At 68.2% G+C, this 57,671-nt stretch carries 47 protein-coding genes and 3 tRNA genes (1 of these 50 running past the window's edge); 22 read left to right on the top strand and 28 right to left on the bottom strand.

Annotation, left to right across the window (positions count from 1 at the left end):
* Positions 1–155 carry the 3' portion of an FMN-dependent NADH-azoreductase gene (locus ACWD68_RS20450; RefSeq protein WP_451807827.1) on the top strand. 499 nt of this gene lie to the left of the window's left edge, so only the last 155 of its 654 coding nucleotides appear in the window; its start codon lies off the left edge, out of view; its stop codon occupies positions 153–155.
* Between the two features lie 253 nt (positions 156–408).
* Here ACWD68_RS20450 and ACWD68_RS20445 read toward each other — a convergent pair.
* Positions 409–495: transfer RNA gene (locus ACWD68_RS20445), tRNA-Leu, on the bottom strand.
* Positions 496–1,071: 576 nt separating this feature from the next.
* Here ACWD68_RS20445 and ACWD68_RS20440 point away from each other — a divergent pair.
* From ACWD68_RS20440 to pknB, 6 genes are all read left to right on the top strand, one after another.
* The gene (locus tag ACWD68_RS20440) at positions 1,072–1,914 is read left to right on the top strand and encodes an FhaA domain-containing protein (protein ID WP_451807826.1); all 843 of its coding nucleotides are present in this window, start codon (positions 1,072–1,074) and stop codon (positions 1,912–1,914) included.
* Between the two features lie 10 nt (positions 1,915–1,924).
* Entirely contained in the window at positions 1,925–2,452 is a 528-nt protein-coding gene (locus ACWD68_RS20435; protein ID WP_451807825.1) for an FHA domain-containing protein FhaB/FipA, read from the top strand.
* A 120-nt stretch (positions 2,453–2,572) separates the two neighbouring features.
* Complete coding sequence (locus tag ACWD68_RS20430; RefSeq protein ID WP_451807824.1) at positions 2,573–4,114, top strand: Stp1/IreP family PP2C-type Ser/Thr phosphatase; 1,542 nt, start codon at positions 2,573–2,575, stop codon at positions 4,112–4,114.
* A gap of 26 nt (positions 4,115–4,140) precedes the next feature.
* Complete coding sequence (locus ACWD68_RS20425; protein WP_451807823.1) at positions 4,141–5,580, top strand: FtsW/RodA/SpoVE family cell cycle protein; 1,440 nt, start codon at positions 4,141–4,143, stop codon at positions 5,578–5,580.
* A complete protein-coding gene (locus ACWD68_RS20420; protein ID WP_451807822.1) occupies positions 5,577–7,055 on the top strand; it encodes a peptidoglycan D,D-transpeptidase FtsI family protein in 1,479 nt (492 codons plus the stop codon). The genes ACWD68_RS20425 and ACWD68_RS20420 overlap by 4 nt, the downstream gene beginning before the upstream one ends.
* A 170-nt stretch (positions 7,056–7,225) precedes the next feature.
* Positions 7,226–9,223, top strand: a complete 1,998-nt coding sequence (pknB, locus tag ACWD68_RS20415) for a Stk1 family PASTA domain-containing Ser/Thr kinase (RefSeq protein ID WP_451807821.1) — start codon at positions 7,226–7,228, stop codon at positions 9,221–9,223.
* A gap of 162 nt (positions 9,224–9,385) precedes the next feature.
* Here pknB and ACWD68_RS20410 read toward each other — a convergent pair whose 3' ends face one another.
* The 6 genes from ACWD68_RS20410 to ACWD68_RS20385 form a co-directional block, all read right to left on the bottom strand.
* Positions 9,386–10,147 carry a class E sortase gene (locus ACWD68_RS20410; RefSeq protein ID WP_451807820.1) on the bottom strand — a complete coding sequence of 254 codons (762 nt, stop codon included), beginning with the start codon at positions 10,145–10,147 and terminating at the stop codon, positions 9,386–9,388.
* 88 nt (positions 10,148–10,235) lie between these two features.
* Positions 10,236–11,693, bottom strand: coding sequence for a class E sortase (locus ACWD68_RS20405; protein WP_451807819.1), 1,458 nt, complete (start codon positions 11,691–11,693; stop codon positions 10,236–10,238).
* Entirely contained in the window at positions 11,690–12,328 is a 639-nt protein-coding gene (locus ACWD68_RS20400; RefSeq protein WP_266760638.1) for an aminodeoxychorismate/anthranilate synthase component II, read from the bottom strand. The genes ACWD68_RS20405 and ACWD68_RS20400 overlap by 4 nt, the downstream gene beginning before the upstream one ends.
* Complete coding sequence (locus tag ACWD68_RS20395; protein WP_451807818.1) at positions 12,325–12,486, bottom strand: hypothetical protein; 162 nt, start codon at positions 12,484–12,486, stop codon at positions 12,325–12,327. The genes ACWD68_RS20400 and ACWD68_RS20395 overlap by 4 nt, the downstream gene beginning before the upstream one ends.
* Before the next feature lie 31 nt (positions 12,487–12,517).
* Positions 12,518–13,279 (bottom strand): class E sortase, encoded by a 762-nt coding sequence (locus ACWD68_RS20390; RefSeq protein WP_451807817.1) that lies wholly within the window; start codon positions 13,277–13,279, stop codon positions 12,518–12,520.
* 68 nt (positions 13,280–13,347) lie between these two features.
* Positions 13,348–14,127 carry a DUF881 domain-containing protein gene (locus ACWD68_RS20385; protein ID WP_451807816.1) on the bottom strand — a complete coding sequence of 260 codons (780 nt, stop codon included), beginning with the start codon at positions 14,125–14,127 and terminating at the stop codon, positions 13,348–13,350.
* Positions 14,128–14,269: 142 nt separating this feature from the next.
* Between ACWD68_RS20385 and crgA the strand changes: the two genes are divergently transcribed.
* Positions 14,270–14,524: a cell division protein CrgA gene (gene crgA / locus ACWD68_RS20380; RefSeq protein ID WP_451807815.1), complete on the top strand. Its 255-nt coding sequence runs from the start codon at positions 14,270–14,272 to the stop codon at positions 14,522–14,524.
* A 291-nt stretch (positions 14,525–14,815) separates the two neighbouring features.
* On the opposite strand, the gene ACWD68_RS20375 is transcribed toward crgA, so the two are convergent.
* Both ACWD68_RS20375 and ACWD68_RS20370 read right to left on the bottom strand, forming a co-directional pair.
* Positions 14,816–15,721: a rhomboid family intramembrane serine protease gene (locus tag ACWD68_RS20375; protein ID WP_451807814.1), complete on the bottom strand. Its 906-nt coding sequence runs from the start codon at positions 15,719–15,721 to the stop codon at positions 14,816–14,818.
* A gap of 163 nt (positions 15,722–15,884) precedes the next feature.
* The gene (locus ACWD68_RS20370; RefSeq protein ID WP_451807813.1) at positions 15,885–16,418 is read right to left on the bottom strand and encodes a peptidylprolyl isomerase; all 534 of its coding nucleotides are present in this window, start codon (positions 16,416–16,418) and stop codon (positions 15,885–15,887) included.
* A gap of 393 nt (positions 16,419–16,811) precedes the next feature.
* On the opposite strand from ACWD68_RS20370, the gene ACWD68_RS20365 reads away from it, so the two are divergent.
* Positions 16,812–17,513 (top strand): DUF5324 family protein, encoded by a 702-nt coding sequence (locus ACWD68_RS20365; protein WP_451807812.1) that lies wholly within the window; start codon positions 16,812–16,814, stop codon positions 17,511–17,513.
* A 488-nt stretch (positions 17,514–18,001) separates the two neighbouring features.
* On the opposite strand, the gene ACWD68_RS20360 is transcribed toward ACWD68_RS20365, so the two are convergent.
* Positions 18,002–18,074, bottom strand: a tRNA-Ala gene (locus ACWD68_RS20360).
* A 181-nt stretch (positions 18,075–18,255) separates the two neighbouring features.
* Here ACWD68_RS20360 and ACWD68_RS20355 point away from each other — a divergent pair.
* Positions 18,256–18,804 carry a helix-turn-helix domain-containing protein gene (locus tag ACWD68_RS20355; protein WP_028799374.1) on the top strand — a complete coding sequence of 183 codons (549 nt, stop codon included), beginning with the start codon at positions 18,256–18,258 and terminating at the stop codon, positions 18,802–18,804.
* 129 nt (positions 18,805–18,933) lie between these two features.
* Positions 18,934–21,168, top strand: a complete 2,235-nt coding sequence (locus tag ACWD68_RS20350; protein ID WP_451807811.1) for a protein kinase domain-containing protein — start codon at positions 18,934–18,936, stop codon at positions 21,166–21,168.
* Between the two features lie 128 nt (positions 21,169–21,296).
* Here ACWD68_RS20350 and ACWD68_RS20345 read toward each other — a convergent pair whose 3' ends face one another.
* Both ACWD68_RS20345 and ACWD68_RS20340 read right to left on the bottom strand, forming a co-directional pair.
* Complete coding sequence (locus tag ACWD68_RS20345) at positions 21,297–22,856, bottom strand: hypothetical protein (protein WP_451807810.1); 1,560 nt, start codon at positions 22,854–22,856, stop codon at positions 21,297–21,299.
* Between the two features lie 224 nt (positions 22,857–23,080).
* On the bottom strand, positions 23,081–23,209 hold the full coding sequence (locus tag ACWD68_RS20340; protein WP_003999697.1) for a DLW-39 family protein: 129 nt from the start codon (positions 23,207–23,209) through the stop codon (positions 23,081–23,083).
* A gap of 328 nt (positions 23,210–23,537) precedes the next feature.
* Between ACWD68_RS20340 and ACWD68_RS20335 the strand changes: the two genes are divergently transcribed.
* Complete coding sequence (locus ACWD68_RS20335) at positions 23,538–23,945, top strand: DUF6344 domain-containing protein (RefSeq protein ID WP_451807809.1); 408 nt, start codon at positions 23,538–23,540, stop codon at positions 23,943–23,945.
* An 833-nt stretch (positions 23,946–24,778) separates the two neighbouring features.
* On the opposite strand, the gene ACWD68_RS20330 is transcribed toward ACWD68_RS20335, so the two are convergent.
* From ACWD68_RS20330 to dnaA, 9 genes are all read right to left on the bottom strand, one after another.
* A tRNA-Ile gene (locus tag ACWD68_RS20330) sits at positions 24,779–24,852 on the bottom strand.
* Between the two features lie 101 nt (positions 24,853–24,953).
* Complete coding sequence (locus ACWD68_RS20325; protein ID WP_451807808.1) at positions 24,954–25,673, bottom strand: DUF3566 domain-containing protein; 720 nt, start codon at positions 25,671–25,673, stop codon at positions 24,954–24,956.
* 18 nt (positions 25,674–25,691) lie between these two features.
* Positions 25,692–28,283: a DNA gyrase subunit A gene (gene gyrA, locus ACWD68_RS20320; protein WP_451807807.1), complete on the bottom strand. Its 2,592-nt coding sequence runs from the start codon at positions 28,281–28,283 to the stop codon at positions 25,692–25,694.
* 42 nt (positions 28,284–28,325) lie between these two features.
* A complete protein-coding gene (gene gyrB / locus ACWD68_RS20315; protein WP_451807806.1) occupies positions 28,326–30,389 on the bottom strand; it encodes a DNA topoisomerase (ATP-hydrolyzing) subunit B in 2,064 nt (687 codons plus the stop codon).
* A 716-nt stretch (positions 30,390–31,105) separates the two neighbouring features.
* Positions 31,106–31,681 carry a DUF721 domain-containing protein gene (locus tag ACWD68_RS20310; RefSeq protein ID WP_451807805.1) on the bottom strand — a complete coding sequence of 192 codons (576 nt, stop codon included), beginning with the start codon at positions 31,679–31,681 and terminating at the stop codon, positions 31,106–31,108.
* The gene (gene recF, locus ACWD68_RS20305) at positions 31,678–32,802 is read right to left on the bottom strand and encodes a DNA replication/repair protein RecF (RefSeq protein WP_451807804.1); all 1,125 of its coding nucleotides are present in this window, start codon (positions 32,800–32,802) and stop codon (positions 31,678–31,680) included. The genes ACWD68_RS20310 and recF overlap by 4 nt, the downstream gene beginning before the upstream one ends.
* A gap of 131 nt (positions 32,803–32,933) precedes the next feature.
* A complete protein-coding gene (gnd, locus tag ACWD68_RS20300; RefSeq protein ID WP_451807803.1) occupies positions 32,934–33,809 on the bottom strand; it encodes a phosphogluconate dehydrogenase (NAD(+)-dependent, decarboxylating) in 876 nt (291 codons plus the stop codon).
* 192 nt (positions 33,810–34,001) lie between these two features.
* On the bottom strand, positions 34,002–35,132 hold the full coding sequence (gene dnaN / locus ACWD68_RS20295) for a DNA polymerase III subunit beta (protein WP_451807802.1): 1,131 nt from the start codon (positions 35,130–35,132) through the stop codon (positions 34,002–34,004).
* Between the two features lie 1,126 nt (positions 35,133–36,258).
* A complete protein-coding gene (gene dnaA / locus ACWD68_RS20290; RefSeq protein WP_451807801.1) occupies positions 36,259–38,349 on the bottom strand; it encodes a chromosomal replication initiator protein DnaA in 2,091 nt (696 codons plus the stop codon).
* Between the two features lie 398 nt (positions 38,350–38,747).
* On the opposite strand from dnaA, the gene rpmH reads away from it, so the two are divergent.
* From rpmH to ACWD68_RS20245, 9 genes are all read left to right on the top strand, one after another.
* Entirely contained in the window at positions 38,748–38,885 is a 138-nt protein-coding gene (rpmH, locus tag ACWD68_RS20285; RefSeq protein WP_006381191.1) for a 50S ribosomal protein L34, read from the top strand.
* Positions 38,886–38,906: 21 nt separating this feature from the next.
* Positions 38,907–39,278 (top strand): ribonuclease P protein component, encoded by a 372-nt coding sequence (gene rnpA / locus ACWD68_RS20280; protein ID WP_266760614.1) that lies wholly within the window; start codon positions 38,907–38,909, stop codon positions 39,276–39,278.
* Positions 39,275–39,628, top strand: coding sequence for a membrane protein insertion efficiency factor YidD (gene yidD, locus ACWD68_RS20275; protein ID WP_266760612.1), 354 nt, complete (start codon positions 39,275–39,277; stop codon positions 39,626–39,628). The genes rnpA and yidD overlap by 4 nt, the downstream gene beginning before the upstream one ends.
* A 3-nt stretch (positions 39,629–39,631) precedes the next feature.
* The gene (gene yidC / locus ACWD68_RS20270) at positions 39,632–40,933 is read left to right on the top strand and encodes a membrane protein insertase YidC (protein WP_451807800.1); all 1,302 of its coding nucleotides are present in this window, start codon (positions 39,632–39,634) and stop codon (positions 40,931–40,933) included.
* Between the two features lie 15 nt (positions 40,934–40,948).
* Positions 40,949–41,458 carry a Jag family protein gene (locus ACWD68_RS20265; protein ID WP_355768758.1) on the top strand — a complete coding sequence of 170 codons (510 nt, stop codon included), beginning with the start codon at positions 40,949–40,951 and terminating at the stop codon, positions 41,456–41,458.
* Between the two features lie 201 nt (positions 41,459–41,659).
* Positions 41,660–42,376: a 16S rRNA (guanine(527)-N(7))-methyltransferase RsmG gene (gene rsmG / locus ACWD68_RS20260; RefSeq protein WP_451807799.1), complete on the top strand. Its 717-nt coding sequence runs from the start codon at positions 41,660–41,662 to the stop codon at positions 42,374–42,376.
* 361 nt (positions 42,377–42,737) lie between these two features.
* Positions 42,738–43,811 (top strand): ParA family protein, encoded by a 1,074-nt coding sequence (locus tag ACWD68_RS20255; RefSeq protein ID WP_451807873.1) that lies wholly within the window; start codon positions 42,738–42,740, stop codon positions 43,809–43,811.
* Positions 43,808–44,899, top strand: coding sequence for a ParB/RepB/Spo0J family partition protein (locus tag ACWD68_RS20250; protein ID WP_451807798.1), 1,092 nt, complete (start codon positions 43,808–43,810; stop codon positions 44,897–44,899). The genes ACWD68_RS20255 and ACWD68_RS20250 overlap by 4 nt, the downstream gene beginning before the upstream one ends.
* Positions 44,900–45,252: 353 nt before the next feature.
* Positions 45,253–45,870 (top strand): GNAT family N-acetyltransferase, encoded by a 618-nt coding sequence (locus tag ACWD68_RS20245; RefSeq protein ID WP_451807797.1) that lies wholly within the window; start codon positions 45,253–45,255, stop codon positions 45,868–45,870.
* Positions 45,871–45,997: 127 nt separating this feature from the next.
* Here the strand turns inward: ACWD68_RS20245 and trxA are convergent, their stop codons facing one another.
* The 7 genes from trxA to ACWD68_RS20210 all read right to left on the bottom strand — a co-directional run bounded on the left by trxA (position 45,998) and on the right by ACWD68_RS20210 (position 55,790).
* The gene (gene trxA, locus ACWD68_RS20240; protein ID WP_007383275.1) at positions 45,998–46,330 is read right to left on the bottom strand and encodes a thioredoxin; all 333 of its coding nucleotides are present in this window, start codon (positions 46,328–46,330) and stop codon (positions 45,998–46,000) included.
* Positions 46,331–46,374: 44 nt separating this feature from the next.
* A complete protein-coding gene (gene trxB / locus ACWD68_RS20235; protein ID WP_451807796.1) occupies positions 46,375–47,340 on the bottom strand; it encodes a thioredoxin-disulfide reductase in 966 nt (321 codons plus the stop codon).
* A 249-nt stretch (positions 47,341–47,589) separates the two neighbouring features.
* Entirely contained in the window at positions 47,590–48,498 is a 909-nt protein-coding gene (locus tag ACWD68_RS20230) for an anti-sigma factor family protein (RefSeq protein WP_451807795.1), read from the bottom strand.
* Positions 48,495–49,226, bottom strand: a complete 732-nt coding sequence (gene sigM, locus ACWD68_RS20225) for an RNA polymerase sigma factor SigM (protein ID WP_451807794.1) — start codon at positions 49,224–49,226, stop codon at positions 48,495–48,497. The genes ACWD68_RS20230 and sigM overlap by 4 nt, the downstream gene beginning before the upstream one ends.
* Before the next feature lie 28 nt (positions 49,227–49,254).
* Positions 49,255–50,970 (bottom strand): serine/threonine protein kinase, encoded by a 1,716-nt coding sequence (locus ACWD68_RS20220; protein ID WP_451807793.1) that lies wholly within the window; start codon positions 50,968–50,970, stop codon positions 49,255–49,257.
* Between the two features lie 118 nt (positions 50,971–51,088).
* Positions 51,089–53,335, bottom strand: coding sequence for a murein biosynthesis integral membrane protein MurJ (murJ, locus tag ACWD68_RS20215; RefSeq protein ID WP_451807792.1), 2,247 nt, complete (start codon positions 53,333–53,335; stop codon positions 51,089–51,091).
* A 46-nt stretch (positions 53,336–53,381) separates the two neighbouring features.
* Positions 53,382–55,790, bottom strand: coding sequence for a DUF6049 family protein (locus ACWD68_RS20210; protein WP_451807791.1), 2,409 nt, complete (start codon positions 55,788–55,790; stop codon positions 53,382–53,384).
* Between the two features lie 223 nt (positions 55,791–56,013).
* Between ACWD68_RS20210 and ACWD68_RS20205 the strand changes: the two genes are divergently transcribed.
* Entirely contained in the window at positions 56,014–57,480 is a 1,467-nt protein-coding gene (locus ACWD68_RS20205) for a CCA tRNA nucleotidyltransferase (RefSeq protein ID WP_451807790.1), read from the top strand.
* Positions 57,481–57,671: the final 191 nt, after the last annotated feature.

The raw sequence follows: 57,671 nt of genomic DNA, 5'->3' as shown, positions 1-57,671 counted from the left end.
GCCTCGACGTCGACTTCATCGTCCCGGAGCTCACCATGGCCCCGCACAACCCGGCGATGAGCGAGCTGGTCCCGCTCTTCGAGGCGTCCCGCAGCAAGGCCCTCGACGACGCGGCCACCAAGGCCAAGGAGGTCGCGGAGCGCCTCGCCGCGTAACCACGACACCCGACCGCCGGTCGCTCCGCCCGCCGGAGCCGGCCACAGAGCCCCGCAGGGCCGGTCAACTCGCCCTGCGGGACTCTGCCGCCTGAGAGCATCGTCACACTTCAGCGTGACCGTGGGCCGCCCGTCACGCCCGCACTCCCCGTCGCGCGACAGGGCGCGGGATCGCGCGACCACCCGGGAACGGCCCGGACCCGCCCGGACAACGTGAAAGCCCCTCAGATCGAAGACCTGAGGGGCTTTCAGCTGGTGCGCGAGGGGGGAGTTGAACCCCCACGCCCTTTCGGGCACTGGAACCTGAATCCAGCGCGTCTGCCTATTCCGCCACCCGCGCATTGGGTGTGTCGTCCGTCTCCCACCGAGTGGTGCGAGCGCCTGCCGACATCCAGAAGATTAGCACGCTGTCAGGGGTGGAATCACATCCGTTTCCTCCGCCCCCGGCACCCGGCATTCCCCGTCCCCGCACCCTGCATCCCAGGCCCGCGCCCTTGCCCTGCCCGGCCTCCCGACCCGCTCGGCCCCGGCCTCCGGGCCGGCCCTCTCCCTCACGGCACCCCCGCGCGCATCACACGTCTCAGACAGAACCGGTTCACGTATCAACCTCGTACCGGTCCTGCGCATCTCCCCATGAGCCGGACGGGCCGCACAGTCAGGTGCGGGACACTGGTCGCGGGGCGCCTCTACGATCCTTGGCAGGAGTAGTGCCGGGAAGAGTTCGAAGAGGTACCTCTCAGGGAACGTGCGGAGGGACCTCGGAAGGGCGTCGACAACCCGTCGACCGGGCCGACAGGGGGAACCAGCCGATTTCCCGACGCGTGGATACGATCAGTAAGCAGTACCAGCAAGGCCAGCAGGATCAGGTAGGCGACAGCAAGCTGTACCAGGACGGCTACGCAGGAGGAGGTGCCCCATGGGAGTCCTGAAGAAGTTCGAGCAACGTCTAGAAGGTCTGGTCAACGGCACCTTCGCCAAGGTGTTCAAGTCCGAGGTCCAGCCCGTGGAGATCGCCGGCGCGCTGCAGCGCGAGTGCGACAACAACGCCACGATCTGGAACCGCGACCGGACCGTCGTCCCCAACGACTTCATCGTCGAGCTGAGCACGCCGGACTTCGAGCGCCTCAGCCCCTACTCCGGCCAGCTCGGCGACGAGCTCGCGGGCATGGTCCGCGACTACGCCAAGCAGCAGCGCTACACCTTCATGGGCCCCATCAAGGTCCATCTGGAGAAGGCGGACGACCTCGACACCGGTCTGTACCGGGTGCGCAGCCGTACGCTCGCCTCCTCCAGCAACCAGCAGTCCCCCGAGCGCGCCCCCGCGGGCCCCGCCCCGGCGGCTCCGCGCGGCGCCCAGGGCGGCTACGGCTACCCGCCCTCGGCCGCTCCGCCCATGCCGTCCGCGCCGCCGCCCGGCGGCCGTCCGGGTGCCGCACCCATCGGTGCCCGGCCCCCGGCAGGCCCGGCGGCGGGCGGCCGTATGCGGCACTGGGTCGAGATCAATGGCGCACGCCATCAGATCTCCCGCCCGACGCTGGTGATGGGCCGCAGCACCGAAGCCGACGTGCGGATCGACGACCCCGGCGTATCGCGCCGGCACTGTGAGATTCGGACCGGAACGCCCTCGACGATCCAGGATCTCGGGTCCACCAACGGCATCGTGGTGGACGGGCAGCACACCACCCGCGCTACGCTCCGCGACGGCTCGCGGATCGTCGTGGGCAGCACCACCATCATTTACCGGCAAGCCGAAGGGTGAAGCGGGGGCAATGTCAGAGCTGACCCTCACGGTCATGCGGCTGGGTTTCCTGGCCGTACTGTGGCTGTTCGTGATCGTGGCCGTGCAGGTCATCCGCAGCGACCTGTTCGGAACGCGCGTCACACAGCGCGGCTCCCGCAGGGAGGCCGCGAGGCCTCAGCAGGCCGCGCGGCAGGCCGCCGCGCCTCCGCAGCAGCGCCAGCAGCAGCAACCGCCAAGCGGCGGCGGCCGCCAGCGCCGCGGCGCCCCGTCCAAGCTGGTCGTCTCGGAGGGCACCCTCACGGGGACGACCGTCGCGCTCCAGGGGCAGACCATCACCCTGGGCCGCGCGCACGACAGCACCATCGTGCTGGACGACGACTACGCGTCCAGCAGGCATGCCAGGATCTACCCGGACCGGGACGGCCAGTGGATCGTCGAGGACCTCGGCTCCACCAATGGCACGTATCTCGACCGGAGCCGACTGACGACTCCCACGCCCGTTCCGCTGGGCGCGCCGATCCGCATCGGCAAGACCGTCATCGAGCTGCGGAAGTAGTACGACAATGAGCGAGCGGAGCGAGCACGCAGCGGCGGTCCACACGACGGACCCCGGCGCGCTCCCGACCGGAGGGTGGGCACCGTGCGGATGTACCCGGAGCCGACGGGCGAGGTGCGCATGAGTCTGTCACTGCGCTTCGCCGCCGGATCGCACAAAGGCATGATCCGCGAGGGCAACGAGGACTCGGGCTACGCCGGTCCTCGCCTGCTCGCGATCGCCGACGGGATGGGCGGGCAGGCCGCCGGTGAGGTCGCCAGCTCCGAGGTGATCTCCACCATCGTCGCCCTCGACGACGACGTACCCGGCTCCGACATCCTCACCTCGCTCGGCACCGCCGTGCAGCGTGCCAACGACCAGCTCCGGCTGATGGTCGAGGAGGACCCGCAGCTGGAGGGCATGGGCACCACGCTCACCGCCCTGCTGTGGACCGGCCAGCGCCTCGGCCTCGTCCACGTCGGCGACTCCCGCGCCTATCTGCTGCGGGACGGCGTCCTGACACAGATCACGCAGGACCACACCTGGGTGCAGCGCCTCGTCGACGAGGGGCGCATCACCGAGGAGGAAGCCACCACCCACCCGCAGCGCTCCCTGCTGATGCGCGCGCTGGGCAGCGGCGACCACGTCGAGCCCGACCTCTCGATCCGCGAAGTCCGCGCCGGCGACCGCTACTTGATCTGCTCCGACGGCCTCAGCGGCGTCGTCTCCCATCAGACGATGGAAGACACCCTCGCCAGCTACCAGGGCCCGCAGGAGACCGTGCAGGAGCTCATCCAGCTCGCGCTGCGCGGCGGCGGCCCGGACAACATCACCGTCATCGTGGCCGACGTCCTCGACATCGACTCCGGGGACACCCTCGCCGCACAGCTCTCCGACACGCCTGTCGTGGTCGGCGCGGTCGCCGAGAACCAGCTCCAGCTCCACGACAACGGCGCCATGCAGACCCCTGCCGGCCGCGCCTCCGGTCTCGGCCGGCCCGTGCCCGGACAGGGCGGCGGCGGCGAGTTCGGCCCGCCCGGCAGCGGCGACACCACCGGCTATGTGTCCACGGGCGGCTTCGGCGACTACTCCGACGAGGACTTCGTCAAGCCGCGCACCGGGCGCAAGTGGCTGAAGAGATCCTTCTACATCGTCCTGACGCTCGCCGTCATCGGCGGCGGCCTGTACGGCGGCTACCGCTGGACGCAGACGCAGTACTACGTCGGCACCAAGGGCGAACACGTCGCGCTGTACCGCGGCATCAGCCAGGACCTCGCCTGGGTCTCGCTCTCGAAGGTGGAGAAGGATCACCCCGAGATCGAACTCAAGTACCTGCCGCCGTATCAGCAGAAGCAGGTCAAGGAGACGATCGCCGAAGGCGGCCTCTCCGACGCGAAGTCGAAGATCGACGAGCTCGCCGTGCAGGCCTCCGCGTGCAAGAAGGACGCCCAGCGCCGCGCCGCCGAGAGCGAGAACAACGCGAAGACCGGTGAGGGCGAGGCCGGCGGGACCACGGGAACCACAAAGACCTCCCTGACGTCCAAGGCCACGTCCACCCCGAGCCCGACCCCGTCGAACTCGGCACCTTCGTCCTCCAAGTCCACGACCGCACCTACTCCCACACCAGGCCCCAGCCTCTCCGACGAGGAGCAGAAGCTGGTCTCGCTGTGCGGTAAGCAGTAAGAAGCCGTGAGGGGCCCTGTCACACGATGAGCAGTAGTACGAACACGCCGACGCACCACACGTCCACGATCGGGTCGATCGGCGCACCCAGCCGACGCAATACCGAACTGGCCTTGCTGGTGTTCGCCGTCGTCATCCCGGTCTTCGCCTACGCCAACGTGGGCCTGGCCATCGACGACAAGGTGCCCACCGGCCTGCTGAGCTACGGCCTGGGCCTCGGCCTGCTGGCCGGCGTCGCCCATCTCGTCGTACGCAAGTTCGCACCGTACGCGGACCCGCTGCTGCTGCCACTGGCCACGCTCCTCAACGGGCTCGGCCTGGTGGTCATCTGGCGGCTCGACCAGTCCAAGCTGCTCCAGTCGATCAACCAGGCGGGCAACGCGGCACCGCGCCAGCTGCTGTACACCGCGCTGGCCATCGGCCTGTTCGTCATCGTGCTGATCTTCCTGAAGGACCACCGCGTCCTGCAGCGCTACACCTACATCTCCATGGTCGGCGCCCTGGTCCTGCTGCTACTGCCGCTGGTCCCGGGCCTCGGCGCCAACCTCTACGGCGCCAAGATCTGGATCTCGGTCGCCGGGTTCTCCATCCAGCCCGGTGAGTTCGCGAAGATCGTCCTCGCGATCTTCTTCGCCGGCTACCTGATGGTGAAGCGCGACGCGCTCGCCCTGGCCAGCCGCCGCTTCATGGGCCTGTACCTGCCGCGCGGCCGCGACCTCGGCCCGATCATCGTCGTCTGGGCGATCTCGATCCTCATCCTGGTCTTCGAGACCGACCTCGGTACGTCGCTGCTGTTCTTCGGAATGTTCGTCATCATGCTGTACGTCGCCACCGAGCGGACCAGCTGGATCGTCTTCGGTCTGCTGATGTCCGCGGTCGGCGCCGTCGGTGTCGCGAGCTTCGAACCGCACATCCAGACGCGTGTGCAGGCCTGGCTCGACCCCATGCGCGAGTACAAGCTGAGCCAGTCGGGCGCCCCCGGAGTCCACTCCGAACAGGCCATGCAGGCACTGTGGGCCTTCGGCTCCGGCGGCACCCTCGGCACCGGTCTCGGCCAGGGCCACTCCGAACTCATCCGGTTCGCCGCCAACTCCGACTTCATCCTCGCCACGTTCGGCGAGGAACTGGGCCTGGCGGGCATCATGGCGATCCTGCTGATCTACGGCCTGATCGTCGAGCGCGGCATCCGCACCGCCCTCGCCGCCCGCGACCCGTTCGGCAAGCTCCTCGCCGTCGGCCTGTCCGGCGCCTTCGGACTCCAGGTCTTCGTGGTCGCCGGCGGCGTCATGGGCCTGATCCCGCTGACCGGTATGACCATGCCGTTCCTGGCATCCGGCGGTTCCTCCGTCATCGCCAACTGGGCCCTCATCGGCATCCTGATCCGCATCAGCGACACCGCCCGTCGCCCGGCACCCGCCCCCGCCTCCAGCCCCGACGCCGAGATGACCCAGGTGGTCCGCCCGTGAACAAGCCCCTGCGCCGGATCGCGATCTTCTGCGGGCTGCTCGTCCTCGCCCTGCTCATCCGCGACAACTGGCTCCAGTACGTCCAGGCGGACGAGCTGCGGACCGACACGTCCAACCGCCGCGTGAACATCGAGCGGTACGCCACCCCGCGCGGCGACATCATCGTGGACGGCAACCCGATCACCGGGTACGTGAAGTCCAAGACGGGCGACTACGTCTACAAGCGCACGTACAAGGACGGCGCGATGTGGGCGCCCGTCACCGGTTACGCCTCACAGGCCTTCGGTGCCAACCAGCTCGAGAAGATCGACGACGGCATCCTCACCGGCAACGACGACCGGCTCTTCTTCCGCAACACGCTCGACATGATCACGGGCAAGACGAGGAAGGGCGGCAACGTCGTCACCACCCTCAGCAGCGCCGCGCAGAAGGCGGCCTTCGAGGGCCTCGGCGACAAGAAGGGCGCCGTCGCGGCGATCGACCCCAAGACGGGCGCGATCCTGGCGCTGGCCTCGACGCCGTCGTACGACCCGTCGACGTTCGCGGGCAACTCCACGACCACGGACGCCAAGGCCTGGAACAAGCTCCAGAAGAAGAACGACCCCGACGACCCGATGCTCAACCGGGCGCTGCGCGAGACCTACCCGCCGGGCTCCACCTTCAAGGTCGTCACGGCGGCCGCCGCCCTGGAGAACGGGCTCGTCCCCGACGCGGACTCCAAGACGGACTCTCCGGACCCGTGGATCATGCCCGGCACCACGACCAAGCTGCCCAACGAGGGCGACCTCCCCTGCAAGAACGCCACCCTGCGCGTCGCGCTCAGGGTCTCCTGCAACACGGTCTTCGGCAAGGTCGGCGCCGACCTCGGCAACGACAAGATGCTGGAAGAGGCCGAGAAGTTCGGCTTCGGCTCCGAGCAGTTCACGCCGATCCGCTCCAGCTCGTCCGTCTTCTCCGACGGCATGAACAAGTCGCAGACCGCGCTGTCCTCGATCGGCCAGTACAACACCGCCGCCACCCCGCTCCAGATGGCCATGGTCGCCTCCGCGGTCGCCAACGACGGCACCCTGATGAAGCCGTACATGGTCAGCGAGCTGAGCACGCACAACCTGGACGTCATCGAGCACACCGACCCGGAGAAGCTGAGCCAGCCGCTCTCCAAGGAGAACGCGCAAGTCCTCCAGTCGATGATGGAGACGGTGGTCAAGGACGGCACCGGCAAGCGGGCGCAGATCAACGAGCAGGGCGTCACCGTCGGTGGCAAGACGGGTACCGCCCAGCACGGCGTCGACAACAGCGAGAAGCCGTACGCGTGGTTCATCTCCTACGCGAAGCTCGCGGACGGCAGCTCGCCGGTCGCCATCGCCGTGGTCGTCGAGGACGGCAGCGCCAACCGCGGTGACATCTCCGGTGGCGGTCTCGCCGCCCCCATCGCAAGGGACGTGATGAAGGCAGTCATCGACAGTAAGAAGTGACCCCGCTCACGTCCCCCTCACATCGGTGCACGTTGCGATACCGGTCCTGTCACGGGTGACGGTCTTGGCCAGGTCACAGAAGCTGATCCGGGTACGGTATGCCCGGACGGCACACCGCCGGACCACACAACGGTGCGGTCGGGACCGACGGAGAGGGCTGGTAGGTAGCTATGGAAGAGCCGCGTCGCCTCGGCGGCCGGTACGAGCTGAGCCACGTGCTCGGCCGTGGTGGCATGGCAGAGGTCTACCTCGCGCATGACATCCGGCTCGGCCGTACTGTGGCGGTGAAGACGCTGCGAGCAGACCTCGCACGCGACCCGTCGTTCCAGGCCCGGTTCCGCCGGGAGGCCCAGTCCGCCGCCTCGCTCAACCATCCCGCGATCGTCGCCGTCTACGACACGGGTGAGGACTACATCGACAACACCTCCATCCCGTACATCGTGATGGAGTACGTCGACGGATCCACACTGCGCGAGTTGCTGCACTCGGGCCGCAGGCTGCTGCCCGAGCGGTCCATGGAGATGACCATCGGCATCCTCCAGGCCCTCGAGTACTCCCACCGAGCCGGCATCGTCCACCGCGACATCAAGCCCGCCAACGTCATGCTGACGCGCAACGGCCAGGTCAAGGTCATGGACTTCGGCATCGCCCGCGCGATGGGTGACGTCGGTATGACCATGACGCAGACGGCCGCCGTCATCGGCACGGCTCAATACCTCTCGCCGGAGCAGGCGAAGGGTGAGCAGGTCGACGCCCGCTCGGACCTCTACTCCGCCGGCTGCCTGCTCTACGAGCTGCTGACGGTGCGCCCGCCCTTCGTGGGCGACTCCCCGGTGGCCGTCGCGTACCAGCACGTCCGCGAGGAGCCCCAGCCCCCGTCGGTCTTCGACCCCGAGATCACGCCCGAGATGGACGCGATCGTGCTGAAGGCCCTCGTCAAGGACCCGGACTACCGGTACCAGTCCGCCGACGAGATGCGCGCCGACATCGAGGCCTGCCTCGACGGCCAGCCCGTCGCGGCCACCGCCGCCATGGGCTCGGTCGGCTACGGCGGCTACGGCGACGACCAGGCGACCACGGCCATGCGCTCCTCGGACGCCCAGCCCACGTCGATGCTGCCGCCGATGAACCCGGACGACGGCGGCTACGGCTACGACGACCGCCCCGACCGTCGCCGTCAGAAGAAGAACAACACCTCGACGATCCTCTTGGTCGTCGCGGCCGTCCTGGTGCTGATCGGCGCGATCCTGATCGGCAAGTGGGCGTTCGGAGGCAACGGCCCGGGCAACAAGCCGTTCGCCGCGCCGAACTTCGTCGGGCTGAGCCTGAGCGACGCCAAAAAAGTGGTGGTCAACGGAAACCTGGAGCTCGGGACGGTCTCCAAGAAGCCCTGCGAGGATCAGAAGAGCGGCAACATCTGTTCCCAGGACCCGGAGGCCGGCGCAAGCGTCAACAAGGGCGACAAGGTCAATCTGGTCGTGTCGACCGGTGCGCCGAAGGTGGTCGTTCCGAACGTCACAGGCAAGCAGCTGGACAAGGCCAAGCAGACCCTCGAGGGCGACAAGTACGAGTTCGAAGTCAAGACGAAGTACGAGGAATCCGCGGAGACGGAGAACAAGGTTCTGAGCCAGGACCCGGAGCTCGGTGCCGAGGTGCAGAAGGGGTCGACCATCACCCTGACGGTCGCCAAGGCGAAGAAGCAGTCCACCGTCCCGGACGTCTCCGGCAAGACCTGCGACGACGCCAAGGCGCAGATGACCGCCAACAACCTCGTCGGCGAGTGCACCGAGGTGGAAACCGACGACCAGAACCTGGTCGGCAAGGTCATTCAGACGACCCCGGCGGCCAACAGTCCGGCGGACCCCGGCTCCAAGGTGACGATCCAGATCGGCAAGGCCAAGCAGCAGCAGTCGAACGTGCCGAGCGTCGTCGGCCAGACCGTGAAGCAGGCGAAGCAGACCCTGCAGCAGGCGGGCTTCAACGTCCAGTTCGCCCCCGGCAGCGATCAGAGCGACAACGCGCTCGTGGCCAGCCAGGACCCCGCCGGCAACAGCCAGGTCGAGAGCCCGGACAACACGACGGTCACGCTCACGACGGTCAGCATCGGGGGCAACAACAACGGCGGCAACAACAACGGTGGCGGCTTCTTCGGCGGCAACAACGGATAGGCCTCACCAAGGACCGCTGTCGGACGACCGACGGAAAGGGCCCCGGCACTCAGCTGAGTGCCGGGGCCCTTTCCGTCCACCTGATCGAAGTGGCTGACCTGATCGCGCCGGTTGACTTGCCGGTAGTGGCTGACTTGCTCGAAGCAGGTCCGCCGTGTCAGCTCAGCTCAGTTCCTTCGGAGGCGTCCGGTCCTCGTCCACCTTGTCCACCCGCTCCAGTTCGCCCCACACGACGTAGCGGTAGCGGGAGGTGTACACGGGCGTGCAGGTAGTCAGGGTGATGTAGTGACCGGGCTTGTTCTTGCCGGACTGCTTCGGGACCGTCTGGAGGACCTTGACGTTGTACTTCGAGGTCTCCGGGAGGATGCCGAAGACCTTGTAGACGTACCACTTGTCCTTGGTCTCGAAGACGATCGCGTCGCCCTTGCCGATCTTGTCTATGTTGTGGAACTTGGCGCCGTGGCCGTCCCGGTGGGCGGCGAGCGTGAAGTTGCCGTTCTTGCCGGTCGTCGGCAGGGACGACTTGACGGGGTCCGTGTAGTAGCCGGCGACGCCGTCGTTGAGGACCTTCGTCGACGTGCCCTTCTCGACCAGGACCTCGCCGTTCTTCATCGCCGGAACGTGCAGGAAGCCGATGCCGTCCTTGGTGTCCAGGGCGCCCGGACCACCCCGGCCCTGCGCCCAGTTGTCGCGGACCTTGTCGCCCTGCTTGTGCGCCTCGCGGTCGGCCACGACGTTCGTCCACCACAGCGAGTAGACGACGAACAGACCGAGCACCAGCCCCACGGTGATGAGGAGTTCGCCGAAGACGCTGACCGTCATCGCGAACCATCCGATGCGCCGGCGCTCCGCGGGCGCGTCAACGGCGGCTGCGGATCCGGCTTGCGATTCGGCGCGCTCGTCGTGGTCGGTCCTCGCTGCCACTGTTCATCTGCCCCGTCTGGTCTGTCTCAGGTTGTCTCACGTGCCCATGACGCGTACACGCTGCGCGCGCGTGCGTCGGCGCCCGTCCTCAGCCGATCAGCGCGTCCGGTTTGCCCTTGCTGCGCGGCCGGTCCTCGACCATCTTGCCCCAGACGATCATCCGGTACTTACTGGTGAACTCCGGTGTGCAGGTGGTCAGTGTGATGTAGCGGCCGGGCCCGGTGAAAGTCGAACCCTTGGGGATCGGGTCGATGACGCTCGTGTTGCTCGGACTCGTCACCGGCAGGATCGACGCCATCTTGTAGACGTAGTAGTCGTCCTGCGTCTCGACCACGATCTCGTCGCCCGGCTTGAGCCGGTTGATGTAGCGGAACGGTTCACCGTGGGTGTTGCGGTGCCCGGCGAGCGCGAAGTTGCCCGTCTTGGCGTCCGGCATCGCCGTCTTGAGGTCGCCCTCGCCGTAATGGCCGACCATTCCGCGGTCGAGCACCTTCGTCTTGCTGATGCCTTCCGCGATGGGCGCGACCACGTCCAGCTTGGGAATGTGCAGGATGGCGAAGCCCTGGCCGGGCGAGAACGTCCCCGGACTCCGCTTGCCGTTCGCCCAGTCCTGCTGAAGGTGGTCCGCGGCGCTGCCCGCCTGCTGATGCGCCCGCACGTTCGACCACCAGAGTTGGTAGGTCACGAACAGCAGCATCAGCACGCCGGTGGTGATGAACACCTCGCCGACCATCCGGCTCACGAGGACGCCCGCGCTCGGCTTCCGCGCCCGCGCCGCACGTCGGGCTCCCATCCGGCTCAGAGGGGCCTCAGCGGCCCCCTGAGTCGCCTCCTGGGGCTCGTGGGACTCCTGCGCCACCCCGTGCCGTCCGTGGCGCCTGGCCGCCTTACGACGGGCCGCGCGGCCTTCGGACGCGGGCGCGGCCCCGCTCCGCTCCGCTGTCCGGGGCGGTTCCTGGAGGCGGAACGTCATCGTCTCGTCGTCCAGCGGCAGGCGCGCGGCGACCTGCTCGGTCCGGGGAGCGGCGACCGGTCCGGCGTACGGGGCGGCCGGCGACGCCTGGTACGGGCCGGCCACGGGCTCCTCGTACGGCGTGGAGTACGTCCTCTCGTACATCTCCGCGTACGACGGTGACGGCGATGTCGCGGAAGGCATGGCCGCCGTCTGGGCCTGCACCCGGGCCGCCTGAGCCTGAGCGGCGGCCTGCGCTTGAGCGGCCTGAACTTGGGCCGCCTGAGCCTGAGCGGCCTGTGCCTGGGCCGCCTGAAAAGCCTGTGCCTGGGCTTGGGCGGCCTGAGCTTGGGCGGCCTGGGCCGCGTACCAGTCGGGTCCGTACCCTTCGGCGCCGTACCCCTGCTGCTGTACGCCCTGTCCCTGACCCGGCAGCGGATCCGTCAAAGGGTCCACGAGCCCCCCGACCGCCGCCTCGAAGGCGCCCCCGCCCGCGTAGGCCTGGGCACCCGCGCCCTCGAACGCCCCGGCGCCCCCGTAAGCGGCCTCGCCGCCATAGGGGGAGCTGTCGCGCTCGGGGCGCAGCGCGGTCACGCCGTGGCCCTGCCCACCACCGGGGCGAGCCCCGCCGACCTCGCCACGGCCACCTTGTCTCCGCACTCGAGCAGCCAGTTGGCGAGCATCCGGTGACCGTGCTCGGTCAGCACCGACTCGGGATGGAACTGCACTCCTTCAACGGGCAGTTCGCGGTGTCTGAGGCCCATGACGATCCCGTCGTGCGTACGGGCCGTGACCTCCAGCTCGGCAGGGACCGTCTCCGGCTCGGCAGCCAGCGAGTGGTAGCGGGTCGCTGTGAAGGGCGACGGCAGACCGGCGAAAACGCCCTTGCCCTGGTGCTCCACGAGCGAGGTCTTTCCGTGCAGCAGCTCGGGCGCGCGGTCGACCACGCCGCCGTACGCCACCTGCATCGACTGCATCCCGAGGCAGACACCGAAGACGGGAACCCCGGTCGCGGCGCAGTGCCGGACCATGTCGATGCAGACCCCGGCCTGTTCGGGAGCGCCGGGCCCCGGGGACAGGAGCACACCGTCGAAGCCGTCCTGGGCATGCGCGGTCGACACCTCGTCGTTGCGCAGCACCTCGCATTCGGCGCCCAACTGGTAGAGGTACTGGACCAGGTTGAAAACGAAGCTGTCGTAGTTGTCCACAACGAGGATGCGCGTGCTCACTGGTTGTCCACCGTCACATCGTTGAAGGGCAGCAGCGGTTCGGCCCAGGGAAAGATGTACTGGAAGAGCACGTAGACCACTGCCAGGACGAGCACGAGCGAGACCAGCGCCCTCACCCATACGCTCCCCGGCAGATGCCGCCAGATCCAGCCGTACATGCCGTCCCTTCCGTCGCCGTACGCCAACAGACTAACGGCGCAGAGCCGCCGGTTTCCCTGCCTCCACAGGCTGCGTGGAGTCAAGGTGTGCCCAGACGATCAACCGGTGACTGTGGCCCCACTCCGGATCGCACGTGGTCAGCGTGAGATAGCGCCCCGGACGCGTATACCCGGACTTACGTGGCAGAGGGTCGATCACCTCAATGTCGGAGGGCACCGTTTTGTAGGGGCCTTTGTCGATCCGATAGGTGAACCAGGTCGTCCCGTCCGTCAGCACCACCGCGTCACCGCGGCGAAGCTCGGGAAAGTCCTTGAAGGGATCGCCGTACGTACGCCGGTGACCGGCGACCGAGAAGTTGCCCTCCTGGCCGAGCTGGGCGGTGCCCCGGTAGTGGCCGAGCCCCTTCTTCAGCACCTGCGTGGCGGTGCCTTCGAGCACGGGCTTGTTCCACGTGAAACCAAGCCGGGGGATGTACATGACCGCGAACGGTCCGCCGTACTTGTAGGGGCCCGGCGGCTTCGGGCCCTCGGTTGCCGTGGCGCCGGCGCCACCCGGGGCGCCCGAGGAGCCCGCGGTGCCGGAGGGGGCCGCGGATCCCGAGGAGTCCGGCGGTGCCGTCGACTCCTGGGCCGCCGCTCCCTTCGACCACTGCTTCTCGAGCACATCGATCTGGTGGTCCATGGCGCTGTCGGCCTTCACACCGGTCCAGAACAGCACGTAGATCACGAAGAGCACGATCAGGGTGCCGGCGGTGATGCACAGCTCACTGATCGTCCTGACGACCACTCGCACCGACACAAGGTCCCCCCGGCGGCAGCTCGCTCCACAGGCTTCGCCCGCTGCCCCGCGAAGTCAGGCGCTCACTCCACGGGCTTCGCGTAGTGGAGATCCACTGTGCCCGAGTAGCCGGGAAGAGTCACCGTCCCGTCCTCCTCGACTTTCCAGCCGAGCCCGTAGACGTTGACGTAGACCATGTAGTTCTGGATGGCCGGAGAGGCGGCGAGCGCCTTCTGGAGCTTCTGCGGGTCACCGATAGCGGTGATCTTGTACGGAGGCGAGTAGACGCGGCCCTGGAGAATCAGGGTGTTGCCGACACAGCGCACCGCACTGGTGGAGATCAGCCGCTGGTCCATCACCTTGATGCCCTGGGCGCCGCCCTGCCACAGGGCGTTCACCACCGCCTGAAGGTCCTGCTGGTGGATGACGAGGTAGTCGGGCTGCGGCTCGGGGTAGCCGGGAAGCTTCGCCGTCGCGTTCGGCGGGGCGTCATTGAGCGTGACGGTGACGGCCTTGCCCTTGAGCTTCTGGGTGCCCGCGTTCTTCTCCAGCGCCGCGAGCTTGGCGTCCTCGGCCTCGCTGCTGCCGTCCTCGCGACCGGCGAGGGTGTCCACGTCGTCGCGCAGGGTGCCGTTGGACTCGTCCAGCGTCGCGTTCTTGTGGCTCCGCTCCTGAATCAGGTCGGAGAGCTTCAGCATGGACGCATCCGTACGGATGTTCGTACCCTTGGCCGTATCGAAGCTCATGAAGAAGATGAGGCCGGCGAGGGCGAAGACGGCGGCCGTCAGTACACGTACGGGCCGGAAACGGCGCGTATCGCCAGGACTGGAATCCGTCCTGGGGGAGTCGGCAGAATTGCTCAACGTACCCTTATCTCCTTCGGCGCCGCGGAAGCACTACGCTAACGGACGCCCGGGGGAGCACTCAGTGTCCCCTTGTACGCTGCCCCGGAGCCCGCCCCAGTTCCCTGCGCGGCCACGCAGCGCATCGACAGGAGAGACCCTCGTGCCGAAGTCACGTATCCGCAAGAAGGCCGACTACACGCCGCCCCCGGCGAAGCAGGCGACCAACCTCAAGCTGACCAGCAACACCTGGGTCGCCCCGGTCATGCTGGCCATGTTCCTCATCGGTCTCGCCTGGATCGTTGTCTTCTACGTGACGGACGGCTCCCTGCCGATCGACGCGCTCGACAACTGGAACATCGTGGTCGGATTCGGCTTCATCGCGGCCGGATTCGGCGTCTCCACGCAGTGGAAGTGACCGCCTTCGCTCACTCGGGAACGGCCTGGCCGGCAGCTCTGCCCACGGTTTTCCCCTGAGTTATCCACAGCAGTTGTCCACAGGTGGAAAAGAAAGACGATCTGTGGATAACTCATCCGCGGTTGACGCCGGTGTGACTGATCTAACCGGCATCCGCAAACCTGTTCGCCCCCTGTCCGACCTGGGGAAACTCGGGTCAGTGACAGGGGGCACAGCTGTTCCCGCGCCAGGTGCACAAGATCCGCCACGGTCTGTGGACAACATCACTTCTCAGGTGAGCCCACGGCGTCCTCAGGTGAGCTGAGCGGTCCTGATCAGCGTCGCGCCGACCACCGCGACCAGCATCAGCGCGCAGACCCCGTACTGGACGAGGTTCCGCCGCTCGCGCGGTGCGTGAACCATCGCGTAGCCGACCACCACACCGGCGACCAGACCACCGATGTGCGCCTGCCAGGCGATGTTGCTCCACCCGAAGGTGAAGATCAGGTTGATCACCAGCAGGGCGATGACCGGGCGCATGTCGTAGTTGAGCCGGCGCATCAGCACCGCGGTGGCACCGAACAAACCGAAGATCGCGCCGGAGGCGCCGAGCGACGGCTGGTTGGGGGCGGCGACGAGGTAGGTGAGCGCGCTGCCGGCGAGGCCCGAGATGAAGTACAGGGCGATGAAGCGAGCGCGGCCGAGGGCCGCCTCCAGGGGACCGCCGACCCACCACAGGCTGAGCATGTTGAAGATGATGTGCACGGGGCTGTTGTGCAGGAACATCGACGTCAGCATCCGGTACCACTGGCCTTCGGCCACGCCCTGGATGTCACCGGAGAGCCAGGCACGGCCGAAGAGGGTGAAGCGGTCGGTGAAGGCGTCGCCCACCGAGACCTGGACGAGGTAGAGGGCCAGGTTGAGGCCGATCAGCACCTTGGTGACGAGCCGGGGGTCCGAGGCGACCGTGCCGCCCGCGAGGGTCCGGGGCTGGGTGGCCGCCGGGGCATGGCCGGTGCCGGAGCCGCCGCGGACGCAGTCGGGGCACTGGAAGCCGACGGAGGCGCTGACCATGCACTCGGGGCAGATCGGCCGGTCGCAGCGGGTGCAGCGGACACCGGTCTCACGGTCCGGGTGCCGGTAGCAACCGGGCAGGTTCCGGGCGTCCTGCGGTCCCTGATCACGCGGGCCCTGCGGGCTGCCGGGCGGCTGGTCCATGGGGTCCCCCTCAATCTCCGTACGGCGGCTCGCACGCCCTCACACCGGGTCCGGGTGCGCAAGGCACCGCCCCGTCCATCCTTACGGATGAACGGGGCGTTTGGTTCCCTGCGGGACCCTTCGGTCTCCTTCTGGCTCACGGCCGGGAGAACCCGGCGCGGGCTCAGCTTTCGCGGGTCTCGACCACGACGGACTCGATGACGACGTCATTGACCGGGCGGTCGGTGCGCGGGTTGGTCTGGGCGCCGGCGATGGCGTCCACGACCTTCTGGCTGGCCTTGTCCGTGACCTCACCGAAGATGGTGTGCTTACGGGTCAGCCAGGCCGTCGGGGAGACGGTGATGAAGAACTGCGAGCCGTTGGTGGCCGGGCCGGCGTTGGCCATGGCCAGCAGGTAGGACTTGTTGAAGGCGAGATCCGGGTGGAACTCGTCCTCGAACTGGTAGCCGGGGCCGCCGGTGCCGTTGCCCAGCGGGTCACCGCCCTGAATCATGAAACCGCTGATCACCCGGTGGAAGACCGTGCCGTCGTACAGCTTGTCCGTGGACTTCACACCCGTCTCCGGGTTGACCCACTCACGCTCACCCTTGGCGAGCTCGACGAAGTTCCGGACCGTCTTGGGCGCGTGGTTCGGCAGGAGCCGGATTTCGATGTCGCCTTGGTTGGTCTTCAGGGTGGCGTAAAGCTGCTCGGCCACGATCTGCCTTCCGTTGCCTTCTCTTGACTCTCCGATCCTCGCACGGACCGGCCTGCTCAGCCCCCGACCGCCACCTCCGCACGAACATGCGGACATCGCCTTTCGAGAAAACCGGTCGAGTCGCTCCGGGACGGGGGCGAGCGGAGGCGATCCGTGGCATTGTCGACGACAAGCTCCCGTTGCCCCGTATTAATCCGCTATCTCACTTGATCGACACCTGACCGGCTCCGTCTCGGGAGTCCCCGGGAGTCGGCACCCGTGACACGGATGCCCGCTCTCACATGCCCCGGACCAATCGGGCGGGCATGATCCCCATAGGGGTGGAAAGGTGAACTCTGTGTCTTTGGGGGTACCTGAAACCCCCGACGTACGCCACCGAGGAGGAGGAAACCCGTGACCCGCATCGACAGCGTGCGCGCCGCGACCGGCTCGGCGAAGGACAGCGTGCTGCACGCCGCGGAAGTGGTGGCGCCTTACGCCGACACGGCCAAGGACAGGGCCTCGTACTACGCGAGCGAAGCACGCGTACGGCTCGCGCCGAAGGTGTCGCAGGCCGCCGAACAGGCCCGCGTCCAGTACGACGCCCATCTCGCGCCGCGCCTTGAGCAGGCCCGTACCCATGTGCCGCCGAAGGTCGACCAGGTCGCCCAGGAGGCGGCCGTCCGCACCCGTAAGGCGGCTCGTCAGGCAGCCGACTATTCCAAGCCGAGGATCGAGCAGGCGGTGGCCGCGGCCCAGCCCGTTCGGGAGGAAGCCACGGCACGCGGCGTGGCCGCCATCGCCGCACTGCGCGGCCAGGTCTCACCGCAGGAGATCCAGAAGCTGCTCCGCAAGCACGAACGGCGGGCGAGGGCCGGCCGTCTCGTGAAGGGGCTGGCCGTGCTGGGGATTCTGGCGGGCGGTGCTTTCGCCGCCTGGAAGTGGTGGGACAAGCAGGCCAACCCCGACTGGCTCGTCGAACCGCCGGCCGCGACCGAGGTGCCCGAGAACGGGCGTCTCACGTCGGTCGACGGCAGCGGCCAGTCCGCCCTGGACCCCGAGGTCCAGGCCAAGGAGGCCGAGGAAGAGGCGGCGGAGCGCGACGACCGCCGCTGAACCCGACCCAACATCGCCGCGGGGCAGGAGACTTGACGGTCTCCTGCCCCGCGGCGATGTTGCACGTGGAACGGCGGAGCGGCGGGTCGAGAACGCCCCGGGGCGGATTTACCCGCACGGCTCACGATGACGTTTGCAACGGTCCTGGTGTGCAGCATCCGTGGAGATGTTGTTGACGGAATGCGCCGAACCGGTTACTCGGCAGCCTGCGCGGCAGCTCACACAAGGGCCCCGGCCGCCCTCTCGGTCCGCCGGCGCCACTCCCGCCGCCCGCACAGCGGAGCCACAGGCCTCGCTCCGGCCATCCGTTTGCGCAAAGGACTGCAACGCCTGCAAAGCCACGCCCTGTGACACACGTCACCGATGGCCCGCGCGCCGGCCCCCACCCGGTCCGGGAACCGTCTCACGGCAGGCCCGCGCCCGGACGAAAAGGGGACATACAAAAACCGGCCAGCCGCCCTTGTCGGGCGTCTGACCGGTTCGAGATGTGGAGCCTAGGGGAGTCGAACCCCTGACATCTGCCATGCAAAGACAGCGCTCTACCAACTGAGCTAAGGCCCCGTAAGAGGAGCGTCCGACCACAGGATCCATCTGTCGACGGGCGCCGCAGACCAGAGTACCGGGTCACCCCCGGGATCTCGCAAAAAGATGGGGCTCCCCGTGGACGACCACTCTCCGTAAGATGCTCGACGTGGTTCGCTGTCGCGAACCGCGGTACTTGGGGAAGCGATGGGGAGACGCAATGGACGCCGCACAGCAGGAAGCAACCGCAAGAGCCCGGGAGCTGCAGCGGAACTGGTACGGGGAGCCGTTGGGGGCGCTCTTCCGTAGGCTCATAGAGGACCTGGGTCTGAACCAGGCGCGTCTTGCCGGGGTGCTGGGCCTGTCCGCACCCATGTTGTCGCAGCTGATGAGCGGTCAGCGTGCCAAGATCGGCAACCCCGCGGTGGTCCAGCGCGTACAGCTCCTGCAGGACCTGGCGGGACAGGTCGCCGACGGGAGCGTCAGCGCCGCCGAGGCGACCGAGCGGATGGACGAGATCAAGAAGTCCCAGGGGGGATCGGTGCTCAGCAACACCACGCAGTCCACGAGCAGTTCGGGAGCCCCGACGGTCAAGCGGGTGGTCCGCGAGATCCAGTCGCTGCTGCGCTCGGTGGCAGCCGCCGGAGACATCATCGACGCGGCGGACACCCTCGCCCCGACCCACCCGGAACTGGCAGAGTTCCTCCGGGTCTACGGCGCCGGCCGTACCTCCGACGCGGTCGCGCACTACCAGTCCCACCAGAGCTGAGCCGACCGCCCGGCCGCCGACCGCCCGGCGCTGGAGGCCCGTGAAACCTTCCAGCCGCCACATGTCAGGCAGCCGGGCGCCTCGGAAGAGGTCTCCGGACCGACCGCCGAAGGGGAGCGACGCACGACCATGGGTGAGGTCTTCGCAGGCCGGTACGAACTGGTCGACCCGATCGGGCGCGGGGGAGTCGGTGCGGTGTGGCGCGCCTGGGACCACCGGCGGCGCCGCTATGTGGCCGCCAAGGTGCTGCAGCAGAGCGACGCGCACGCGCTGCTGCGATTCGTGCGGGAGCAGGCGCTGCGGATCGACCATCCGCATGTACTGGCTCCCGCCAGCTGGGCCGCCGACGACGACAAGGTCCTGTTCACCATGGACCTGGTCGCCGGGGGCTCCCTGGTCCACCTGGTCAACGACTACGGCCCACTGCCTCCCTCCTTCGTCTGCACGCTGATCGACCAGCTCCTCGCGGGCCTTGCCGCCGTGCACGCGGAGGGGGTCGTGCATCGCGACATCAAACCCGCCAACGTGCTCCTCGAAGCGACCGGCACGGCGCGGCCACGGTTGCGCGTGTCCGACTTCGGCATCGCGATGCGGCTCGGCGAACCGCGGCTCACCGAGACCAACTACGTGGTGGGAACGCCGGGTTACTTCGCGCCCGAGCAGATGCTGGGCTCCGAACCCGACTTCCCCGCCGATCTGTTCGCCGCGGGTCTGGTCGCCCTGTACCTCCTGGAAGGCGCCAAGCCCGATGCCAAGGCGCTGATCGAATACTTCGCCGAGCACGGCACGCCGTCCGCCCCGCGGGGCATACCCGAGCCTCTGTGGCAGGTCGTGGCGATGCTTCTCCAACCGGATCCGCACGCTCGCTTCCGCACCGCCACAGGGGCGCGCAAGGCCCTTGCCGCAGCCGTCGAGCTGCTCCCCGAGCCCGGCCCCGACGACGAACTGATCGAGGTCTTCGACCAACTCGGGCCGCTGCCCGAGGGGTTCGGTCCGGATGGCCCCCTGGAGCCGGGGACCGCTTCGGGAGTCAGCGCACGGACTCTGTCCTCTCGCGGACATCGGGACACCACGGCCGCTCACCCCGGACTCGACTCGGACAACACTCCCTCGTGGCCCGACACCGACACCGGCTCCGGCACCCTCGCGGACACGGACTCCGACTCCCCACGTGATTCCGCTCCGCGCGGCGGCACGGGCAACGGCATAGTCAGCGCAATCGACACGCACACCGGCACGGGCATCGGCGCCGATACCAGCGCTGGCGCCGATGTCGACCCAAGCTCCAGCTCCGGCTCCGGCTCCGGCTCCGGCTCCGGCTCCGGCGTTGGCTTCCGCCCGGGCGTCGGCTCGGACCTTGACTCCGGCCCACGTTCCGGCCCGGACCACGACCCAGACTCCCAGCCCCACTCAGGCCCAAGCGCCGGCTCCGGCCCAAGCGCCGCCCCCGACCCCCGCTCCTTTCCTGCCTCGGCCTCCGTGCCCACTCCGGACGAGGCATCCGGCTCTGAACGTGGCTCGCGAGCGCAGGGGTCCGTCCCGGGGCACGTCCGGCCGACTCCCAGTGCCGAGGGGGTGTATCCGGACCTCGGTACCAGGGACGTACTCCCGGAATCCCGTCCCCGCGACGGCAAGCAGAGCTCCGTCCAGGGCGCCCTGGACCCGTGGCCCGCTCAGGACGGCGTACGGTCTCAGCCCTCCTCCGAGGACGCGCACGTTCATCCTGACCGCGAGGGCGGGCGACTCCCCGTCGGCGACGGCGTCCAGGCTCGGCCCGCCTCCGAGGACGCGCGGTCTCTTGCCGCCCCCGGCGACACACCTCCGGACCTCGCCGACGGGACCACTCCCCAGACGTCCTCGATGTCGGACACCGGCAGCTTCCATCTGCCGCCGCCGCAGCCCGCCGCCTTCACCGGCTCCCGGCGGGAGGAGCAGGTCGAGTTTCCAGCCCACCAGTTCCAGTACCCACCGAAGCAACAGCCCCAGCAGGCGTGGCAGGAGACGCAGACGCCCACTCCCCCCACCTCGGTCCCGCTCCCCCTGCCGACGTCGGCTCAGCTCTACCCTCCGCCGTTCGACCCGACCCCGACGCCTACGTCCCCGACCACACCCACTCCTACGCAAGTGCCCTCCCCCTATCGGCCCCCGGCCCCGTCCGCCGCGATGCAGCAGCACGCGTACGCCTCTACTGCTTCATACACCGCTCGGTCCCTCCAGGTTCCGCCTCGGACGGGGGCAGTTTCGGGGCGCCACGGAAGGCGCGCGCGGCCACGCCCGGGGCCGCCCGCCAAGGTCGCGGTGCCGATGCTGTTGCTCGCGCTGGCCTGCTTCGCGGTGGGGTTCTGGGCACTGACCCAGGTCTGATCCGGACACTGACCCAAGCCTGCGAGGCAACGCGAGCGGTTCCGGGCGGGACCGCCACCGCAGCCCACGGGAGAAGCCTCGGCCCAAGAAAGGCTCTGCCTCACCCGCCCCGCGATCAGGGCGAGGAGCTACCAGCCCCGTGGCGCCCCGTGCTCCCAAGGCGCCGGCGCCGGTGTGGGCAACTGCGCCGAAGCGGTATCCGCGTCTTCCGGTGCGGTCTCGAGGGTCCGCACCGCCCGGCGGCGCGCGGCCACGGTCCACATCCCCAGCGTCAGCATCAGCAGGCTTCCCGTGCCGATGCCGCCCGCGGCGACCAGTTTCATGGTGCCGCTCCGGCCGTCGTCGCCGCTGCCACCGGCGCCGGTACCGGCCGTGCCACCCGCCGTGCGGTCATCGGTCGCGTCCTCGGAGTCCCCCGCCGGAACGTCGAACACGTCTCGGGGCTTCGCCGCCCCGGCGTAAGCGGGTCCCGTCCGCGCCGCTCCGGCCACGCGCACCCGCAGCGTCAGCCCGAAGGGCCCCTCGCCGAAGCGGTCTGCGACCTGCGCGGCGAGATGGACCACGAGGTAGTAGGAACCCGCGAACCGCATCCCGCTCACATGGTCGTTGAGGGCGAAGCGGTTCTCGTAGGTGACGGGAGGAAGGGGATCGAGCGCGGCGGAGCGCTGGCTGCCGTCGTATCCGGAGCCGACGTCGTCGACGAAGCCGCGCACGGGGTTGTAGAGGGACATGGTGAGGGCGGTGCCCACATAGCCGTCGCCACGGCCCGAACTGCCCAGGTCCGCGGTGGCGGAGAACTGCTGCCCCCAGTCGACCGGCACCTTGTAGAAGCGGGTCTGACCCGGGCTGATCTCGTCGTCCCAGACTCCTTGCCTCAGTGAGCGGGCCCTGCTGAACCCGGCGCCGCCGCTGCGGTGCTTCGAGACCCCGGCTAGGGCGTCGGGCGACGCGGAGTTCCAGATTTCCGGGGCACTCGTCGAAGCGGGCGCCTTCTTCAGACCGGGCTCCGAGACATAGCTGAGCTCCAGGTCCCAGGCTTGGGACGAGGAAGGCGCCGTGGCGGCCGAGTCCGTGGTCCTCGACGTCCCCGCCGCTCCGGACCGTTCGACGACCACGTAGTACGTTCCCGCCGTCCGGCAGGTGTACCGCTTGCCGCCCGTTTCGCGGGACGCCCAGGCGGCGATGGGGTGCGGGCTCTGGGTGGCGCCGAAGTGGGCGGTGCCCGAGGAGGAACAGTTGCGGCCGTTGCCATCCTGCAGGGAGACCTTGAGGCCGTCCGAGTAGGAGACCGTCGCGCCGGACCGGGGGACGGCGGTGGCGGCGACGTACGCGCTGGAGGCGGCGTCGAGTTCGAGACGGTAGTAGAGCTTGCCGTCCCTTCCCGCGGGCCCGATGGAGCTCTTGTACGCGTGGCCCGGCTCGAGTCGCACGGAGTAGGTCGTGTCCGCGGTGCCTTTGACGGTGGTGGCGTCCTCCGCGAAGGAGTACGGCCCGGGCGTACCGTCGGTGGCCGTCCTCGCGTCCTCGGCCGTGGTCCGCGCGACGGCGGGCTCGGAAGCGGCGGCCGGACCCGCGGGCGCGAGGTTCACGCACAGCGCGGCCGCTGCCGCCGTGGCCGTGAGCATCCGGCCGTGCCACGAACTCGCACACCGGCCCTGGGCACGCCTGCCCTCCGTGCGCCGCCCCATCACGCGCCACCCCTCGTCGTAGCCCCCTGGCGCGGACCATCCTGCCCCGTCGGCCACCGCGGCACCCGAGCTATCAGTGGGAGCGGCCGAAAGGCAGTGGCCGCAAGCCGTCATTCATGCCTGTGCAACCGATTCGCTTGCCTTCGTGAAGCGAAGGGGCTCCGGGAAACACAAAACCCCGACCGCGAGGCGGCCGGGGTCTGCTCCGAGACTGTTGTCGGTACTCACGAACCCGTGGGCACGGAGTCAGTCGCCTCCGTCCACAGATCCTGCTCGGCGCGATCCGCCTGGATCTGGCGGTACACGAGGAGCCCGCCGATGGCGGCCAGTGCGACCAGGAGAAGCTTCTTCACCGCGCGACCTCGTCTTTCGTTGACGTTAGGGGACCTCTGGCGCCCGACTATACACACCGACCGATATCGATCGGTGACCTGGATCGGCCCTCAACTGCGGCTCCGCACACAGCAGTAGAACCGGATACGGCCACACCGATCTCAGCGTGATCACACATCACAGAAAGTGACTTTCATGGGCATCTACGGACTTTTCCGGTCTCTTGCGGCCATCCGGGTGGTGTTCATCTGAACATCAACGCGCCACGGGCGTTGGTCCACCACTTCGCGGCCTGCATACACATCATGAGGAAAGTACGCAAATCGCCCGACCCGAAAGTGAGGGGCCGTGACCCAGAACAAGGTCATGAAGCTGTGGACCGCCGTCATCACCGCCTTCCTGGCGCTGTGCACGACGCTCGGACTCATCACGACCACCGCGGCCGCCGCCGTACCGCAGGCCGGCTCGGCCCGCAACACCGAGACTTCCGTGACGGCCCCGGCGATGGCCCCCTCGGCCTGGTCCTACAGTCGGGCCCTGCCCCCCACGATGAAGCAACGCATCCGCGCCGAGGCACACGGCTCCTCGCCCAGCTGCCGCCACCGCGCACCGGTGGACGACGCGACGACGGAACCCGCCCTCGGCGATCCGGAAGGCCTGGTCGGCCCCAATGCCTGCTCCGAGCCCGAGACCCTCGCAGCGCCCGACACGGAGCTTCTGACGCCCCTCACGGCCGTAGCGCCGCTCCAGCGCTGAGACGCGCGGGGAGCACCGCACGAGGAGTCCAAGTCGGTACAGGCCTGGCGGTGAATACGGAACACCGTCCCCGGCCCAGTACGGGTGACTGGCACAGAACACCGGCCTTGGCCGAGTTCGGACGACCGGCACGGGACACCGTCCCTGGCCGAGCACGAGTGGCCGGCACGGAACACCGTCCCCGGCAGGGCAGCGGGACAACTCCCCGGCACAGCGCGCGAACGGAAAGCACGGGGAACCTTCCCTGGCGCCTTTTCGAACCTCGCGCCCCCTCGCGTCCCCTCCTCGCACACGCACCCCTTCACGTGGCCCTTCGCTAGACCACCCTCAACCCCTCACTGACACCCTGACGTAGCGGCGAACTTGCGTACAAAGCACCCAGGGCAAAGGCCCGGCGACTCGGACGAGTCGCCGGGCCTTCGACGTTGCACCGCTGTGAACCGCCCTCTGTGAGCCTTCCGGCGCGCCACGCCTCGCGTACCGGCTCCTTCGGCAGAACGCCCGCCAGGGGCGGTGGAGGCGGGCGTCACGAGCGCCCGCGGGCACGGGCCTCGGCGCCTTCACCGACTCCGATGCCCGAACGCCCGCCCACCCGCACCATCCCGAGCCGGCGCCCAGGGAGCACGATCCCCGCGAGCAGGACCCGCCACCTGACGGACCCGTCCGGCTTCTCGCGTTCACGTCCGACTTCCCATGCTCAAAGGGATCGTCCTCGTGGCGGTGGCTTCCGTCCGACCGTTCATGGGCGGCCAAGGCACCCGCACCCTCGTGACGGACTCCGCACGGGAGACGCAAAGACCCCCGACCGAATCCGGTCGGGGGTCTTCATACTGTGGGGCTAACAGGATTTGAACCTGTGGCCTCATCCTTATCAGGGATGCGCTCTAACCAACTGAGCTATAGCCCCGCCGCGCTTTGCGGTGTGTGTCCCGCGCGCTGACCTCTGAAGATTAGCGCACGACGCGGCCAGTCCCAAAATCGATAGTCAGAGGGCGTTTGAGCGGGCGCTCACTCGTCCTCGGCGAGCGTCAGCTCGACGCCGCCGACGAAGCCGGCGGAGAGGTTGTAGATGAACGCTCCGAGCGTCGCCAGAGCGGTCGCGAGGACCACGTCGATGACCGCGATGACCGACGTGAACATCAGGACGTGCGGGAGCGAGAGGAACGACTGGAGGTCGAAACCGTTCGACTCGTTCGAGCCCGTCGCCTCGGAGATCGTGCCACCGACAGTGGAGAAGACGCCCATCGCGTCCATGACCATCCACAGCACCGCGGCCGCCACGATCGTGCAGATGCCGAGCGCGATGGAGAGCAGGAAGCTGACCTTCATCACCGACCACGGATCGGCCTTGGCCACCCGCAGCCGCGCCTTGCGCGTACGCGGCGTCGTCCGCGCACCGGTGCGCGGACGGCGGACCGCGCCCGACGGCGCCTGCGCCGGATACGCCTGCGGCGGGTGGTACGGCTGCGCGGGCTGCTGTCCCGGCCGCTCGCCGGGCAGCGGCGACGCCGGCACCGCCGGGCCCGCCGACGGCGCGCTCGGCGCCACGGGAGCCCCGACCGGGGCCGCCTGCCCGCCCGCGTACTGCTGGGCCTGCTGGCCTCGGGTGTCCGTCACAGTTCCCCCCTGGGATCCATGAGAATCATGGGAGTCAGTCGCATCCATGGCGGTGCCACGGCCGCCGTCCGTTTCCGTACCGGTCGATCCGGCGCCCGTGGCTCCGCTCACGATGACTCACTCCTCGCGCTACTCGGCCGAGGACGGCTCGCCCTCTTCCGTACCGACGGCCTCGATGCCTTCGGCGATCTCGTCCACGGCGTCAATGCCGTCGACTTCCTCCGCCTCACGACCGGCCTCGGCATTACGAGCGATGCCGACCACGGCATCGCGCTTGCCCAGGTTGATCAGTTGGACGCCCATGGTGTCACGGCCCGTCTCCCTGACCTCGTTGACTCGCGTACGAATCACACCACCGGACAGTGTGATGGCGAGGATTTCGTCGGTCTCCTCGACCACCAGCGCGCCGACGAGAGACCCGCGGTCCTCGACGATCTTGGCGGCCTTGATACCGAGGCCGCCGCGACCCTGGACGCGGTACTCGTCGACGGCGGTCCGCTTCGCGTACCCACCGTCTGTGGCAGTGAACACGAACGTACCGGGTCGAACAACATTCATCGAGAGAAGCTCATCGCTCTCGCGGAAGCTCATGCCCTTGACGCCCGAGGTCGCACGGCCCATCGGTCGCAAAGCATCATCTGTCGCGGTGAACCTGATCGACTGGGCCTTCTTGCTGATCAGGAGTAGATCATCCTCGGCGGAAACGAGTTCGGCTCCGATCAGTTCGTCGTCGGAACCGTCCTCCGTCTCACGGAGATTGATCGCGATGACGCCGCCGGAACGGGGCGAATCGTAATCCTTGAGAGGTGTCTTCTTGACCAGCCCGCCCTTGGTGGCCAGCACTAGATAGGGCGCCGCCTCGTAGTCGCGGATCGCGAGGATCTCGGCGATCGCCTCGTCCGGCTGGAAGGCCAGCAGGTTGGCGACGTGCTGGCCACGCGCGTCACGGCCGGCGTCCGGGAGCTCGTACGCCTTGGCGCGGTAGACGCGGCCCTTGTTGGTGAAGAACAGCAGCCAGTGGTGCGTCGTCGACACGAAGAAGTGGTCGACGATGTCGTCCTGCTTCAGTTTCGTGCCGCGTACGCCCTTGCCGCCCCGCTTCTGCGAGCGGTAGTCCTCCGTCTTGGTGCGCTTGATGTAGCCGCCGCGCGTGATGGTGACGACGATGTCCTCTTCGGCGATCAGGTCCTCGATGGACATGTCACCGTCGAAGGGCACCAGCTTGGAGCGGCGGTCGTCGCCGAACTTCTCGACGATCGCGGCGAGCTCCTCGCTGATGATGCCGCGCTGACGCACCGGCGAGGCGAGGATCTCGTTGTACTCACGGATCTTGGCCTGGAGCTCGTCGTGCTCCTGGATGATCTTCTGACGCTCCAGGGCGGCCAGTCGGCGCAGCTGCATCTCGAGGATCGCGTTGGCCTGGATCTCGTCGATCTCCAGGAGGCCCATCAGGCCCTCTCGCGCGATCTCCACGGTGTCGCTGCGCCGGATGAGCGCGATGACCTCGTCGATGGCGTCCAGGGCCTTCAGGAGGCCACGCAGGATGTGCGCGCGCTCCTCGGCCTTGCGCAGCCGGAACTTCGTACGGCGGACGATGACCTCGATCTGGTGCGTCACCCAGTGGCGGATGAACGCGTCCAGGGAGAGGGTGCGCGGCACGCCGTCGACGAGCGCCAGCATGTTCGCGCCGAAGTTCGTCTGGAGATCGGTGTGCTTGTAGAGGTTGTTCAGGACGACCTTGGCGACCGCGTCCCTCTTGAGCACGATCACGAGCCGCTGGCCGGTACGGGAGCTGGTCTCGTCCCGGACGTCCGCGATGCCGCCGACCTTGCCGTCCTTGACCAGGTCGGCGATCTTCTGGGCGAGGTTGTCGGGGTTGGTCTGGTAGGGGAGTTCGGTGACCACCAGGCACTGGCGGTTCTGGATCTCCTCGACGTCGACGACCGCGCGCATCGTGATGGAGCCACGGCCCGTGCGGTACGCCTCCTCGATGCCCTTGCGGCCCACCACCAGGGCGCCACTCGGGAAGTCGGGGCCCTTGATGCGCTCGATCAGGGCGTCCAGAAGCTCCTCGTGGGAGGCCTCGGGGTTCTCCAGGTACCACTGGGCGCCGGCCGCGACCTCGCGCAGGTTGTGCGGCGGGATGTTGGTGGCCATACCGACCGCGATGCCCGCCGAGCCGTTGATCAGCAGGTTCGGGAAGCGGGCCGGCAGGACCGTCGGCTCCTGGTTGCGGCCGTCGTAGTTGTCCGTGAAATCGACGGTGTCCTCGTCGATGTCGCGGACCATCTCCATGGACAGCGGCTTCAGCTTGCACTCGGTGTACCGCATGGCGGCGGCCGGGTCGTTGCCGGGAGAGCCGAAGTTGCCGTTGGAGTCCACCAGCGGCATCCGCATCGACCACGGCTGCGCGAGGCGGACCAGGGCGTCGTAGATCGAGGAGTCGCCGTGCGGGTGGTAGGTGCCCATGACGTCGCCGACGACGCGGGCGCACTTGTAGAAGCCCTTCTCGGGCCGGTAGCCGCCGTCGTACATGGCGTAGAGGACGCGGCGGTGGACGGGCTTGAGACCGTCCCGTACGTCGGGCAGCGCGCGCGACACGATGACGGACATCGCGTAGTCGAGGTACGAGCGCTGCATCTCGGTCTCGAGCCCGACGGGCTCGATGCGCAGCGTGATCTCGCCCTCTTCGGGAACGATCGGAGTGTTGTCGTCGGCCATTGCTGGTGAAGATCCTTTCTGACGCGGTCAGCTGAGACCGACTCAGATGTCGAGGAAGCGGACGTCCTTGGCGTTGCGCTGGATGAACGCGCGGCGGGCCTCGACGTCCTCGCCCATGAGGACCGAGAAGAGGTCGTCGGCCTGGGCGGCGTCGTCGAGGGTGACCTGGCCGAGGACGCGGTGCTCCTGGTCCATGGTCGTGATGCGCAGTTCCTCGGCGTTCATCTCACCGAGACCCTTGAAGCGCTGGATGGAGTCCTCACGGACGCGCTTGCCCGCCTGGCGGCCCAGCTCGATCAGGGCGTCGCGCTCGCGGTCCGAGTACGCGTACTCGAAGTCGTCCCGGCCCCACTTGATCTTGTAGAGCGGCGGGCGGGAGAGGAACACGTGCCCGGCCTCGACCAGCGGCCGCATGAAGCGGAACAGGAAGGTCAGCAGCAGGGTGTTGATGTGCTGGCCGTCGACGTCGGCGTCCGCCATCAGGATGATCTTGTGATAGCGGAGCTTCGCGATGTCGAAGTCCTCGTGGACTCCGGTGCCGAAGGCGGAGATCAGTGCCTGGATCTCCTGGTTCTGCAGGATCTTGTCGATCCGCGCCTTCTCGACGTTGAGGATCTTTCCCCGGATCGGGAGGATCGCCTGGTACTGCGGGTTGCGGCCGGACTTGGCCGAGCCACCGGCGGAGTCACCCTCGACGATGAAGATCTCGCACTTGATGGGGTCGTTCGACTGGCAATCGGAGAGCTTGCCCGGCAGGGACGCCGACTCCAGAAGGCCCTTGCGGCGGGTGAGGTCACGCGCCTTGCGGGCCGCCACGCGCGCGGTAGCCGCCTGGATGGACTTGCGGATGATGTCCGCGGCCTCGTTCGGGTTGCGGTCCAGCCAGTCGTTGAGGTGCTCGTAGACCGCCTTCTGGACGAAGGTCTTCGCCTCCGTGTTGCCCAGCTTGGTCTTGGTCTGGCCCTCGAACTGAGGCTCGCTCAGCTTGACCGAGATGATCGCGGTCAGACCCTCGCGGATGTCGTCACCCGTGAGGTTGTCGTCCTTCTCGCGAAGCAGCTTCTTGTCGCGCGCGTACTTGTTGATGAGCGAGGTCAGCGCCGCACGGAAGCCCTCCTCGTGCGTGCCGCCCTCGTGGGTGTGGATGATGTTGGCGAAGGAGTACACGCCTTCGCTGTAGCCGCTGTTCCACTGCATCGCGACCTCGAGGGACAGGCTCTTGTCCTTGTCCTCGGCTTCGAGGTCGATGACGGTGGGGTGCACCGCCTCTCCCTTGCGGGAGTTGAGGTACTTCACGAAGTCGACGATGCCGCCTTCGTAGTGGTACGTGACGGTCTTGACCTCGTCCTTCTCGTCGGCGCCCGCCTCGTCCGCCCCGGCGGTGGCCTTCGCCGAATCGCGCTCATCAGTGAGTTTGATCGTCAAACCCTTGTTGAGGAACGCCATCTCCTGGAAGCGCCGCGAGAGCGTCTCGAAGGAGTACTCCGTGGTCTCGAAGATGTCGGCGTCAGCCCAGAAAGTGACCGTCGTGCCCGTCTCCTCCGTGGCCTCGTGCTTGACCAGCGGGGCCGTCGGGACACCCATCTTGTAGTCCTGCGTGTGACGGTGGCCGTCCGTCTTGACCTCGACGGAGACCCTGCTCGACAGGGCGTTCACGACGGAGACGCCGACGCCGTGCAGACCACCGGAGACCGCGTAGCCGCCGCCACCGAACTTGCCGCCCGCGTGCAGCACGGTCAGCACGACCTCGAGGGCCGGCTTGCCCTCGGAGGCGACGATGCCCACCGGGATGCCGCGCCCGTTGTCGACGACGCGGACACCGCCGTCCGGGAGGATCGTGATCTCGATCGTGTCCGCGTGGCCGGCCAGCGCCTCGTCGACCGAGTTGTCCACCACCTCGTACACAAGGTGGTGGAGTCCACGCTCACCGGTCGAACCGATGTACATGCCGGGTCGCTTGCGGACCGCGTCCAGACCCTCGAGGACGGTGATGGCACTGGCGTCGTACGAGGCTGTGACCTCGCCGTTTGCGCCGACGTCGGTGGACAGGATGTTCTCGTTGGGGTTGCCGGAATCGGCCACGAAGCGCCCTTTCTGGCACAGCACAAGCCAAACTCCCGGCGGGTGGCCGGAGCGGCTGCGGCGTGTTGCGTTGGTAAGCCTTGGTCAGCGTTGCTCGGTGCGTCCCACAAGTGGGGCGGGATTAGCTTCCAGTCTACCGGTAGCGCCGACAGTGATGGGGGTTTGCCGGTACCTGAGTCCGCATGTGCCGCCCTGAACAGGTCTCGCCCGACTCCCCATATGCGGACCCGGCCCCAAAGAGGCTTACAGCGGCACTCAGCGCTTCCGGGTGTCAACCCTTGGCTACTGACGAGTCAGGTCGATGTTCGCAACCGTGAGCGGTTGCTCGCGGTGGTCGACCGGAGTCCGACGCAAAGGGCCCTGCCGGACGACCGCAGCGGACTCGGGTCAGGACGGAATCGGCCTCTGACCTGGGGCGATCGACGGATTGCCACATCAGCGAGCAGGGGCGGCCGGTGTGGCCGGAGGGTCATGGGCGTCCGCGCCGCGGACGCGAGAGAACAGCGAGTCACCCACGAACGGGGCGGCGCAGGACTCGAAGGCACTGCGAACAGTCGTCGCCTCGCCCGTACGTCGGCGGCGCTCACCGCGATCGTCGGCGCGATGCGACCCGATGCGGCAGCGAGCGACTGCCCGAACATGTTCACCATCGGCCCGATCGGCGGCCGGGCGCGGTAATGATCACCGGGATCGACGGCCGGCACGCGGGTGGGTACGCCGCCCGGCCCGTCGTATGCCGGTCACCCGTAGGTGTCGCCGGGACCCGTGCTGCCCGGAGCGCGCAGGGGCCCGAAGCGGCGTGGGGGGCCCGCGGGGCCCTGGACCTTGAGCAGGCGCACTGTGCCGTGGCCGAGATCCTGGTTCAGCCGCGCGACCAGCTGAGGGGCCAGCAGGCGCAGCTGGGTCGCCCAGGCGGTCGAGTCGCACTGCACCGTCAGCACCCGCTCGGCCGGGTCGTCGTCGTAGCGCAGCGGAACGCAGTGCTTGGCCAGATCGTCCCCGACGATCTGCGGCCAGCGGCCCATCACGCCCCCCACCGCGGCCGGGGTCTCCCAGCCGCGCTCGGTGAGCAGCCGGTTGATGGCGGCGCCGAGCGCCATGGGGTCACGGCGGTCGGCACCCGAGCCGGAGCGCAGGCCGCCGCCACGCCGTGCCTGCTTCTTCTGCTGGGCCGCGTCCCCACGCGCGCGTGCCTGCTCCTTGGCGGCGCGCAGCGCCACGCGCGCGAGGTCGACGCCTGAGGGCTCGGGGGTCTTCTTCCCGGATGCGGCGCCGGACGCGTCCTCGGCACCGGGCCCCGATGTGTTCTCCGTCATACGCGCTCCACCGTGCCTTCGGAAACGGCGTACCGCGTCCCGGTCAGAACCGCCGGTACGTCGTCGTCCACGGCGGCCGTCACGAGCACCTGCTCACCGGGCGCGACGAGCTCCGCGAGGCGCTCCCGCCTGCGGCTGTCGAGTTCCGCGAAGACGTCGTCGAGGACCAGCACCGGCTCGTTGCCCTCGGCCCTGAGCAGGTCGTACGAGGCCAGGCGCAGAGCCAGCGCGTACGACCAGGACTCGCCGTGGGAGGCGTATCCCTTGGCGGGCAGCTGACCGAGTCTGAGGACCAGATCGTCCCTATGGGGTCCTACGAGGGTGACGCCGCGCTCGATCTCCGGCTTGCGGGCCTCTTCCAGTGCGGTCATCAGCTGTGCGTAGAGCTCCTCGCGCGCGTGGCCCGTGATGCCGGGCGAGGACGCCTTGTACTCCAGGGTGATGGGTCCGCCGCCGGGTGCCAGCTGCTCGTAGGCCTTGTCGGCCAGCGGCTGGATCGCGGCGACCAGTCCGAGCCGCTGGGCCAGCAGTTCGGCGCCCACGCGCGCGAGGTGCTGGTCCCACACGTCGAGTGTGGACAGGTCCATGGTTCGGCCGCCGTGCCGGCGGGCCAGGGCGGCCGACTTCAGGAGCGTGTTGCGCTGCTTGAGGACCCGGTCGTAGTCGGAGCGGACGCCCGCCATGCGCGGGGAGCGGGCGGTGATCATCTCGTCGAGGAACCGGCGCCGCTCTCCGGGGTCACCCTTGATCAGGGCGAGGTCCTCGGGCGCGAACAGGACGGTTCGTACGATGCCGAGGACGTCACGGGGCCTGACCTGCGACGACCTGTTGATACGGGCACGGTTGGCCTTGCCGGGGTTCAGCTCCAGCTCGATGAGCTGCTGGCGCTCTCCCTGACGGACATTGGCCCGGATGATCGCGCGGTCCGCACCCATGCGGACGAGCGGCGCGTCGGAGGAGACGCGGTGGCTGCCGAGGGTGGCGAGATAGCCGACGGCCTCGACCAGGTTCGTCTTGCCCTGTCCATTGGGGCCCACGAACGCGGTGACGCCCGGGTCGAGCGGGACCTCGACCTGGGCGTACGAGCGGTAGTCGGCCAGCGACAGATGCGTGACGTGCATGGTCGTTCGCCGACCTCCCCCAGCGTGGTGTTTCAGGTTCTCCCCGGGGTCCGGGTGGGCCCCGGTCCTCAGGTTTTTCCCCGGTTGTGGACAACCGGGTCACCCCGGGTGTGGAGAACCCGGGGCGTCGATCAGGCCTTCTCGACGGCGTGGCCGCCGAACTGGTTGCGCAGCGCCGCGATCATCTTCATCTGCGGCGAGTCGTCCTGCCGCGAGGCGAAGCGGGCGAAGAGTGACGCGGTGATCGCGGGAAGCGGCACCGCGTGGTCGATGGCGGCCTCCACGGTCCACCGGCCCTCGCCGGAGTCCTGTGCGTAGCCCTTGAGCTTCTCCAGGTGCTCGTCCTCGTCCAGCGCGTTGACGGCGAGGTCGAGCAGCCAGGAGCGGATGACGGTGCCTTCCTGCCAGGAACGGAAGACCTCCCGCACGTCCGTGACGGAGTCGGCCTTCTCGAGCAGCTCCCAGCCCTCGGCGTAGGCCTGCATCATGGCGTACTCGATGCCGTTGTGGACCATCTTCGCGAAGTGGCCCGCGCCGACCTTGCCGGCGTGCACCGCTCCGAAGTCGCCCTCGGGCTTGAGCGCGTCGAAGATCGGCTGCACCTGGGCGACGTGCTCGGGGTGGCCGCCGTACATCAGCGCGTAGCCGTTCTCCAGGCCCCAGACGCCGCCGGAGACGCCGCAGTCGACGAAGCCGATGCCCTTGATGCCCAGCTCGACGGCGTGCTTCTCGTCGTCCGTCCAGCGCGAGTTGCCGCCGTCGACGACGACGTCGCCGGGCTCCAGCAGGGCGGCCAGCTCGTCGACGGTGGACTGGGTCGCGGCGCCCGCGGGGACCATGACCCACACCACGCGCGGGCCCTTGAGCTTGCCCACAAGTTCTTCCAGGCTGTGGACATCGGCGAGGTCCGGGTTGCGGTCGTATCCGATGACGGTGTGACCTGCGCGGCGGATCCGCTCGCGCATGTTGCCGCCCATCTTGCCGAGGCCGACGAGACCGAGCTCCATCAGTTGTTCCTTAGGGGTTGCGACGTGGCGTGAGGGCACTCTCGTACCTGGGTCCGAGCCTAGACCGGGGGGTACCACCCACGCCTTTCGGGCACCGGGGGAACTCACGCACATCTGTGGGCATACCCGCTCAGACGTATGCCCGCCCACGGTGCGGCCCGCCGGGCCCTGCGGACCGGCGGGCTCCGGGGATCAGCCCGACAGGCGAACCGGCATGATCAGGTACTTGTAGGCCTCGTCCGCCTCGGCGTCCAGGGCGGGCTTGCCGCTCAGCAGCGCGGGCTTCGTGGACGTCGTGAAGGAGAGCTGGGCCACCGGCGAGTCGATGGCGCTCAGGCCGTCGAGCAGGAACGTCGGGTTGAAGGCGATCGAGACGTCGTCGCCCTCCAGCTGGGCGTCGACCCTTTCCACAGCCTGTGCGTCGTCGCTGGAGCCGGCCTCCAGGATCAGCACGCCCTGCTCGAAGCTCAGGCGCACCGGGGTGTTCCGCTCGGCGACCAGGGCCACACGCTTGACGGCCTCCACGAAGGGGGCGGTCTCGATCACGGCGATGGAGTTGAACTCCGTCGGGAACAGCGAGCGGTACTTCGGGAGGTCGCCTTCGAGCAGACGGGTGGTCGTACGCCGCCCGGCACCCTCGAAGCCGATCAGGCCCTCGCCCGCGCCGGAGCCGGACAGCGCCAGGATCACGCTGTCACCGCTCGTGAGGGCCTTGGCGGTGTCCAGGAGCGTCTTGGCGGGCACCAGGGCGACCGCGGACGCCTCGGGGTTCTCCGGCTTCCAGAGGAACTCGCGGACCGCGAAGCGGTAGCGGTCGGTGGACGCCAGGGTGACCCGGTCGCCCTCGATCTCGATGCGCACACCGGTGAGCACCGGGAGCGTGTCGTCGCGGCCGGCCGCGATAGCCACCTGGGCGGCGGCCGAGGCGAAGACCTCGCCGGGGACGGTGCCGGTCGCAGAGGGCATCTGCGGCAGGGCCGGGTACTCCTCCACAGGCAGGGTGTGGAGGGTGAACCGCGAGGAGCCGCAGACCACGGTCGCCCGTACACCGTCTGTGGAAATCTCCACCGGCCGGTTGGGAAGCGCCCGGCAGATGTCCGCGAGGAGGCGGCCGGACACGAGGACCGTGCCCTCCTCGTCGATCTCCGCGTCCACGGAGACCCTCGCCGAGACCTCGTAGTCGAAACTGGAGAGGCTCAGGGCGCCCCCCTCGGCCTTCAGGAGCAAGCCGGCGAGCACAGGCGCCGGCGGACGGGCCGGGAGGCTGCGTGCCGCCCAGGCCACTGCCTCCGCGAGTACGTCGCGTTCCACCCGGATCTTCACCGTTGCCGCCTCCGTCTGTTGCCGGCGCTGTCGCCCTGCTGGCCTTCGTCGTCTGTCTCGGTGTCGCTCGGTCCTGTGAGGGGAAGGACACCGGGGACCAGTCTGACGCACCGCGCTGACAGTCGGTGCCCCTCGGGGTCAAGTCGTGCCGAGCGGCACCTGGGCCTTCGAGAGCGAGTTGTGCACAGCCCCCACTTCGAAACGTTTCCCAGACTCTCTCTAGTTGGTCTTAGTAGTAGGGCCTGTGGAAACCGTGGATAACCCCGTTTTCGCAGCTCAGAGGCGATTTTTTGTCCACCGAGCCTGTGGGTGAAGGCGGTGGACAACCGGGGTTCTCTGTGGACGGCGAAAAGTTCTGCACACTCGATGCACAGGTTGGGCCCACTTCTCCCCAGCGCCGTCCCCAGCTTTTCCCCCGTTCCCCACAGGCCAACCCGGCACCTTGGTGTGACGCCTTTCACTCGACGCGGTGAGATGGCGCGTTACGTTGCCGAACAGTGGACAGAGGTGTGGAGAAGCTCCGGATCACTGGGGACAACCTGCTCCGGCCTGTGGGTCACCGGTGGACAACTTCGTGCACACCCTGTGGATCTTTCCTTCGTCCACAGGGTGTGGAGAAGCTTTGTCCACGAATCCACAGGCGGTTGACCTGGTCTGATGGTCTTTCAACAACGTTCCCTGTGGAAACGATCTGGACAACTTCCCAGTCCCCAGGATGTGGACGCCAGAAAGTCACCACATCTGTGGAGAGTGGCCGTAACCAAGCCCGGATTCGAACAGCAGGTGTCGGGCCGGTAGCGGTGAAAACAGGGCGGGAGCCGTCGGAACGCGTGACTGAACCCCTCGGGGAGCGCTTCTGAACCGCTCCGAGGGCGTCTTCGAACCTCTCCGGGCGCGCGGCTGAGCCGTCTTGAGCGCAGGGCCGGGCTTCTCTGAGGGCCCGGCCGGGCCGGCTCCGAGTGCCGTCCTGGTGCCCTTCGTGCGCGGGCGGGACCTCTCGGAGCGCGCGTGCGGGAGCGGGAACGCCGAAGGGCGCCCCGGACGATGTCCGGGGCGCCCTCATGCACGTACGGCGGCTTGTGCCTCTGACCGGTCTCGCCGGCCGCGCTGTCGGCGAAAGCCTTCGTCAGCCGTTCTTGATGCGGTTCGTGAGCTCGGTGACCTGGTTGTAGATGGAGCGGCGTTCGGCCATCAGCGCGCGGATCTTGCGGTCGGCGTGCATCACGGTCGTGTGGTCGCGGCCGCCGAACTGCGCGCCGATCTTCGGCAGCGACAGATCGGTGAGCTCACGGCACAGGTACATGGCGATCTGCCGCGCCGTCACCAGGACGCGGCTGCGCGAGGACCCGCACAGGTCGTCCACCGTGAGCCCGAAGTAGTCGGCGGTGGCCGCCATGATCGCGGTCGCGGTGATCTCGGGTGCCGAGTCCTCGCCGCCGGGGATCAGGTCCTTGAGGACGATCTCCGTCAGACCGAGGTCCACCGGCTGCCGGTTGAGCGACGCGAACGCCGTCACCCGGATCAGCGCGCCCTCCAGCTCACGGATGTTGCGCGAGATCCGGGAAGCGATGAACTCCAGCACCTCCGGCGGGGCGTTGAGCTGCTCCTGCACCGCCTTCTTACGAAGGATGGCGATACGGGTCTCCAGCTCGGGCGGCTGGACGTCGGTGATCAGACCCCACTCGAAGCGGTTGCGCAGCCGGTCCTCCAGGGTGACCAGCTGCTTGGGCGGCCGGTCGCTGGAGAGCACGATCTGCTTGTTCGCGTTGTGGAGCGTGTTGAAGGTGTGGAAGAACTCCTCCTGCGTCGACTCCTTGTCCGCGAGGAACTGGATGTCGTCGACGAGCAGGATGTCCATCTCCCGGTACCGCTTGCGGAAGCTGTCGCCCTTGCCGTCGCGGATGGAGTTGATGAACTCGTTGGTGAACTCCTCCGAGCTCACGTACCGCACCCGCGTTCCCGGGTAGAGGCTGCGTGCGTAGTGCCCGATCGCGTGCAGCAGGTGCGTCTTGCCGAGTCCCGACTCCCCATAGATGAAGAGGGGGTTGTACGCCTTCGCCGGAGCCTCGGCCACGGCCACGGCGGCGGCGTGCGCGAAGCGGTTCGAGGCGCCGATCACGAACGTGTCGAAGAGGTACTTCGGGTTCAGTCGCGCGGTGGGCTCGCCCGGACCCGACGCCGGCGCGGGCTGCGCGGCCTTCGGCCCGGGGGCGCCGCCCGCGGACGGGCCGCCCCGGCGCACCTGACCGCTGCCGGAGGGGTCCTGAAGATCGCGGCGGTCGGGACGCTGGTCGTAGTCCCCGCGCGCCTGGTCGTAGTCCTGGCGCTGCTGCTCGTAGGGCGAACGGTCCATCGGCTGCGGCCGGTAGTCCTGCGGCGGCGAGGCGTAGGGGTCCCGCTCCGGGAAGCCGAGGCGCTGCTGCTGCCAGCCGTAGTCGTCCTGGGAGTGGCGAGGCCAGGCTCCTGGCTCCGGGCGCTGGTAGTCCGGGTACGCGGGACGGGCGGTGGGCAGCTGGTCGCCCGGGGCACCGGGAAGCGGTTCGGAGCGGCCGCCGCGGTGGTCGTCGGCGCGGTGGCGGCCATACCCCTCGTATCCCTCGCGTCGCGGCGAGTCGTACGGGTTGCGGTCGTCGCGACCCTGCGGCTCGTACGTGCCGCGGTCGTCGCGGCCCTGACCGCCTCCGTCGTAGCCGCCGCGGTCGTCACGGCCCTGACCGTCGTAGGCGCCCCGCTCGTCGCGTCCCTTCCCGTCGTACGCGTTCCGGTCGTCGCGGCTCTGTCCGCCCTCGTACGTGCCGCGGTCGTCGCGGCCCTGTCCGCTGCCGTCGTAGGCGTTGCGGTCGTCGCGGCCCTGGTTCTCGTAGGAGTCACGGCCCTGGCCCGCTCCGGTGGAGAGCTCGGGCTCCTCGTAGCGGGGCGGCGCGGGGGCGGAGGGCTCGCCGGCGGAGTCGTCGACGGTGATGGCGATACGGATGGGGCGCCCGCACTCGCGGCTCAGCGTCTCGCTGACGATCGGCGCGAGCCGGCCCTCCAGCACGTTCTTCGCGAATTCGTTCGGGACGGCGAGCAGAGCGGTGTCCGCGACCAGCGCCAGCGGCTGGCAGCGTTTGATCCAGTGCTCGTCCTTCGACTCGACACCCTGCCCGCGGCCCTCGCCGAGAAGTTGTTCCAGTACGCGTGGCCACACTGCGGCAAGATCGGCAGGTACGTCAGCCACGGGGCACGCTCTCTCACGGGTCCCACGAACGTGTGGTTCTGGGAACGGGTCGGTAAGTCAGTCGGGTGGGGCGGGGGGAACAAAACCGCTGGGGCGGTGGGAAGGGAACGAATCGGGGTCCAGCCACGGTAGTCAGGGCGACGGGTGCGGTTCAAGTTGTTGTCCCCAGCCTGTGGATAGTGTCTCCTGGCAGGGACTGGTTTGACCGGATGGCGTAGCCGCGCGTACCGTAACCAGGTCGAGTTGTCGATGGCTGCTGCCGCCTGCCTCCGATGGGCACAGATCGCGAAGAGTGATCGGGAAGCGGTGCACTCGGGCGTAATGCGAGTTTCCTCGTGGGCGCACGGTGACAGCCAGGACGGCACCCCGCCACCACCGATTCTTTCTGGAGCCCCCTAGTGAGCAAGCGCACCTTCCAGCCGAACAACCGTCGTCGCGCCAAGACCCACGGCTTCCGCCTGCGGATGCGCACCCGTGCCGGCCGCGCGATTCTCGCGAACCGCCGTGGCAAGGGTCGCGCCAGCCTGTCCGCCTGATTACTTACAGGTCATGATCTCGTGCTGCCTACCGAGCATCGGCTGAGGCGGCGCGAAGACTTCGCGACCGCGGTACGCCGAGGACGCCGGGCCGGACGCCCGCTTCTCGTCGTCCATCTACGTAGCGGTGCACCGGACCCGCACGCGCCTGGGGAGAGCGCTCCCTCGACGCGTGCGGGTTTCGTCGTGAGCAAAGCCGTGGGCGGAGCGGTCATACGCAACAAGGTGAAGCGCAGGCTTCGCCATCTGATGCGGGACCGAGTCACCCTGTTGCCCCCCGGTAGCCTGGTAGTCGTACGAGCGCTGCCCGGTGCGGGCGACGCCGACCATGAACAGCTGGCCCGAGACCTGGATGCCGCCCTGCAGCGGCTGCTGGGAGGGGGCGCGCGATGAAGTACCCACTGCTTGCTCTCATCAAGCTGTACCAGTGGACGATCAGCCCGTTGCTCGGGCCGGTCTGCAAGTACTACCCGTCGTGCTCCCGCTACGGCTACACAGCCATCGACCGGCACGGTGCGATCAAGGGAACGGCACTCACCGCCTGGCGCATCCTCCGGTGCAATCCGTGGTCGCTGGGCGGTGTGGACCATGTTCCGCAGCGCAAGCGTCCGCGGTGGCACGAATTGCTGCGTAACGCCTGGCGTGCACGCAAGGGCGGGACCTCCGCCGCCGAACCGGCCACCGGGGAGACCACTGCCCCGGGCCCGGCCGCCGAGACCCCGTCCCATGCTCAAGGAGCCTGATTAGTGGACACGATTGCCGGCCTTTTCAGCTTCATCACGACACCCGTTTCCTGGGTCATCGTCCAGTTCCACGCTGTGTACGGGAAGATCTTCGGTCCCGATACGGGCTGGGCCTGGGGCTTGTCCATCGTGTCCCTGGTGATCCTGATCCGTATCTGCCTGATCCCGCTCTTCGTGAAGCAGATCAAGGCCACTCGGGCCATGCAGACGCTGCAGCCCGAGATGAAGAAGATCCAGGAGCGCTACAAGAACGACAAGCAGCGCCAGTCCGAAGAGATGATGAAGCTGTACAAGGAGACGGGTACCAACCCGCTCTCCTCGTGCCTTCCCATCCTGGCGCAGTCGCCGTTCTTCTTCGCGCTGTACCACGTGCTCAACGCCATCGCGACGGGCAAGACGATCGGTGTCATCAACGATGACCTGCTCGCCAGCGCCCGGCAGGCGCACATCTTCGGAGCCCCGCTCGCGGCGAAGTTCACGGACAGCGCCGAGAAGGTCTCCCAGCTGGGCGCCACTCTGGTCGACGTCCGTGTCGTCACCGCGATCATGATCGTGATGATGTCGGCTTCGCAGTTCTACACCCAGCGTCAGCTGATGACGAAGAACGTCGACACCACGGTGAAGACGCCCTTCATGCAGCAGCAGAAGATGCTGATGTACGTCTTCCCGGTCATGTTCGCCGTCTTCGGCATCAACTTCCCGGTCGGTGTCCTCGTCTACTGGCTGACCACCAACGTGTGGACCATGGGCCAGCAGATGTACGTCATCCGCAACAACCCGACCCCGGGTTCGAAGGCTCAGGCCGCTTACCTGGAGCGCCTGCAGAAGCACGTCACCGACCACGGCAAGACGCGCCGCCGCAGCGAGAAGGCCATCGTCAAGGCCATCGTCGCCAAGGGCCGCGACCGCAATGAGTTCGAGCGCAAGTTCATCAACAGCCTGACCAAGGCGGGCCTCGTGGCCCAGCCGGACGGGCTCGTGGTGAAGGGCGAGAGCACGACGGTCGTCGAGGCCGAGGACGGCACCACGACCACCGCGGCCGCCGCCCACAAGCGTCAGCAGCCGAAGCGGCAATCGAAGTCGCAGCGCCAGTCGGGCACGACGGTGTCAGGCGCGGCCAAACCGGCGGACGAGTCCGAGCCGAAGACCTCGCTGACCAAGTCCGACGAGCCGCAGGACGCCAAGCCCTCCGACGCAAAGCCGGCCACCGGAAGCGGGAGCAAGCCCGGCGCCGGTACCCGCAGCAAGGCCCAGTCCGGACAGCGCAAGGGCCCACAGCGGCCCAAGTCCCCGTCCAAGAAGTAAGAAGGAGTCCATCCCGTGACGGAAGGCACCACCTCCGCCGCCGCTGAGGGCGACACCCTGACCCGCCTGGAGCAGGAAGGCGAGATCGCGGCGGACTACCTCGAAGGTCTGCTCGACATCGCCGATCTCGACGGCGACATCGACATGGACGTCGAGGCCGACCGCGCCGCTGTCTCGATCGTCAGCGACTCGGGCGGCCGAGACCTGCAGAAGCTGGTCGGCCGGGACGGCGAGGTGCTGGAGGCACTCCAGGAGCTCACGCGCCTGGCCGTGCACCGGGAGACCGGGGACCGCAGCCGGCTGATGCTGGACATCGCGGGGTTCCGCGCCAAGAAGCGCGAGGAACTCTCCGAGTTGGGTGCCAAGGCCGCAGCCGAGGTCAAGAGCTCCGGAGAGCCCGTGAAGATGGACCCGATGACGCCCTTCGAGCGCAAGGTGGTGCACGACGCGGTCAAGGCCGCGGGCCTGCGCAGCGAGTCCGAAGGCGAGGAGCCGCAGCGCTTCGTCGTCGTGCTCCCCGCCTGATCGGTACGTACGTTCCTTCGGCCCCGTCTGTTGCGCAGGCGGGGCCGAACTTTGTCAGCCTGGTAGTCCCCACAGCTGTGGTCCCCGAACTCGATCACTGGCCGCGGTTCCCGAACCCTCGGTCCTCGACAGCTGTTGGTCCCTGATAGTCCTGGTGATCAGCGCTCAGTGCGCTTATGCGGTACGGAAGGACGGTCCCCCGTGACGGAGGCAGCGGAGCTTCCCCCCGCGCCCGAGCAGGCGCGCGAGGTATTCGGTGATCGCTTCGCGGACGCGGTCCGGTACGCGGAACTGTTGGCCGAGGCGGGAGTGCAGCGCGGGCTGATCGGTCCCCGTGAGGTGCCCCGGCTGTGGGAACGGCACCTGCTGAACTGTGCGGTGCTCTCCGAGGTCGTGCCCGAGGGCGTGACCGTGTGCGACGTCGGGTCCGGTGCGGGGCTGCCCGGTATCCCGCTGGCGCTGGTCCGGGAAGACCTCAAGATCACGCTGCTCGAACCGCTGCTGCGCCGGACCACCTTCCTCACCGAGGTCGTGGAGATGCTCGGCCTCGACCACGTGACCGTCGTCCGCGGTCGCGCCGAGGAGGTCATGGGGAAGCTGCAGCCCGTTCACGTGGTGACGGCCAGGGCGGTTGCCCCGCTCGACCGGCTGGCGGCCTGGGGGGTCCCGCTGCTGCGCCCGTACGGCGAGATGCTGGCCCTCAAGGGTGACACCGCCGAGGAGGAGCTGAAAGCCTCTGCCACGGCGCTGAGCAAGCTCGGAGCCGTGGAGACGTCCATCCTGCACGTCGGTGAGGGCGTCGTGGACCCGCTGTCCACCGTGGTGCGGGTGGAAGTGGGCGAGAGCCCCGGCGGTGTGCGCTTCGCGGCGAAGCGGGCCAAGGCCGCCAGGACGGGCCGGACGCGTCGCCGACGCTGATCCTGGGCGATGTGAGCATCGTTACTCCCGGCTCCCGCACGATGGGGCCGGGAGTTTCTCAGTTCGGGGCCAGGAGTTCTTTGTCACCCTCACAGGCTGGCCCAGGCGACGATCCGTACTCCACACAAGGTGCCAAACCTGTTCATATCGGAGTGTCGCGCCTCGATGAGCCGAGTGGCTGGGCATCGTGTTTCACGTGAAACGTCGCTCACTGTTGCACGGCATCATCAGTCGAGGCCGCGCCGCGGCCGAACCCCGCGACCGGAGGCCCCTCGGTTCACTCGGGCAGGGTGCGGAGTTGTCCACAGAGGTGGATTTCTCCACAGAACAACGGGCCTCGCTGGTTCACCACCCCGATGGCATGGGAGGCTCTGTTCATTGCGAGCCTGAAGTCGAGGAGAGTGAATCCTTGCGGTCCGACGCCAACATCGCGGGACCGATGACCGATCCGGTCCCCGGTCCCCGTACCGAGTCGATGGGGGAGGATGTTTCACGTGAAACACCGCCCCCGATGGACGACACTCCCATTGGTCGTGCTGCCCAACTGGCTGTGGAGGCGCTAGGTCGCGCCGGTGAGGGCCTGCCACGGCCCGAACAGACCCGAGTCATGGTGGTAGCCAACCAGAAGGGTGGTGTGGGTAAGACCACGACCACGGTCAACCTTGCCGCCTCCTTGGCCCTGCACGGCAGCCGGGTCCTGGTGATCGACCTCGACCCTCAGGGCAATGCCTCCACCGCGCTGGGGATCGATCATCACGCCGAGGTCCCATCGATCTATGACGTGCTGATCGACAGCAAGCCACTCTCCGAAGTCGTTCAGCCGGTCGCTGATGTCGAGGGTCTCTTCTGCGCCCCCGCGACGATCGATCTCGCTGGTGCGGAGATCGAGCTGGTGTCGCTCGTGGCCCGTGAGAGCCGGCTGGAGCGAGCGATCCTGGCGTACGAGCAGCCGCTGGACTACATCCTCATCGACTGCCCGCCGTCGCTCGGTCTGCTGACGGTCAACGCGCTGGTCGCCGGAGCGGAAGTCCTCATCCCCATCCAATGCGAGTACTACGCGCTGGAAGGCCTGGGACAGCTCCTGCGGAACGTCGACCTGGTACGAGGGCACCTCAACCCCGACCTCCACGTCTCGACGATTCTGCTCACCATGTACGACGGCCGGACGCGTCTCGCGTCCCAGGTCGCGGAGGAGGTGCGCAGCCACTTCGGCGAAGAGGTGCTGCGGACAAGCATTCCCCGCTCGGTCCGCATCTCGGAGGCTCCGAGCTATGGGCAGACGGTCCTGACCTACGATCCGGGTTCGAGCGGTGCTCTCTCGTATCTTGAGGCCGCGCGCGAAATCGCCCTCCGGGGAGTCGGAATGGCGTATGACGCGCAACACGCCCACGTGGGCGCACAGAACGATCAGAACATGGTGGAGGGGATCCAGTGAGTGAGCGACGACGGGGGCTGGGGCGGGGCCTTGGCGCGCTGATCCCTGCGGCTCCGACAGGTGAGCGTCCGGGTGTTTCGGCGGGTGGGTCCTCCTCGCCGGCTTCCGTACCCGTACTCACCGCGGAGCGCGGGGTCGCGGCGGCCAAGGTGACAACGCTGCCGCCTGTTTCGCATGAAACGGAGGAGCCGTCGTCGAGCGGAGCCCTGGAGGTGCCCCAGGCACCCGTCGGTGCTCACTTCGCCGAGCTGCCCCTCGACTTCATCACGCCCAACCCGCGCCAGCCGCGCGAGGTCTTCGACGAGGACGCTCTTGGCGAACTCGTCACCTCCATCAAGGAGGTCGGGCTTCTCCAGCCGGTCGTCGTACGGCAGGTGGGTCCGGCCCGCTACGAACTCATCATGGGTGAGCGGCGCTTCAGGGCCTGCCGCGAGGCGGGACTCGAGGCCATTCCCGCGATCGTGCGGGCGACGGAGGACGAGAAGCTTCTCCTGGACGCGCTCCTTGAGAACCTGCACAGGGCGCAGCTGAACCCGCTGGAAGAGGCGGCCGCCTACGACCAGCTGCTCAAGGACTTCAACTGCACGCACGATCAGCTGGCGGACCGGATCGGACGGTCGCGCCCGCAGGTCTCCAACACGCTGCGGCTGCTGAAGCTCTCGCCGTCCGTTCAGCGCCGGGTTGCCGCCGGGGTTCTCTCCGCGGGGCATGCGCGGGCGCTGCTCTCCGTCGACGACTCGGAGGAGCAGGACCGCCTGGCCCACCGCATCGTCGCCGAGGGGCTCTCGGTGCGGGCCGTCGAGGAGATCGTCACCCTCATGGGGTCCCGTCCGCAGACGGCTCAGCGCTCCAAGGGGCCGCGGGCGGGCGGTCGTGTCTCTCCTGCGCTGAGTGATCTGGCCACGCGTCTCTCGGACCGTTTCGAGACGCGGGTGAAGGTCGACCTGGGTCAGAAGAAGGGCAAGATCACCGTCGAGTTCGCTTCGATGGAAGACCTCGAGCGCATTCTCGGCTCGCTCGCCCCGGGCGAGGGACCGGTTCTTCAGAAGAGCCTTCTGGACGACGACTCCGACGACACGGACGCCTGAGGCGGCTGCCGGTGGACCCGATCGGTCCACCGGCAGAGCGGGCCGTGTCCGGTGTACCGGAACACGGCAGAGCGGGCCGTGTCCGGTGTACCGGAACACGGCCCGCTCTTTGCTTTCTGGCGGTATCGATGGAATCGCATCGTGGATACGATGCGATTGGGTATGGCGCATCCACCTGGCAGCACCTTCATCGGGGAGGCGGGGGCCATGCAAACCGTGAGCCGTACCGGACTGGTGACCGCGGGCTTGGGCCTGGGAGCGGTCGGCGGATTCGTCGGCAGCCTGCTCAGGGAGCGGAGCCATCTGACAGCCGCCCGTGACGCCGCGGGCGAAGGAAGCGAGGAACATCCTTCATGGGGCGTCGGCTCGTACCGCTCACGCTGGACAACCTTCCGGACCTTCCCCAGCGCTGTCGTGCGTGCGTCTTCTGGGAACTGGATCCCGTCAGCAGTGAAGCCGCGGTAAAGGCGGGCACACCCGCGCTGGAGAAGGAAGCGTGGATCTCCTCGGTTCTGCTGGACTGGGGATCCTGTGGCCGGGTCGTCTATGTGGACGACGTACCGGTGGGCTTCGTGCTCTACGCGCCGCCGGCCTATGTCCCCCGCTCCACCGCATTCCCCACAAGCCCCGTGTCATCGGACGCTGTTCAGTTGATGACCTCGTTCATCATGCCGGGCTATCAGGGACAGGGGCTCGGACGGGTGATGGTCCAGACGGTTGCCAAGGATCTGCTCCGCCGAGGATTCAAGGCGATCGAGGCCTTCGGCGACGCACGCTGGAAGGAACCCGCCTGTGTGCTCCCTGCCGACCACCTGCTCGCGGTGGGCTTCAAGACCGTCCGACCTCACCCCAGGTACCCCCGTCTGAGGCTGGAACTGCGGACGACGCTCTCTTGGAAGGAAGACGTGGAGCTGGCGCTGGACCGCCTTCTGGGAGCGGTACAGAAGGAGCCGGCGCTTCGTCCTCTGTGACCGTCGGCTGATCGCACGCGTGATCTGCGATCGGCGTTCCTTCGGGTAAAGCGAATGGGCCAGCCCGGTCGGGCTGGCCCATTCGTGTTTCACGTGAAACACACGCCGCGCGTGCGGCGGTCATCGACTACTCGGCGATGAAGTCCTCGAGGTCGCGCACGATCGCGGCCTTCGGCTTCGCCCCGACGATGGTCTTCGCGACCTCGCCACCCTGGTAGACGTTCAGGGTCGGGATCGACATGACGCCGTACTTGGCGGCTGTGCCCGGGTTCTCGTCGATGTTGAGCTTGACGATCTCGATCTTGTCGCCGTACTCAGCGGCGATCGCCTCGAGCGACGGAGCGATCTGACGGCAGGGACCGCACCAGGCGGCCCAGAAGTCCACGAGGACGGGCTTGTCGCTCTTGAGGACGTCCTGCTCGAAGGAGTCGTCGGTCACGTTCTTCAGGGTGCCGGCCACAGCGGGCTCCTTAACTTGTTGGTGCGGTGGGGCGGACGGGGGGATCAGACGGTGGCGGCCGCGGCGGCGGTCTCGCTGTCCGCGAGGGAGGCGAGGTAGCGCTCGGCGTCGAGGGCGGCGGAGCAGCCGGTACCGGCAGCGGTGATCGCCTGGCGGTAGGTGTGGTCGACCACGTCACCGGCACCGAAGACACCGGTCAGGTTCGTGCGGGTCGAAGGCGCGGCGACCTTCAGGTAGCCCTCTCCGTCCAGGTCGAGCTGACCCTTGAAGAGCTCGGTACGCGGGTCGTGACCGATCGCGATGAACAGACCGGTCACCGGCAGCTCCGAGGTCTCGCCGTTCTTGAGGTTGCGCAGCGTCAGGCCGGCCAGCTTCGGGTCGCCCTTGATCTCGGCGATCTCGCTGTCCCAGACGAACTTGATCTTCGGGTCGGCGAAGGCACGCTCCTGCATCGCCTTGGAGGCGCGGAGACTGTCCCTGCGGTGGACGATGGTCACGGACTTGGCGAAGCGCGAGAGGAAGGTGGCCTCCTCCATCGCGGTGTCGCCACCGCCGATGACGGCGATGTCGTGGTCCTTGAAGAAGAAGCCGTCACACGTCGCGCACCAGGAGACGCCACGTCCGGAGAGCGTGTCCTCGTTGGGCAGTCCGAGCTTGCGGTGCTGCGAGCCCGTGGTGACGATCACGGCCTTGGCACGGTGGACGGTCCCCGCCGTGTCCGTGACGGTCTTGATCTCGCCCGTCAGGTCGACGGCGACGACATCGTCCGGAACCAGCTCGGCACCGAAGCGCTCGGCCTGGGCGCGCATGTTATCCATGAGCTCGGGACCCATGACACCGTCCTGGAAGCCGGGGAAGTTCTCCACCTCGGTGGTGTTCATCAGCGCACCGCCTGCGGTGACGGCGCCTTCGAAGACCAGCGGCTTCAGCGACGCGCGCGCGGTGTAGAGCGCCGCCGTGTAGCCGGCGGGCCCAGACCCGATGATGATCACGTTACGGACGTCGCTCACGGCTTGATTCCTCGTCTCTGGAGACTGCTGCGTACCGGTGGGAGCCTCTCTCAGTACTCTCACCCCACCCAACGGATCCTAAGGGGCTTCAATTCCCGCTGTGGCAGGGCACACGGAGACCGGGGACCGGACAGGGATGCCGTGCGGCGCCTGGGCAGGACACCACCGGGCGTCGAGGCGTCAGGGAGCGGTATCGAGAGGGCCGGGATCGTGCCCGCCGAGGTGTTCGGAATCCTGATACCGAAGCGTTCAGGACCGCGCGTACGACCGCGTCAGCAGGAGCTTGCCAGGGGACGGGGAGTCCTGCTTGGCACAGGCCGAGTCGACGATGTAGGCGGTGACCTTCGTGTTGTCCGAGTCATTGGACAGCACGAGGAGGTAGACGCCGGTCCCCTGATACGTGCCCTCCTTGGCGGCGAGGAGTGTTCCCTCGTCTCCGGTCCCCTGTGCGACGCACTCGGGAACGCGGGGTGCCGGGGAGACCAAGGTGTTGACCCCGCCCGAGTCGGTTCCGGTGTCCTGGGATTCGACACCCCAGGGCTTCGCACTGCCGGAGTGCTCGCCCGACTTCTTGGCCTTCGTGAGAAGGCCCGAGACTTCGCTCTGCAGTGTCTTCTCGGAGAAGGTGCTCAGTGCCCCTGACTCCTGCCGCGTCGCCGTCTGAGGGCTCTTGTCGGAGCCGTCGCCGCCGAACGACTGCACGAGGATCGCACCCACCCCCAGCGCGGCGGCGGCGAAGGCGGTCGTGAGGAGAACGGTCCTGCGGCGCCCACGGCGTGCTCGGTGAGGACGACCCGGTCCGCCGGCCGCACGAGGATGTCCCGAGGGGCGATCGGCAGCCGATGTTTCACGTGAAACATGAGTGCGGTCGTCATCCGCAGTGGATGTCTCATCGGGGGCTGTGGCACTCAGCAAGGTCTCCGCGGCCAATGCGGCATCGATACGTCCGGCCACATCGTCGGGCATGCGAGGCGGACCCGGCAGGGTGCCGAGCAGACCACGGATCTCCTCCAGGGAGTCGTGGACATCGGCACAGAGCTCGCACTCATCGAGGTGCTGTCGTACGTCCTCGGTGCGGGATGGCGAGAGCAGACCTTCGGTGAGGTCGGAGATCTCCGCGACGTCCGGGTGCCCGGCCTTGTCCGTCGTGGATGTCACGCTCGCCCACCTCCGCCCTTCACAGCAGCTGAATCGCTTGGCCCTGCGTCACGGGTCCCCGCCTTGCGGGGTCCCGCTGCCGGTGGGACGGATGTCCCCTGCGTCCGGTTCCGTCCGCCACCCGACTTCTTGCTCTCTTCGTCACCCGAGTTCTCCGTACGGAGATGAGTGAGCAGGGGAAGCAGTCTGGCTCTGCCGCGCGCGCAGCGGCTCTTCACCGTGCCGGTCGGCACATCGAGGATGCGGGCCGCCTCGGCCACGGGGTAGCCCTGCATGTCCACCAGGACGAGGGCGGCGCGCTGGTCGGCCGGGAGTGTGCCCAGGGCCTCGATGAGCTCGCGGTGGAGGTCATTGCGCTCGGCGGGGGCGGAGGCGGACTCGTGCGGCTCGAGGAGCTGTTCCAGGCGCTGGGTGTCATCGACGGGGGACGTCCTTCTGGAGGCCGCCTTGCGGGCGCGGTCCAGGCAGGCGTTCACGGTGATGCGGTGCAGCCAGGTCGTGACGGCCGACTGGCCCCGGAAGGTGTGGGCGGCCCGATAGGCCGAGACGAGGGCGTCCTGGACCGCGTCAGCGGCCTCCTCGCGGTCTCCCAGCGTCCGCAGGGCCACGGCCCACAGACGATCGCGATGACGCCGTACAAGCTCACCGAAGGCGTCAGGATCGCCCTTCACATGGCGGGCCAGGAGGTCCTGATCGCTTGCTTCGCCACATGCGGCTTCATCGGCCATCGGACCCCCTCCCCTCCGTCGACGAGCGTCAGCCGGTGAACTTCACGTCCGTGATGGCCTGCTTGTAGCCGGCGCCGCTGTAGCCGTCACTGGGAGCGTTCGGCACATCAGTGATCCACAGCAGCACGTACTGCGTCTTCACCGACTTGGACGCCTTCACATCCAGGGCGGTGCCGCTCGTTCTGGCGGTGCCGATCTCCTTCATCCCGTCGACGGACGTCGTGGGCGACAGCGAGTCGGCGGCGTACAGGTGGATCGTGGTGTGGTCCCCCGTATAGCGAAGTCCTATCGAGGCGGCCGAGACCGTCTGGGCCGAGCCCAGGTCGTAGACGATGCCCACGCCGGGCTTGTACGGCGCCAGCTTGGGTCCGGCGTTGTACCGCTTCGTGCGCCAGAACGTGGTGCTGTTGCCGTCGTAGGTCTTGCCCACGTCTCCGGCCGCCTGGGCAGAGCCTTCAACCACGTACTCCTGCGCGTGCCGGATCGTGATCGGCTTGACCGGCTTGGTCTTGTCGCCGGTCTTGTCGTTGCCGTCCGTCGTCTGGGTCTTGTTGGTGTCGTCGGACTTGCCGTGATCCATCAGCGCGTCCGCCAGCTGCCAACTGCCCAGCCCCAGGGCGGCGATGAGAAGAGCTGAGACGGCCCACTTCAGGGCCTTGCCGGTACGGCTCTGCAGCGGGGGCGGCGGAGCCGGCAGGGGCTGGTTGACGCCCGGACGCGCCGACTGGCGGCCGTATGTGCCCTGCTGGTACGTCGTGCGCTGGTACTCGGGCGGTGCGGTGAAAGCGGGCTCCGGCGGGCGGATGCGCGGCATCTCGCTGATCGCCTTCACGAGCTCCTCCGGCGTGGTGCACGGGGACTCGTGGCGGGAGGCGGTCGCACCGTCGTTGGCGAGCGCGCGCATGGCGAGCTCCGACAGACCTCGGTGGACACCGGCCCGCACTTGATCGGGCGCGATGAGACCGACGCCCTTGGGCAGCCCTGACAGGCCGTAGGCATCGTTCTCGTACGGCCAGCGCTGGGTCAGGGACGCGTACAGGAGTGCCCCGATCGCCTCCGTGTCGGAGCGCTGCGGGGTCTCGGAACTGATGCCTCGGAGCGCCGCGTTCACGGCGAGCCCGCGGATGCGCCACTGGCCGGACGACGTGCGGAGCACGGCGCCGGGGGTCAGCTTCAGATGCGCGAGGCCCTCGCGGTGTGCGGCGGCCATGGCCTGGGAGACCTGGCTGACCATCTGGTAGGCCTCGTGCACCTCCAGGGGGCTCGAGGCAAGCAGCGCCGTGAGCTCCGTGGCGTCCGGCAGCCACTCGTGCACCACATAGACGAGGTCGTTCTCCTCGACCGCGTCCAGGACCTGGACGAATCGAGGATCGCCCAGCAGGGCGGAGGAACGGGCCGCCGCCAGTACCGAGCGGGCCCGTGGATGATCGGCGGGCAGCAGGTGTACACCGACGGCACGACGGAGTTTCTCGTCCATCGCGCGCCAACTGCTGAAACCGTCCAGACGGGTGACGCACTCTTCGAGGCGGTAGCGCCTGGCGAGTTTGTGACCACTGTGCAGTTCGGGCGGTGAGGCCTTTCCGGGACTCTCGGTCCCGCCGCTCCCCTGTGCCTCTTCGCTGTCCGTTTCCCGCTCCCGGTTTTGGGCCACCCCGTCGGACGTGGTTTGGTCCGCCTTGGCGGTCAGCGGTTCGTCACCGCTGTTGTCTGCCACGTCGACGGCAGCCGTGCTCCGTTCCGCCACCGTCGTCCCTGCCTCCCCATCCGTTGCGCGCTGTCCGACGCAGAAACCAATTGTGCCCACAGTCCGGCACTATGCACGACACACGGCGAAGGACGATGGTTGTGCGCCTACCCCCGCCTCAGCGCCCCAGGCGCCCGCGGACCATTCCGACCATTGAATTGAGCTCTTCGATGCGCATCTTGCGCGCGGCGATGTAGAAGACACCGAGCAGGGCGATCGATCCGACGACGAGCGCCGCGATCGAACCGAACACTCCATGCCCGAGGGCCCGGGTGACCGCAAAGCCTACGACGCCGCCCACCACGGCGCCCGGGATGGACGCCAGGCACAGACGCGCGTAAGTCCGCATCACGCGGGCGCCGTCCAGGTCGCCGCCCAGCCGCCTGCGCAGCCGCTGCCAGGCCACTCCGACGCCAACGGCATACGCCAGTCCGTACGCGCCGGCCATGCCGACGACCGCCCACTGCGCGGGCAGCACCACATAACAGACGGCCGACGCCAACGCGTTGACGGCGGCCACGATGACCGTGTTGTAGAAGGGGGTGCGGGTGTCCTCGTAGGCGTAGAAGCCACGCAGGACCACGTACTGCACCGAGAAGGGGATCAGGCCGAGCGCGAAGGCCATGAGGACATAGCCCTGTGACTGGGCGGCCTCGAGGCCGCTGGAGCCGAAGAGCAGGGTGCACATGGGGATGCCGAGGGCGACGAACATGAAGGCGACCGGGACGATCGCCACCGCAGAGGTCCGCAGACCTTGCGAAATATCGTCACGGACGGCGCCCGGGTCACCGTCGTGGGCCGCTCGCGAGATCCGTGGAAGCATGGCCGCCATGACGGAGACCGTGATGATCGCCTGCGGCATGCCCCAGATCAGCTGGGCGTTGGAGTAGGCCAGGATGCCCGCTCCGCTCTTGCCCGATGCCTTTTGCGCGGCAGTCGCCAACTGTGTGACGACGAGGACGCCCGCCTGGTTGGCGAGGACGAAGAGCACGGTCCACTTGGCGAGCTGGACGGCCTTGCCGAGCCCGTGGCCCCTCCAGTCGAAGCGCGGACGGAACCGGAAGCCTGTCTCGCGCAGGTACGGAACCATCGCCACGGCTTGCACGACCAGGCCGAGCAGGGTGCCGATGCCGAGCAGGCGGAGGCCGTCCGGCGGGATGTTGTTCACCGACATGCCGGAGTGCCGGGCGGTCCCGTAGACCCAGAGGAAGAGGCCGAACGTGGAGATCATGACGATGTTGTTCAGGACCGGAGTCCACATCATCGCGCCGAACTTTCCGCGGGCGTTGAGGATCTGGCCCATGACCACGTGGACGCCCATGAAGAAGATCGTGGGCAGGCAGTACCGGGCGAAGGTGACGGCCACGTTGTTGGACGCCGGGTCGCTCGCGATGGCGTCCGACATCAGCTGGATCAGGAGCGGCGCGATGAAGACCGCGGCTGTGACGATCACGGCGAGGGCGACCATGACGAGCGTCAGCAGGCGGTTGGCGTACGCCTCACCACCGTCGTCGTCCTCCTTCATGGACCGCACCAGCTGAGGCACGAAGACCGAGTTGAGCCCGCCGCCGACGGTCAGGATGTAGATCATCGTCGGCAGGGTGTACGCGACGGTCCAGGCATCACCGAGCGTCGCCGCCCCCAGCGCGGCCGTGATGATCATGGTGCGTACGAAACCGGTGAGACGGGACACCAGCGTGCCCGCCGCCATCACGGCGCTCGACTTCAACAAGCCGGAGGCACGGCCGCCGGACTTCGCCGGAGCGGCCGCCGGTGCTGATGCCGGAGGCTGAGCGGCGGCCGGAGCCGGTTCAGGGGCCGGTGCCGGAACCGCGGGGGAGGCATAGGCATGGCGGACGCCACCCTGCTGCTGGTCGCGGAATAGGTGAGCGAAGGCGTCGGGCTCATGCTGCTCCTCGCCGGCCTGGGTGACCAGGTCGTCCACCCCCACGTACTGGGTGGTCCGGGCGTCGTCGCCGTACGGCAGGTGCCGCGTCGGCCCGTCCGGCTCCGGAGGGGGCGTCTGGGCCCACACCCGCGGGTCGGGGGCGTACTGCGACGTGGGCGGCTGGGCGTAGAGCGGCGGCTGGGGAGCGTATGTTCCGGGCGCCGGCGGAGGGTGCGCGGCACGGTCGTAGAGCGCCTCCGTCACCGGATCCTGGGCCGAGAGGTCCTGCCCCCGGTAGGGATCCTGGTTGTAGGCGTCCTGGAGGTACATGTCCGCGGGAGACCCCGGTGGCATCTGGCCGGACTCCGGCGTGCCCTCGGGGTAGCCGGAGCGGGCCGCGTCCTGGTCCGGGTAGTCCTCGGGGTAGCCCGAGGATCCCGCGCCCTGGCCGCGGTCACCGTCGTACGGCGCGTTCATGGTTACCCCACCTCATCGTCCCCGGGCCCACCGGCCACGACATCGTTCAACGGTCCACTCTCTCACCCGTGCCGGACGGGTCGGCGCTTTCCGATGCGGTGTCCGGTGTCGGGTCACTCGGCTGCTCCGGGTCGTCTGCCCCGGACTCCGAGCCGGAAGCCCGTTCGGGACCGTCCTCGGAGTCTTCAGTGTGCTCAGTGTCCACGGTGCCGTCTGTGTCCTTGCGCACACCCCCCGCCTCGGGACCGTTCTCCGGCTCCCCCTCGGCCTGCCGGGCCGCCGCGCGCTTACGCTGCGTGTACATCCGGAAACCGGCGAGCACGAGAAGCAGGACGCCGCCGCCGATGACGAGCATCACCGTGGAGGTGATCTCGGTGACCTTCACCTCGAAGGAGACGGGATCGCCGTACGGCTGCCCGCCCTCCGTGTAGAGCTGGGCGGTGACCTTCACCGGGCCGTTGGCCTTGGTGGAGGTCGTGAACTTCACGGACTGACTGTGCTCGCCCGCGACCCGGATCCGCTGCTCGGCGTTGCCGATCTTGAGGCGGGTGGGCTGCCCTGACGTGAGGCGCAGCACCAGATGGTCGACGCCCTGGACGAGGTTGTTCTGGACGGTCACGGGGATCGTGGCGCTGCGTCCCGAGAGCTTTGCGTCCGACTTGTTGATGAGATGCACCAGGCCCATGAGCCCGTCGAGGTAGGTGTCCACACCCGTGCGGAAGGCCTTCGCCTCAGTGGGGCGACCACGCCAGGACACTGACATCCCCCGGTCTATGGCTCGGCCGAAGGGCGTGACCACACGGGACTCGTCGGTGAGGATCAACTGGAACTTGTCGAGCTTGCTCTGCGTCTCCTGGATCCGTACGAAGGCCTTGCTCGGCAGTTCCCGCTGACGCAGTGCCGACGGGTACGAGGACGTGGGGGGCACCTTGGTGGTGGCGCCGGGATCCGGCTTGGCCTTGGCGGCCTCGGCCAGGCCCTGGGACTCCGACCAGGTCCCCTGCTGGAGCGTCCGCAGCGCCTCGGCCATGGACTGCGCCTGACTCGCGGTGGGCATCCGCTGCGGGGCGACGACGATGCTGCGCTCGTCGCCCGACTGCTGCAGGTTGATCATCAGGCTCTGGGCGAGGAACTTCTGGACGGCGAGTGTGGAGTTGTCGGCCTGCAGCATGTCGCCCTGGAACGCCGTGGAGAGCCGCTCGTCCGCGACCACCGCGGTCGTTCCGCCGCCGATGGGGCGTGCGGCGCTCGGCGTGTACGACAGGCCGCCCGTCTCCCGGAGGCTGTCGCTGCGGGCGATCACCTTGTCCGCGCCGGCTGAGGTGGCCACCTTGACGATCGACGGGTCCACCGCACCGTCCACGGGCCAGGCGAAATCCGTGTTCGGCTTCACGTGGACGATCGTGTCCACCGTGCGGGCGGCCGCATCGGTGGCGTCCTTGAGGTGGCTCAGGGAACCGGTGACGTCCTTGCCGTGGTGGGCCAGCGACGCGAGGTCGGGGTCGGCGAAGGGGAGTGCGACGACGTTCTGGTTCTTGACCGCCTTCTCCAGCTTGTCGAGCCAGGTGTTGGCCACCGCCCGGTTCTGCCCGGCGACGGTCGTGCCGTCCTCCTGCTGGATCCGGTACCCGCCTCCCATGGCATCGACGGAGGCCAGCAGGTCCGGGTCGAGGACCCAGGTGACGTCGAGTCCGCTGCCGAGCGACAGGAGCTGGTCCAGGCGCCCGCCCGGGGCGATCTCCTTGGCCAGGTCGTCGTTCTTGAAGACGGGCGTCTGCTGCTCGTCGGAACCGGTCTGCGCCGTGAGGTGGACGGTGGAGATGAGCGGCCAGAGGTACGTCGTCCTGGTCTTCGTGTCCGCGGCGTCGGGCTGCCAGGGCAGGAACGTCCGCTCGATGCCGAGGACCTGGTCCCACTGCTGGGCGGTGGTCCGGCCCGTGAGCGAGACTCCGAGCTGGTAGACCCCGTCGGCTCCGAGGTCGAGCTCCTTGACGGGCACCGAGATGCTGAAGCGCTGCGAGCTCCCCGAGGCGAGCTTGGAGACCTTCGCGACGTATTTGCCCCCGACCTCCGCGGCGTCGAGGCCCGGCTGGAAACTGGTTCGCTTCGCGACGGTGTCGATGGCGGAGCGGGTGTTCAGGGTCGGTCCCACACGGATGCCCACGTGAGCATCCGTGACGGTCTGCCTGCTCTTGTTGGTGACCGAGCCGGAGACCGTGACCGTGTCGCCGTCAGTGGGGGTGCTGGGGCTCAGCGAGTCGAGGCTGATGTCGACCGCGCCGGATCCCGTGGCATCGGCCACAGAGGCCCGCTCAGCGGCTTGAGAGGGGGTGCTCAAGGGCAGCTGGAGCAGCCCGGCCAGCAGCGGCGCCCCGGCCAGCAGTGCACCGCTGCGCCGGAGCCACCGGCGGGCAGGTGAGGGACTCGTCCCTTGGAAGTCTGCCGCCTCGGCCACGCGCTCGCCCGTCCCTCGTCGTCGTCAGTGGTCGTCGGAATGTGCGTCCACGCATGGTAACGATGTGCGCTGAGAGGAAGTGCCGCGGAGTGGTCCACAAGATCGGGGGACGGCTCCGACTGTCCTGTATGTGCGCGTATTGAGGCGCCGACGAGAGAAGGCGCACGGATACGAGATTTATCGGGGCGCTCTTGGCGGCCTCGGCCACGTACCCTTTTCTGTTGTGCCGAACGCCAATGAAGACAATTCCAGTGCCCTGAGCCAGGTGCAGCGCCGCGCGGTGAGTGAACTGCTGCGAGTCTCTCCTGTCGCCGACGAGCTCGCCCGCCGATTCCAGGAGGCGGGCTTCTCGCTCGCCCTGGTCGGCGGCTCGGTCCGGGACGCGCTCCTCGGCCGGCTCGGCAACGACCTGGACTTCACGACGGACGCCCGACCCGAGGACGTGCTGAAGATCGTCCGGCCCTGGGCGGACGCGATGTGGGAGGTCGGGATCGCCTTCGGCACGGTGGGTGCCCAGAAGGATGCCCGTGTGGGCGATGTGGAGCAGTCGTTCCAGATCGAGATCACGACATACCGCTCCGAGGCGTACGACCGGACCTCGCGCAAGCCGGAGGTGTCGTACGGCGACTCCATCGAGGATGACCTCGTGCGTCGTGACTTCACGGTGAACGCGATGGCCGTCGCGTTGCCGGAGAAGGAGTTCATCGACCCGCACGGCGGTCTGGAGGACCTGTCCGCTCGCGTTCTGCGTACCCCGGGCACCCCGGAGGCGTCGTTCTCCGACGATCCGCTGCGGATGATGCGGGCCGCGCGGTTCGCCGCGCAGCTCGACTTCGCGGTGGCACCCGAGGTTGTCGCCGCCATGGCGGACATGGCCGGGCGTATCGAGATCGTCTCGGCGGAGCGCGTACGGGACGAGCTGAACAAGCTGATCCTGTCCGTCCACCCGCGCAAGGGGCTCACGCTGCTCGTCGACACCGGGCTCGCCGATCACGTGCTGCCCGAGCTCCCCGCACTGCGGCTGGAGAGTGACGAGCACCACCGGCACAAGGACGTCTACGAACACACGCTGATCGTTCTGGAACAGGCGATGGCTCTGGAGGAGGACGGGCCCGATCTGACGCTCAGGCTCGCCGCACTGCTCCACGACATCGGCAAGCCGCGGACGCGGCGCTTCGAGCAGGACGGGCGGGTCTCGTTCCACCACCACGAGATGGTGGGCGCCAAGATGACCAAGAAGCGGATGACGGCGCTCAAATACTCGAATGATCTCGTGAAGGACGTCTCACGTCTGGTCGAACTCCATCTGCGTTTCCACGGGTACGGCACCGGCGAGTGGACGGACTCCGCCGTTCGCCGCTACGTCCGTGACGCGGGCCCGCTTCTTGACCGTCTCCACAAGCTGACCCGTTCCGACTGCACCACGCGCAACAAGCGCAAAGCGGCCGCGCTCTCCCGTGCCTACGACGGCCTCGAGGATCGCATCGCTCAACTCAAGGAGCAGGAAGAACTCGACGCGATCCGTCCAGACCTCGACGGGAACGAGATCATGGAGGTCCTGGGCATCGGCCCGGGCCCCGCGATCGGTCAGGCCTACAAGTTCTTGCTGGAGCTCCGACTGGAGAACGGCCCGATGGAGCATGATGCCGCGGTGGCGGCGCTCAAGGAGTGGTGGGCCGAACAGGACTGAGGGGCGGACAGCCGGTCGATGTTTCACGTGAAACATCGACCCCGGGCGACGCGAAGGGGCGGTGTTTCACGTGAAACACCGCCCCATCGCAAATATTGTTATTGCAGGTACTTTTTTTATAACAAGCAGATCGTGTATGAAAAGCCGGTTTTAATAAAACTCACACTCACCCAAGGAGATATGAAAAGAGA

It is taken from the genome of Streptomyces sp. NPDC005141 (assembly GCF_053599975.1).
This window is presented reverse-complemented; position numbering and strand designations above follow the sequence as displayed.

What these genes read in the sequence shown, in the direction of transcription:
- sigM (WP_451807794.1), bottom strand. Translation starts at nt 49,226, where the DNA reads ATGGCCGATGAAGCCGCATGTGGCGAAGCAAGCGATCAGGACCTCCTG.
- pknB (WP_451807821.1), top strand. Translation starts at nt 7,226, where the DNA reads ATGGAAGAGCCGCGTCGCCTCGGCGGCCGGTACGAGCTGAGCCACGTG.
- ACWD68_RS20425 (WP_451807823.1), top strand. Translation starts at nt 4,141, where the DNA reads ATGAGCAGTAGTACGAACACGCCGACGCACCACACGTCCACGATCGGG.
- ACWD68_RS20350 (WP_451807811.1), top strand. Translation starts at nt 18,934, where the DNA reads ATGGGTGAGGTCTTCGCAGGCCGGTACGAACTGGTCGACCCGATCGGG.
- ACWD68_RS20345 (WP_451807810.1), bottom strand. Translation starts at nt 22,856, where the DNA reads ATGGGGCGGCGCACGGAGGGCAGGCGTGCCCAGGGCCGGTGTGCGAGT.
- ACWD68_RS20245 (WP_451807797.1), top strand. Translation starts at nt 45,253, where the DNA reads ATGGGGCGTCGGCTCGTACCGCTCACGCTGGACAACCTTCCGGACCTT.
- ACWD68_RS20440 (WP_451807826.1), top strand. Translation starts at nt 1,072, where the DNA reads ATGGGAGTCCTGAAGAAGTTCGAGCAACGTCTAGAAGGTCTGGTCAAC.
- gyrA (WP_451807807.1), bottom strand. Translation starts at nt 28,283, where the DNA reads ATGGCCGACGACAACACTCCGATCGTTCCCGAAGAGGGCGAGATCACG.
- ACWD68_RS20435 (WP_451807825.1), top strand. Translation starts at nt 1,925, where the DNA reads ATGTCAGAGCTGACCCTCACGGTCATGCGGCTGGGTTTCCTGGCCGTA.
- yidD (WP_266760612.1), top strand. Translation starts at nt 39,275, where the DNA reads ATGAAGTACCCACTGCTTGCTCTCATCAAGCTGTACCAGTGGACGATC.
- recF (WP_451807804.1), bottom strand. Translation starts at nt 32,802, where the DNA reads ATGCACGTCACGCATCTGTCGCTGGCCGACTACCGCTCGTACGCCCAG.
- ACWD68_RS20255 (WP_451807873.1), top strand. Translation starts at nt 42,738, where the DNA reads ATGGGAGGCTCTGTTCATTGCGAGCCTGAAGTCGAGGAGAGTGAATCC.
- ACWD68_RS20355 (WP_028799374.1), top strand. Translation starts at nt 18,256, where the DNA reads ATGGACGCCGCACAGCAGGAAGCAACCGCAAGAGCCCGGGAGCTGCAG.
- ACWD68_RS20430 (WP_451807824.1), top strand. Translation starts at nt 2,573, where the DNA reads ATGAGTCTGTCACTGCGCTTCGCCGCCGGATCGCACAAAGGCATGATC.
- ACWD68_RS20310 (WP_451807805.1), bottom strand. Translation starts at nt 31,681, where the DNA reads ATGACGGAGAACACATCGGGGCCCGGTGCCGAGGACGCGTCCGGCGCC.
- ACWD68_RS20375 (WP_451807814.1), bottom strand. Translation starts at nt 15,721, where the DNA reads ATGGACCAGCCGCCCGGCAGCCCGCAGGGCCCGCGTGATCAGGGACCG.
- gnd (WP_451807803.1), bottom strand. Translation starts at nt 33,809, where the DNA reads ATGGAGCTCGGTCTCGTCGGCCTCGGCAAGATGGGCGGCAACATGCGC.
- ACWD68_RS20395 (WP_451807818.1), bottom strand. Translation starts at nt 12,486, where the DNA reads ATGTACGGCTGGATCTGGCGGCATCTGCCGGGGAGCGTATGGGTGAGG.
- murJ (WP_451807792.1), bottom strand. Translation starts at nt 53,335, where the DNA reads ATGAACGCGCCGTACGACGGTGACCGCGGCCAGGGCGCGGGATCCTCG.